At 71.1% G+C, this 57671-nt stretch carries 38 protein-coding genes (1 of these 38 running past the window's edge); 15 read left to right on the plus strand and 23 right to left on the minus strand.

Annotated features, from left to right (window positions below):
- From BLU79_RS43005 to BLU79_RS43035, 7 genes are all read right to left on the minus strand, one after another.
- Positions 1-1937: condensation domain-containing protein (locus BLU79_RS43005; protein ID WP_143052577.1), on the minus strand; the 1937-nt coding region annotated here is incomplete at its 3' end.
- Entirely contained in the window at positions 1934-10048 is an 8115-nt protein-coding gene (locus tag BLU79_RS43010) for a non-ribosomal peptide synthetase (protein ID WP_093911498.1), read from the minus strand. The genes BLU79_RS43005 and BLU79_RS43010, both read right to left, overlap by 4 nt.
- A 281-nt stretch (positions 10049-10329) precedes the next feature.
- Complete coding sequence (locus tag BLU79_RS43015) at positions 10330-12447, minus strand: ABC transporter ATP-binding protein (protein WP_371132060.1); 2118 nt, start codon at positions 12445-12447, stop codon at positions 10330-10332.
- Positions 12448-12709: 262 nt separating this feature from the next.
- Positions 12710-13651: a ParB/RepB/Spo0J family partition protein gene (locus tag BLU79_RS43020; RefSeq protein ID WP_093911499.1), complete on the minus strand. Its 942-nt coding sequence runs from the start codon at positions 13649-13651 to the stop codon at positions 12710-12712.
- A 390-nt stretch (positions 13652-14041) separates the two neighbouring features.
- Positions 14042-15319: a sensor histidine kinase gene (locus BLU79_RS43025; protein ID WP_093911500.1), complete on the minus strand. Its 1278-nt coding sequence runs from the start codon at positions 15317-15319 to the stop codon at positions 14042-14044.
- Between the two features lie 6 nt (positions 15320-15325).
- Positions 15326-15979, minus strand: a complete 654-nt coding sequence (locus BLU79_RS43030) for a response regulator transcription factor (RefSeq protein WP_093911501.1) — start codon at positions 15977-15979, stop codon at positions 15326-15328.
- A 371-nt stretch (positions 15980-16350) separates the two neighbouring features.
- Positions 16351-19113 (minus strand): helix-turn-helix transcriptional regulator, encoded by a 2763-nt coding sequence (locus BLU79_RS43035; protein ID WP_093911502.1) that lies wholly within the window; start codon positions 19111-19113, stop codon positions 16351-16353.
- 727 nt (positions 19114-19840) lie between these two features.
- On the opposite strand from BLU79_RS43035, the gene BLU79_RS43040 reads away from it, so the two are divergent.
- The 4 genes from BLU79_RS43040 to BLU79_RS43055 all read left to right on the plus strand — a co-directional run bounded on the left by BLU79_RS43040 (position 19841) and on the right by BLU79_RS43055 (position 24907).
- Positions 19841-21277: an MbnB/TglH/ChrH family RiPP precursor modification enzyme gene (locus BLU79_RS43040; protein WP_093911503.1), complete on the plus strand. Its 1437-nt coding sequence runs from the start codon at positions 19841-19843 to the stop codon at positions 21275-21277.
- Positions 21278-21559: 282 nt separating this feature from the next.
- Entirely contained in the window at positions 21560-22348 is a 789-nt protein-coding gene (locus tag BLU79_RS43045; RefSeq protein WP_093911504.1) for a DUF4142 domain-containing protein, read from the plus strand.
- Between the two features lie 59 nt (positions 22349-22407).
- Entirely contained in the window at positions 22408-23139 is a 732-nt protein-coding gene (locus BLU79_RS43050; protein ID WP_093911505.1) for a TIGR04222 domain-containing membrane protein, read from the plus strand.
- Positions 23140-23263: 124 nt separating this feature from the next.
- A complete protein-coding gene (locus BLU79_RS43055) occupies positions 23264-24907 on the plus strand; it encodes an alpha/beta hydrolase (RefSeq protein WP_093911506.1) in 1644 nt (547 codons plus the stop codon).
- Positions 24908-24937: 30 nt separating this feature from the next.
- On the opposite strand, the gene hemQ is transcribed toward BLU79_RS43055, so the two are convergent.
- Complete coding sequence (gene hemQ, locus BLU79_RS43060) at positions 24938-25669, minus strand: hydrogen peroxide-dependent heme synthase (protein WP_048583753.1); 732 nt, start codon at positions 25667-25669, stop codon at positions 24938-24940.
- A gap of 5 nt (positions 25670-25674) precedes the next feature.
- Positions 25675-27153, minus strand: coding sequence for a protoporphyrinogen oxidase (hemG, locus tag BLU79_RS43065; protein ID WP_093911507.1), 1479 nt, complete (start codon positions 27151-27153; stop codon positions 25675-25677).
- A 187-nt stretch (positions 27154-27340) separates the two neighbouring features.
- Here hemG and BLU79_RS43070 point away from each other — a divergent pair, with 187 nt between their 5' ends.
- Complete coding sequence (locus BLU79_RS43070; protein ID WP_093911508.1) at positions 27341-28357, plus strand: DUF4349 domain-containing protein; 1017 nt, start codon at positions 27341-27343, stop codon at positions 28355-28357.
- A gap of 27 nt (positions 28358-28384) precedes the next feature.
- Complete coding sequence (locus BLU79_RS43075; RefSeq protein ID WP_177001411.1) at positions 28385-29794, plus strand: FAD-dependent oxidoreductase; 1410 nt, start codon at positions 28385-28387, stop codon at positions 29792-29794.
- Positions 29795-29890: 96 nt separating this feature from the next.
- Here BLU79_RS43075 and BLU79_RS43080 read toward each other — a convergent pair whose 3' ends face one another.
- Both BLU79_RS43080 and hemE read right to left on the minus strand, forming a co-directional pair.
- Positions 29891-30220: a hypothetical protein gene (locus tag BLU79_RS43080; protein WP_093911509.1), complete on the minus strand. Its 330-nt coding sequence runs from the start codon at positions 30218-30220 to the stop codon at positions 29891-29893.
- A gap of 125 nt (positions 30221-30345) precedes the next feature.
- On the minus strand, positions 30346-31401 hold the full coding sequence (gene hemE / locus BLU79_RS43085; RefSeq protein WP_093911510.1) for a uroporphyrinogen decarboxylase: 1056 nt from the start codon (positions 31399-31401) through the stop codon (positions 30346-30348).
- 104 nt (positions 31402-31505) lie between these two features.
- Between hemE and BLU79_RS43090 the strand changes: the two genes are divergently transcribed.
- The 3 genes from BLU79_RS43090 (at position 31506) to BLU79_RS43100 (ending at position 34557) form a co-directional block, all read left to right on the plus strand.
- The gene (locus BLU79_RS43090; protein WP_093911511.1) at positions 31506-32183 is read left to right on the plus strand and encodes a DUF3000 domain-containing protein; all 678 of its coding nucleotides are present in this window, start codon (positions 31506-31508) and stop codon (positions 32181-32183) included.
- A gap of 211 nt (positions 32184-32394) precedes the next feature.
- Entirely contained in the window at positions 32395-33057 is a 663-nt protein-coding gene (locus BLU79_RS43095) for a response regulator transcription factor (RefSeq protein ID WP_003997051.1), read from the plus strand.
- 210 nt (positions 33058-33267) lie between these two features.
- Entirely contained in the window at positions 33268-34557 is a 1290-nt protein-coding gene (locus BLU79_RS43100) for a ribonuclease D (RefSeq protein WP_093911512.1), read from the plus strand.
- A gap of 10 nt (positions 34558-34567) precedes the next feature.
- Here BLU79_RS43100 and BLU79_RS43105 read toward each other — a convergent pair whose 3' ends face one another.
- The 3 genes from BLU79_RS43105 to BLU79_RS43115 are packed head-to-tail and all read right to left on the minus strand — an operon-like array spanning position 34568 to position 37661.
- On the minus strand, positions 34568-35398 hold the full coding sequence (locus BLU79_RS43105) for a carbohydrate ABC transporter permease (RefSeq protein WP_093911513.1): 831 nt from the start codon (positions 35396-35398) through the stop codon (positions 34568-34570).
- The gene (locus tag BLU79_RS43110) at positions 35395-36351 is read right to left on the minus strand and encodes a carbohydrate ABC transporter permease (protein WP_093911514.1); all 957 of its coding nucleotides are present in this window, start codon (positions 36349-36351) and stop codon (positions 35395-35397) included. Before BLU79_RS43110 ends, BLU79_RS43105 begins: the two co-directional genes overlap by 4 nt.
- On the minus strand, positions 36351-37661 hold the full coding sequence (locus BLU79_RS43115) for an ABC transporter substrate-binding protein (protein WP_093911551.1): 1311 nt from the start codon (positions 37659-37661) through the stop codon (positions 36351-36353). The genes BLU79_RS43110 and BLU79_RS43115 overlap by 1 nt, the downstream gene beginning before the upstream one ends.
- Before the next feature lie 152 nt (positions 37662-37813).
- Between BLU79_RS43115 and BLU79_RS43120 the strand changes: the two genes are divergently transcribed.
- The 4 genes from BLU79_RS43120 (at position 37814) to BLU79_RS43135 (ending at position 44795) form a co-directional block, all read left to right on the plus strand.
- The gene (locus BLU79_RS43120; RefSeq protein WP_093911515.1) at positions 37814-40240 is read left to right on the plus strand and encodes a glycoside hydrolase family 2 protein; all 2427 of its coding nucleotides are present in this window, start codon (positions 37814-37816) and stop codon (positions 40238-40240) included.
- Positions 40237-41271: a LacI family DNA-binding transcriptional regulator gene (locus tag BLU79_RS43125; protein WP_093911516.1), complete on the plus strand. Its 1035-nt coding sequence runs from the start codon at positions 40237-40239 to the stop codon at positions 41269-41271. Before BLU79_RS43120 ends, BLU79_RS43125 begins: the two co-directional genes overlap by 4 nt.
- 174 nt (positions 41272-41445) lie before the next feature.
- Entirely contained in the window at positions 41446-42672 is a 1227-nt protein-coding gene (locus BLU79_RS43130) for a thiolase family protein (protein ID WP_093911517.1), read from the plus strand.
- The gene (locus tag BLU79_RS43135; protein WP_093911518.1) at positions 42669-44795 is read left to right on the plus strand and encodes a 3-hydroxyacyl-CoA dehydrogenase NAD-binding domain-containing protein; all 2127 of its coding nucleotides are present in this window, start codon (positions 42669-42671) and stop codon (positions 44793-44795) included. Before BLU79_RS43130 ends, BLU79_RS43135 begins: the two co-directional genes overlap by 4 nt.
- Before the next feature lie 135 nt (positions 44796-44930).
- Here the strand turns inward: BLU79_RS43135 and BLU79_RS43140 are convergent, their stop codons facing one another.
- A complete protein-coding gene (locus BLU79_RS43140; protein WP_093911519.1) occupies positions 44931-45947 on the minus strand; it encodes a PLL family lectin in 1017 nt (338 codons plus the stop codon).
- A 98-nt stretch (positions 45948-46045) separates the two neighbouring features.
- Between BLU79_RS43140 and BLU79_RS43145 the strand changes: the two genes are divergently transcribed.
- Together BLU79_RS43145 and BLU79_RS43150 are read left to right on the plus strand one after the other, a co-directional pair.
- On the plus strand, positions 46046-46933 hold the full coding sequence (locus BLU79_RS43145) for an NAD(P)-dependent oxidoreductase (RefSeq protein WP_093911520.1): 888 nt from the start codon (positions 46046-46048) through the stop codon (positions 46931-46933).
- Positions 46934-46957: 24 nt separating this feature from the next.
- On the plus strand, positions 46958-47329 hold the full coding sequence (locus BLU79_RS43150) for a PIN domain-containing protein (RefSeq protein WP_093911521.1): 372 nt from the start codon (positions 46958-46960) through the stop codon (positions 47327-47329).
- Positions 47330-47396: 67 nt separating this feature from the next.
- Here BLU79_RS43150 and BLU79_RS43155 read toward each other — a convergent pair whose 3' ends face one another.
- The 8 genes from BLU79_RS43155 to BLU79_RS43190 form a co-directional block, all read right to left on the minus strand.
- Positions 47397-48857, minus strand: coding sequence for an ArnT family glycosyltransferase (locus BLU79_RS43155; protein WP_093911522.1), 1461 nt, complete (start codon positions 48855-48857; stop codon positions 47397-47399).
- 96 nt (positions 48858-48953) lie between these two features.
- Entirely contained in the window at positions 48954-50477 is a 1524-nt protein-coding gene (locus tag BLU79_RS43160; RefSeq protein ID WP_093911552.1) for an amino acid permease, read from the minus strand.
- A 148-nt stretch (positions 50478-50625) separates the two neighbouring features.
- Positions 50626-52554 (minus strand): 1-deoxy-D-xylulose-5-phosphate synthase, encoded by a 1929-nt coding sequence (gene dxs / locus BLU79_RS43165; protein WP_093911523.1) that lies wholly within the window; start codon positions 52552-52554, stop codon positions 50626-50628.
- A gap of 191 nt (positions 52555-52745) precedes the next feature.
- A complete protein-coding gene (locus BLU79_RS43170) occupies positions 52746-54041 on the minus strand; it encodes a sugar ABC transporter permease (RefSeq protein WP_093911524.1) in 1296 nt (431 codons plus the stop codon).
- Complete coding sequence (locus BLU79_RS43175) at positions 54038-54829, minus strand: ATP-binding cassette domain-containing protein (RefSeq protein WP_177001412.1); 792 nt, start codon at positions 54827-54829, stop codon at positions 54038-54040. Before BLU79_RS43175 ends, BLU79_RS43170 begins: the two co-directional genes overlap by 4 nt.
- Positions 54830-55017: 188 nt before the next feature.
- Positions 55018-56118: a sugar ABC transporter substrate-binding protein gene (locus tag BLU79_RS43180; protein ID WP_177001415.1), complete on the minus strand. Its 1101-nt coding sequence runs from the start codon at positions 56116-56118 to the stop codon at positions 55018-55020.
- A gap of 133 nt (positions 56119-56251) precedes the next feature.
- The gene (locus BLU79_RS43185) at positions 56252-57451 is read right to left on the minus strand and encodes an ROK family transcriptional regulator (RefSeq protein WP_093911527.1); all 1200 of its coding nucleotides are present in this window, start codon (positions 57449-57451) and stop codon (positions 56252-56254) included.
- 210 nt (positions 57452-57661) lie between these two features.
- On the minus strand, positions 57662-57671 hold the final stretch of the coding sequence (locus BLU79_RS43190) for a carbohydrate ABC transporter permease (protein WP_093911528.1). It continues 914 nt past the right edge of the window; only the last 10 of its 924 coding nucleotides appear in the window; its start codon lies off the right edge, out of view — the gene reads right to left on this strand; the stop codon is at positions 57662-57664.

The raw sequence follows: 57671 nt of genomic DNA on the forward strand, positions 1-57671 counted from the left end.
TCACCCACCAACGCCGCCGCACTCCCATGCGGCACCGCCACACCCTTCGGCACCCCCGTCGACCCAGACGTATACATCACATACGCCACATCACCCGGACCGACCCGAACCACGGGCGCATCTCCGCAGACCGCCAACTCGCCCACGACAGCGGGCTCGTCCACCACTACGACCCGCACGCCGACACCCTCCGGCACCACCGCACGCGTCGCCTCCGAGCACACCACCACCGCCGGGACGCAGTCCGCCAACACCAGCGACACCCGCTCGACCGGCGACCCCACATCCACGGGAACGTACGCCGCCCCCGCACGCCACACCCCCAGCAGCACCGCCACCAGGTCCACGGACCGCTCCATCACCACCGCGACCCGATCACCACGCCGCACCCCCACACCCGCGAGATACGACGCAACCCGACCCGAGGCGGCCCACAACTCCCCATACGACAGCGACCGATCACCCTCCACCAACGCCACCGCACCCGCGAACTCCCGCACCCACTCCGCAACCAACTCCGGCACCAACCCGGCCGGAACCCCGCCCGCCGTGGCCCCCCATCCCTCCAGCACCAGACCGCGCTCCGGACCGATCAGCACGCCCACCCGGCCCACCGGCACGGACGGATCCCCGACCACCTGTTCCAGGACGCGCGCGAGGATGCCGCCCAGTGCCTCGCCGAGCTGCTCGTCGACGAGGTCGGGGTGGTAGGTCACGTCCACGCGGAGGCGTTCGTCGGGGGCGATGCCTATGGACAGGGGGTAGTGCGTGGCCTGGCGTGCCTCCACGGAGGAGAAGGTGACGGTGTCGGGGGCGGGCGACTGCCTGCCGGTGCGGGGGTAGTTCTCGTAGACGAGGAGCGTGTCGAAGGTCGCTCCGGGGCCGGCCGCGCTCTGGATGTCCGCCAGGCCCAGGTGCTGATGTGGCATGAGTGCGGTGTGGTGTTCCTGGAGTTCGGCGAGCATGCGCAGCACCGGCTGCGCGCCGTCGAGGCGTACCCGGACGGGGACGGTGTTGATGAACAGGCCGATCGCGGACTCGGCGCCCGGAAGCTCCGGTGGGCGGCCCGCGACGGTCGCGCCGAAGACGACGTCCGTACGGCCGGACAGCCGGGCCAGCACCAGCGCCCAGACGCCCTGGACAACGGTGTTCAGGGTGAGGCCGTGGGTGCGTGCCAGGTCGGTGAGGGCGCTGGTCGTCTCCGTGGAGAGGTGGACGGAACGGCGAGTCGGTGCGGCCGTGCCGGGTGCCGGGGGCGTCGCCGTGGCGACGAGCGTGGGCTCCTCGGCGCCGGCGAGTTCCGTGCGCCAGGCGGTCCGCGCGGCCTCCTTGTCCTGGCGGGCCAGCCACGCCAGGTAGGCGCGGTACGACGTGACCGGCGCGAGGGACGAGGTGTCGCCGTCCGCCTCGTAGATCGTGGTGAGTTCGTCCAGCAGGACGGGCAGGGACCAGCCGTCGAGCAGGATGTGATGGCTCGTCAGGACAAGGCGGTGTTCGCGTGCTCCGAGACGTACGAGGAGGAGTCGCAGCAAGGGGGCGACGGCCGGGTCGATCCTTCGGGCCCGTTCGGCGCGCACCAGGCGGTCCAGTTCGGTGTGCGCGGCGGTCTCCGTCCGGTCCGAGAGGTCGGCCTCGGTCCACGGCAGGGTGACCTCCCGCATGATGAGCTGCACGGCCTCGCCGGAGGCGCGCCGGTGAAAGCTCGCCCGGAGGGCGGGGTGGCGGGCGAGGAGCACCTGCCACGCCGTCCGCAGCCGGGCCGCGTCCAGCGGGCCTTCGACGGACAGGACGGACTGCACGGTGTAGGTGTCGGGCCGGTCCCCTCCGTCGAAGTCGGCGTGGAACAGCAGGCCTTCCTGCAGCGGCGACAGCGGCCATACCTCCGCGAGGGCGGACCCCTGGACAGCGGATCCTAGACCGGCGGTGGGAGCCTTCACAGTGACCGTCCTCCTTCGAGTCCTTCGACTCCTTCAAGTCCTTCGAGCCCGTGGTGCTCTTCGATGCCGTGGTGCTGTTCGATGCCGTGGTGCTGTTCGATGCCGTCGCGTTCTTCCAGGCCGTGGCCGGCCAGTTGGGCCGCTATCGCCTCGAACTCCTCGACCTCGTCCTGGGCGAGGTCGACGAGCGTGAAGTCGGACGGGGTGTGTCCGCCCGCGGTGGGGTCGGCCGTGTGGCCGGCGAGGGCGGCGAGCAGGTCGAGCCAGGTGCGGCCCAGGCGGTCGGCCGTCGCCTCGTCGAGGACCGCGGTGGGCCAGCTGAGTGTGAGGGTGAGCTCGGGTCCGTCGGTGGTGTCGCGGACGGCTGCCGCGGCTTCGACGACGTGTGCCGCGGGCAGGTCGGGGGCGGCCGAGCCGCCGATCGGGGTCTGTCCTGCCAGCTGCCAGGGGGCCACGGACCCGGTGCCTGGGGCCGTGGAGAAGCGGCCCAGGTAGTTGAAGCCCACCTGGGGGCTGGGCAGGGCGGCCAGGATGGGGGCGGTCTCGGGGCCCAGGTGGCGCAGCAGGCCGTAGCCGAGTCCGTCGCCGTCGCCCGGTATCTCCCGCACCTGCTCCTTGACGGCCTTCAGGAGGGTGCCGACGGACGGTCCGCCGGCCAGTGCCTCGACGAGGTCGACGCGTGTGAGGTCGACGCGTACGGGGTGCACGCTGGTGAACCAGCCCACGGTGCGCAGCAGGTCCGCGCCGCCGAGCGAGTGGCGTCCGTGGCCTTCAACGTCGACCAGGACGACGCCGGTTCCGTCGCCGTTCCCGTCGCCGTTCCCGTCGCCGGGGTGCTGTGCGGTGCCCGCGTCCGCGTCGGTGGGGCGTCCGCGGACCAGGCGGACCGCGCCCGCCAGGGTGGACAGGAGCACCTCGTGGACGCCGCAGTGGAACAGGAGCGGGGTCTCGCCGACGAGGGTGCGGGCCTGTCGCGGGGGCACCGTCCACCTCGCGCGGCGCACGGTGGCCGCGGTGTCCCGGACCGGGTCGAGGTTGCGCCTGCCCAAGGGGGGTTCCGCATGGGCCACCACGGCGCCCCAGCCCTCCAGTTCGGCGGTGCGCTCGGGCTGGCTGGCCTGTCCGGCGAGGAGGCTCGCCCAGCGGCGGAACGACGTTCCGACCGGGTCGAGGGAAGGCTCGCGGCCGGTCGCGGCGGCCTCGCAGGCGGCCCGCAGATCGGGCACGAGAATCCGCCAGGAGACTCCGTCCACGGCCAAGTGGTGCAGCGCCAGGACCAGTCGGCCGGTGCGGGCGGGCCCGGCGTCCAGCCACACCGCCTGGAGCATCACGCCGGACGACGGGTCGAGGCGCCGTACCGCATCGCGTGCGGCCCGGTCCGCGGCCTCGTCCAGGTCGGGCTCGGTCACCTGCGTCGCGTCGGTGGTGGTGACCAGGTCCGTCGGGTCCACCGCGCCCTTCTCGCGCACGACGAGGCGTGTCGCCGGCCCGTCCGATTCGGTCCGGGCGCGCAGCATGTCGTGGGTGTCGAGCAGGGCCCGTATGCCCGCCGCCAGAGCCTCGGTGCCCAACCCGGCCGGTGCGCCGAGGGTCACCCACTGGGCGAAGGCTCCGCCGGTGACCCGCTCGCCGAGTGCCCGCATCACCGGTGTCCACGGCACTTCGCCCACACCGATGTCCCAGGCGGGCTCCGTTCCGGTGCCGAGCCGGGCGACGGGTGCGAGGTCGGCCGCCGTCGGGCGTTCGAAGACGTCCTGCGCGGTGAAGGACACACCGGCCCCGCGGGCCCGGCTGACCAGTTGCATGGAGGTGATGGAGTCGCCCCCGAGGCGGAAGAAGTTGTCGTCGGCGCCGACCCGTTCCAGGCCGAGAACCTCGGCGAACAGGGCGCAGAGGATCTCCTCCGCGGCGCCCTCGGGAGCACGCCCGACAACGCGTTCGGCGAAGTCGGGGGCGGGCAGGGCCGGGACGTCGGTCTTGCCGTTCGGGGTGACCGGCAGGGTGTCCAGCACCATGACGGCCGCGGGCACCATGTGGGCGGGGAGGCTGTCGGCGATGGCCGTACGGACGGACTCGCCGTCCAGGAGCCGCCGTTCAGGCGTTGTGGAGGCGGCGCTGTCCACAGTCGTGGCCACTGCGCCGGTCACCGTCGTGGAGACGGCGCCCTCCGCCGCCGGGGTCACATAGCCGACCAGGCGCCGCTCGCCCCTGCCGTCCCGCCGCAGTGCGACCACCGCGCGCCCGACCCCGGGGTGCGCGGCGAGGACCGCCTCGATCTCGCCGGGTTCGACGCGGAACCCGCGCACCTTCACCTGTGCGTCGGCGCGCCCCTCGTGGACGAGGTCGCCCGCCCGGGTCCGGCGCACCAGGTCTCCGGTGCGGTACATGCGCTCGCCGGGGGCGAACGGGCAGGCCACGAACCGTCCGGCCGTCAGTGCGGGTCGGTCCAGGTAGCCGCGGGCCAGACCGGCGCCGGCGAGATAGAGCTCGCCGACCGTGTCGGGGCCCACCGGGTGCAGGAAGCCGTCCAGCACGTAGGCGGCGGTGCGGGCGATCGGGCGGCCCGTGGTGGGCCGGTCCTCGGCGTGCAGCGGGCGGCTCGCCGTCGAGGTGACGGCCGCTTCGGTGACGCCGTACTCGCTGTGCACGGCACGGCCGGTGACGGTCCAGCGGCGCCGCAGGTCGTCGGGCGCGCTCTCGCCGCCGATGATCAGCACGCGCAGTGCGGGCAGGTGCCGGGGCGGCAGCTGGGCGAGCATCGTCGGGGTCATCGCCACGTGGGTCACGTGGGCGGCGCGCATCAGGCGGACCAGGTCCTCTCCGCTCGCGTGCCGCCGTGCGGGCGGGGCGAGCACCAGGCGTCCGCCCGCGCACAGCACCGGCCAGATGTCCGCCATCGACACGTCGAAGCTCGGCGAGACGAGTTGCAGGACCCGGCCGGTCGCGTCCAGTGCGTAGCGCCGGGCGTGGTCGGTGACGAGGTTGCGCAGCGCGCCGTGCGGGACGACCACGCCCTTGGGGGCGCCGGTGGAACCGGACGTGTAGATCGTGTACGCGGCGTGCGCCGCCCGCAGCGGCGCCCGGCGGTCCCGGTCGGTGACGGGTCCGTCGGCGTGCGCGGCGATCGCCCGGGACATCTCCTGGTCGTCGACGGCCACGACGTGCCCCGGGTACTCCGGTGGTACGGCGTCGCGTGTCGCGCGCGTGCACACCACGACCGGCGGAGCGACGTCGTCGAGCATCAGGCGCAGCCGCGCCGGCGGGTGGCCGGGGTCGAGCGGGACGAAGACGCCGCCCGCCAGCGACACGGCCAGCAGGGCCGTGATCAGCTCGACGGAGCGGTCGGCCAGGACGGCGACCCGGCACTCCGGTCCGACGCCCTCGCTCATGAGGTACCGGGCGAGGCGGGCCGACCCGGCGGCCAGTTCGGCGTAGGTGACGGTCCGTCCGTCCGCCTCCAGGGCCACGTCGGTGGGCGCTTCGACGGCCCGGCGTGTGAAGGCGTCGGGGGCCAGGGTGTCGTCGTGGGTGCCGGACGGGGCGGTCTCCTCCGCCGCGCTAGCGCGCGCGACGGCGAGCGCGCGTTCACCGGTGCCCAGGACGGCGACGCGTCCCAGGGGTTGTGCGGGGTCGGCCGTCATCTGTTCCAGGACGCGGGTGAGCCGGCGGACCAGTTCGGCGACGCGTTCCGGCGCGAACACGTCCGGGCGGCCTACGAGGTGTCCGCGCAGCCGCTCGTCGGGCACCACGATCAGCGCCAGCGGGTAGTGGCCGCGGTCCTCGGGCTCCCCGACGGGACGCATGGTCGGCGCGGACTCCCCGGCGGAGGGCGTGGCCGGTGCCTCGGGCAGGTTCTCGAACACGACGAGGGTGTCGAAGACCGCGCCGTCGCCTGCGGCCCCGCGGATCTCCTTGAGGCCCAGGTGCTGGTGGGGCATGAGGGAGACGTGGTGTTCCCGCAGCTCGGTCAGCAGCTCGGCGACCGGCCGGTCCGGCGCCAGGGCAGCGCGCACGGGCAGGGTGTTGATGAACGGTCCGACGATCGACTCGATGCCCGGCAGCTCGGCGTGCCGGCCCGCCACCGTCGTACCGAAGACGACGTCCGTACGTCCCACGAGCCGGGCGAGCACCAGCGCCCACGCCGCCTGGACGACCGTGTTGACCGTGACGCCGTGGGCACGCGCCAACGTGCCGACGGCGGACGTGAGTTCGTCGCTGAACTCGAACCGCACCGGTCGGGGCACGACCGGTGTTCTGACGGCCTCCTCGGGCACCACCAGCGTGGGCTCCCCGGCTCCCGCGAGCGCCGACCGCCAGGCGCGGCGTGCCGACTCCCGGTCCTGGCGGGACAGCCAGTCCAGGTAGGCGCGGTACGAGGTCGCGGTGGGCAGCGTCCGCCCGTCGCCGTCGGCGGCGTACAGCTCGGCCAGCTCGCCGAAGACGACGGACATGGACCAGCCGTCGAGGAGGGTGTGATGGCTGGTGATGACCAGGCGGTGACGGTGTCCGTCGAGCCGGATCAGGAGCAGCCTCAGCAGCGGGGCCGCCGTGAGGTCGAAGCGCTCGGCCTTCTCCGCCTCGGCGAGCCGTGCGGCCTCGGCCGCCGCCTCGGGACCCGGCAGCGCCGACACGTCGGCCGCACGCCAGGGCAGCGGCACCTCCCGCTCGACGACGAGCACCTGCTCGCCGGAGTCGCGTCGGCCGAAGGAGGCGCGCAGGACGGCGTGGCGGTCGAGGAGCACCTTCCAGGAGGCACGTAACCGCGCCACGTCCAGGGGTCCGTCGAGGGCCAGGACGCGCTGGCTGGCGTACACGTCGGGGCTGTCGTCGTCGAACGTCGCGTGGAAGAGCATGCCTTCCTGGAGCGGTGACAGCGGCCATACGTCCACGAGGCCGGGCCGCTCCGCGCGCAGCCGTGCGAGTTCGTCCGGCGCCAGGTCCGTCAGGAGCGGTCCGGTGCCGGGGGCGCCGGTCTCTTCACCCCCGGTCGGCCGTGCTGCTTCGGTGGGCGTGGCCACGGTCGCCAGGGCCGCCGGTGTCTCGTTCTCGAAGACGTCCTGCGCGGTGCAGAGCAGGCCCGATCGGCGTGCCTGCGCGGCCAGTTGCATCGCCATGATCGAGTCGCCGCCCAGGGCGAAGAAGCTGTCGTCGGCGCCGACCTCGTCCAGTTTCAGTACGGCGGCGAACAGCTCGCACAGCGCCGCCTCGGCGGGTGTCCGAGGAGCGCGCCCGGTGACTCTGCCGGCGAAGTCCGGCGCGGGCAGGGCCGCTCGGTCGACCTTGCCGTTCCGGGTGACCGGCAGGGCGTCCAGGGCGCACACCGCGGCCGGCACCATGGACTCCGGCAGTAGCCCGGCGGCATGGGCGCGTACGGCCTCGGGTTCCACGCCGTCCGGGTCCTCGGGCACGACGTAGCCGACGAGACGGCGCTCGCCCGGGGTGTCCTCACGAACGGTCACGACGGCCTGGGCCACCGACGGATGCGCCGCGAGCGCCGCCTCCACCTCACCCAACTCCACCCGGAACCCACGGATCTTCACCTGCGCATCCGCACGCCCGACAAAGACCAGCGCACCGCCATCGGTCCACCGCACCAGGTCACCAGTCCGGTACATCCGCTCCCCCGGCACAAACGGACAGGCCACGAACCGCCCCGCCGACAGTCCGGGCCGGTCCCAGTAACCAAGCGCGAGGCCGGCACCGGCGACGTACAACTCACCGACCAGGCCGGGCTCCACGGGCCGCAGGAAGGCGTCGAGCACGAAGGTGCGCCGCCCCGGAAGAGCGCGTCCTATGGGGAGCACCGGGCCTGTCTCCCCGCCCGGCCGGATCAGGTGCCAGGTCGCGCAGAGGGTGGCCTCGGTGGGCCCGTACAGGTGCCGGACGGTCACGTCGGGGCAGGCCTCGCGCACTCGGGCGACCGAGGCGGCGGGCACCACGTCTCCGCCGGTCAGCACCTCGCGCAGACCGGTGAGGCTCTCCGGCTCCTGGTCCGCGAGGACCCGGAACGTGCCCGCCGTCAGATGCAGCCGGGTGACGCCCGCGGCCACGTACGCGCGTACGCGCTGCGCGTCGACGGGACCCGGCTCGGCGACGACCACCCGGCCGCCCGCGGCGAGCGGGACCCACACCTCGTACAGGGAGGCGTCGAAGGCGTGCGGCGCGTGCATCAGCACCGTGTCGTCCGGGGTCACCTCCCAGGCCCGCTCGCCGACCAGCGCGGCCACACCGGCATGCGGCACGGCCACGCCCTTCGGTGCGCCCGTCGACCCCGAGGTGTACATCACGTAGGCCACGTCGTGCGGGCTCGCCGGGGTGAGGGGGAGGTCGACTGCCTCGTCGGCGGCCGGCTCCCCGGTGGTGGCCGGGTCGTCGAGCATCACCACCCGGGCACCGCTCTCCGGCACCGTCGCCCGCGTCGTCCCGGCGCACACCACCACGGACGGGGCGCAGTCGGTGAGGACCCGCGCCACCCGTTCCGCCGGATGGCCGGGGTCCACAGGGACATAGGCGGCCCCGGTCCGCCACACCCCGAGCAGCGCCACCACCAGGTCCGCCGACCGCTCCATCACCACGGCGACCCGATCACCCGGGCAGACGCCCGCGCCCACCAGATACCGGGCGACCTGCCCGGCCCGCCGCCACATCTCGCCGTACGTCAGGGAGCCCGAGCCGTCCGTGAGGGCCACGGCGTCGGGGCGACGCAGCGCCTGCCCGGCGATCAGCTCCGGAACCGGCGGTGTGCGCATCGGCTCGGGTGCGGGGGCGGCGAGGGGCGCGGCCATGGGGCCGGGACGAGTCGCGGCGTCGATCCGGCCGATCGGCGTGGCCGGGGCCGCGACCAGGCGTTCCAGGAAGCTCACCAGGGACCGGTGGCTCCCCCGCACCCAGTCCTGGTCGTAGTGCGCGGGGTTGGCCTCCAGGGAGACGGCCATGCCCTGGTCGTCGGACCAGCCGCTCACCACCACGCTGAGTTCCTCGACGCGGCGGTTCGACAGGTCCCGGACGATGCCTCGGCAGTCGCCGAAGCGCAGGTTCTCCCCGAGGGGGAGGATGTTGACGAAGGGTCCGAAGTGCCAGCGCCCGCCGTCCGGCCAGCCCAGTTCGCGGCGCAGTCGCTCGCCCCGGTACCGCTGGTGCCTGAGCAGGCCGGCGGTTTCGGGCCCGGCCGCGCGGGCCAGGTCGTTCAGGCTCATGGCCGGGGTGGCGGGCAGCCGGAAGGGCAGGACGTTCGCCATCGTGCCCGGGGTGCGCCGCGCGGGGCCCGTCAGGCGTGCGGCGACGGGCAGGCTCAGTACGGCTTCGTCGGCGCCCGTCATCCGGCAGGCGAAGGCGCCGACCGCGGCGACGACCAGCCGGGGCCAGCTCACCTTGGCGTGGGCCGCGGCCTCGTGCAGGGCGCGCACGGCGGGCGGCGGAAGGTGGCCCGTGGCCTGCACGGGGCCGTCGGGAGCGGTGGGGCGGTGGCCCGGGAGGGCGGCGAGCTCCGGCCGGTCGGCGAAGTGGTCGTGCCAGTAGCGGCGGTCCCGGGCGTACTCCTCGGAGTCGCGGTACGCGGACTCCTGCCCCAGCAGCTCACGCAGCGGCGCGTGGCCCGCGGGCCGGGCCGGGTCTCCGTGCAGCGCGGCCGTGTACAGCTCGGCGACGCGGCGGGCCATCAGCGAGCAGCCGAAGCCGTCCATCAGCAGGTGGTTGTAGCGCTGGTACCACACGTGCCGGTCGGGTGCGAGGGCGAGCAGGGCGTACGCGAACAGGCCGGCGTCTGCGGACCGGGCCGTCCGGTGCAGCTCCGCGCGCATCCATGCCTCGGCCGCGGCCCACGGGTCCTCGTGCGCGGTGAGGTCGACCGCCGTCAGGCTCCACTCCGGTGCCGGGACGACGAGTTGGGACACCCCGCCGCCGGGTTCCTCCACGAACCGCACGTGCAGGATCTCGGTCTCCTCGACGACCTGGCGGAGCGCGTCCTCGAAGGCTCCGGTGTCCAGCGGCCCGAGGATCTCGACGTGCTGGCCGATGGTGTAGAAGCCGCGTGAGCTCTCGATGCGCTGGGCCAGCCAGATCCCCTCCTGGCTCTCGGACAGGGGCAGGGTGGAGTCCGCTTCGCTGCTCATCGCTCTCCCTTCGGCGGCGCGGCGGTGCGTGTCTGGTGGGTGTGCGGGGGTGCGGTGCGGGAGCCCCGGGGTTGCCCGGGGCGGGGGCCGCGTAGGTGCCCCGCGTGCGCAGGGGCTCGCGTTCGCGACTGCGCTACGGCCGTGCCCCAGAGGGGCGCGGGGCTGTACTGGATCTGTGGCTCCGCCGCGCGGGCGCGACCAGCCGCGACGGCGCCGCAGTCGAAGGACCGCCCATCACAGCCCCGCGGCGGAGCCGCATGTCGACATAGCCGGCGGAGCGCTCAGGGCTCGTCCGGCTCGCCCCGGCGGCGCACCATGTACTCGCCGCCGCCTCCCGGTGGCATCCCGCCGCCGAGTACGAGTCCGTCGCCCCCGGCCATCTGCCCCGCCCCGGGCATCGGCCCCGTGCCGAGCATCGGGCCGCCGCCCATCACCGGACCGTCCCCGAGGGTCATGACCTGCGCCCGCGCGCGGACCCCGAGGTGTCCTTCAGAGCCGTTGGCGCCGGCGGCCGGCCGGTCGAACTGGGTGCGGTAGAGCTCCGCGTACAGTTCCCCGGCCGCCAGGAGCTCCTCGTGCGTGCCGCGTTCGCGCACCCGGCCCCCGTCGATGACGAGGATCTGGTCGGCCTCGCGGATGGTGGACAGGCGGTGGGCGATGACCAGGGAGGTCCGATCGCGCAGCGCGGTGGTCAGGGCCCGTTGGACGGCCGCCTCCGACTCGGAGTCCAGGTGGGCGGTGGCCTCGTCCAGAATGACGACGGAGGGTGCCTTGAGCATGAGCCTGGCCAGGGCGAGCCGTTGTTTCTCACCGCCGGAGAGACGGTAGCCGCGGTCGCCGACGACGGTGTCGAGGCCGCTGGGCAGCGAGCGGATCAACTCCCCTATCTGCGCCCCGTCACAGGCTCGCATGAGGTCCTCTTCGGTGGCCTCGGGCCGGGCGTACAGCAGGTTCGCGCGGATGGTGTCGTGGTAGAAGTGCGCGTCCTGGGTGACGACCCCGACGGTGTCGCGCAGTGAGTCGAGGGTGACGTCCCGCAGGTCGTGGCCGTCCATGCGGACGACCCCGGAAGTGGGGTCGTAGAGGCGGGACACCAGATGCGTCATGGTCGTCTTGCCGCCGCCCGACGGCCCGACCAGAGCGGTGAGCTGTCCGGACAGCAGCTCGAAGGACAGCTCGTGCAGCACCTGCGGGCTCTTCCTCGAACGCTCCCCCGGGGACTGCGTGTTGGACTCCAGGGACGCCAGGGACACCTCGCTCGCACGCGGGTAGCCGAACGACACCTGGTCGAACTCGATGCGCGGCGCGGGGCCGGTCCCCGGCGCCGCCAGGGGGGTCGCGCCGGGCTTCTCCTCGATGAGCGGTTTGAGGTCGAGCAGTTCGAAGAGGCGGTCGAAGCTGACCAGCGCGGTCAGGGCGTTCGCCTGCATGCCCGACAGCTGGGTGATGGGCCCGTACAGCCGGCCGAGGAGTACGGCGAGGGCGACGAGCGTGCCGATCCGGAACACGTCGTCCAGCACGAGGGCGCCGCCGGCTCCGTACACGAGCGACGTCGCGAGCGCGGCGAGCAGCCCCATGGAGATGAAGGACAGCCGGCTGAACACGGTCCACTTCACACCGACGTCACGCACCTTGCCCGCGCGCGCCGAGAACGCGTCGGCCTCCGCCTTCGGGCGGCCGTACAGCTTGGCGAGCATGGCGCCGCTCACGTTGAACCGCTCCTGGACGACGCCCGCCAACTCCGCGTTGGACTGCATCTGTTCCCTGGAGTAGCGCTGCAGGCGCCGGCCGACGTAGATGCCCGGCACGACGAACAGCGGCAGCAGGGCCACGGCGATCAGGCTGATGAGCCAGGACAGGTAGAACATCTCGGCGAGGACCAGGAAAACGGTCAGCACGCTGGTCACCGAGGTCAGCAGCAGACCGAGGGCCTGCTGGGCCAGCATGACGTCCGCGTTGAGCCTGCTGGTGAGCAGCCCGGTCTGGGTGCGGGTGAAGAACGCCATGGGCTGCCGCTGGACGTGGGTGAAGGTCTGGACGCGCAGATCGTGGCTGACGCCCTGACCGATCCGGCCGGAGAAATAGCTCTGCCCGAGCTGCATCACCGCGTCGACCACGGCGAGTCCGGCGGCGGTGAGGGCCAGCGCGATGACCAGCCCCAGATCGTCCTTGAGGATTCCCTCGTCGATGATCTCCTTGAGCAGCAGTGGCGTCGCCACGATGGCGAGCGAGTCGACCACGGTGGTGAGCAGCAGGAACAGCAGCGAGCGCCGGTGCGGCTGTATATAGGTGAGCGCGCGGCGCACGGTGCCGGGCCGCAAGGACTGCCTTTTGTTCTTGCTGTCGGACGAGTTCGGGTCTCCGACGGTAATTCCACCAGGACCTTGGCTGATTAACACGCGACGGAAACCTCCTGGGATCACGTAATTCCATCGGCTTCACACCTAGCAGGGACACTACCGTTCGGGATTTTCGCCCACCAGGGCCGTCGGCAGGCAATCCAAAAGGCTACGGAAAGAGGGCATGCCAGAATCCCGGGAACTCAAGAATCCCGGGTATGTGAATTCACCGAAGAAGGTCGGGGCAGGGCCGTGGGTGTTTTCACCTCACGGCCCCGCTGTCCGACTGTGCGAATCGGCCGGTTGGACACACGCCGCCGCGCTATGCCATCTCGGCGACCTTCCGCTGCACCCGCTCCGCGAACTCCGTCCACATCTCGGCGCATTCCTTGGCGAGATGGGCGACGACGACACCGCAGTGCGGCGGAACCCGGTCGACGATCCGCTCCCATTCCTCCGTGTCGAGGGTGTGGAGGTTCAGCAACCGCAGCAGGGTGCGCCCGGTCTCGCTGAACCGCAGCGCCGGGTCCGCCTTCAGCCGCTCCACGAGCGCGGCCCGGTCCTGCGCCGAGGCGCGCGGAGCCACTCCGACGGGACCGAGGGCGCCACGGTTGGCGTTGTCTCCGTGGTGCGGCTGCCTTCTGCCCTGTGGCTGTGGGTCCTCTCCGCGCATCATGCGGTTGCGCACGTCGCGGACCGTCTCGGGTGAGATGGAGGCGGCCCGGGCCACCTGACGCAGCGACAGGCTCGGGTTCTCGGCGATGATCTCGCTGGCCAGCCTGCGGCCCTCGGCGCCGCTGACCGGGCGGATCCGGCCGTCCTGGCCGATCCGGCTGGTCCGCGCGGGCTCGCCGCCCTGCGACCGCCGGCGCAGTTCGGCCACCGTGCCCGGCGCGATGCCGGTCACCGAGGCGATCATGCGGTCCGACCACTGCGGATGCGTGCTGATGATCCGGTCCGCGGCACGCTTGCGGTCCGTGGTCGTCAGCGGTATTCCGTGGGCGATGTTGGACTCCACGGCCAGGACGAAGGCATCGGCGGCGGCGCCGTCGAAGAATCTGGCCGCGATCTTGCTCTGGCCGCGCAGTTCCGCGGCACGCACCCGGTGCACCCCGTCGATGATCCGCATCGTCGGGCGGTGCACGGTGATCGGAGGCAGCGGTGAATGCACCGCCGCCAGAGCTTCCACGTGTTCCTGATCGGCTCCGGAGAGCCTCGGCGAGTCGCCTGTCGACAAAGAGCTGATCTCGACTTCGACGACCATGAGTCGATCGATGCGCGGGTGGCCAGGTATCGCCAACTCAATTCCCCCTAGTGACTCAGTCCCGCTCCATGCGCATACGCAGCCGCGCGTGGTGGATCACACCGTGACCGGGGTCAGCATCCCGTCAGCGGTGAATCCGTAGCTGAACGTTTCGCCGAGTCTCTGAATCCTGCTCGCGCCCCTTGCTCATTCCCCGGTTCGTGTCCCGGCCGAAAACGTCTTCGCCTGGTGCGGGGCGAGATGCCCGTCGCAGAAACACGCCTGGCGGAAGAACGTCTCCCGATGGCCGAACACGATGACCCTAACAACGACTTTCCGGGCTTGGACACCCCTACCCACCCCTACGGGGTCATTCCTGTCCGCCTCTGAGGGGTCATTCCCGAGCGGTCGTCACACCCGGGTGAGAGCCGGAACCAGGGCGTCCTTCCGCAACGGGAAGGCGACCTCCACGACCATGCCACCGCCCGGCCGCGCGCGGGCGGTGAGCGCGGCGTCGTGGGCGGTGGCGATGGTGCGCACGATGGACAGGCCCAGCCCGTGATGACCCTCGCCGGCGGTGCGGCCGAGCCGTTGGAAGGGTTCGAAGAGCCGCTCGACCTGATCCGGCGGGACCTCGGGACCGGTGTTGGTGACGGTCACCACCGCCTGCCGGCCCCTCGTGGCCGTCGTGATCTCCACCCGCCCGCCGGGGACGTTGTAGTCCACGGCGTTGTCGACGAGGTTGGCCACCAGCCGCTGCACGAGTGCGGCGTCGCCCGTCATCGGGGCGGGCGCCGACCTGATCTCCACATCGAGGTCGCACCGGCCGGCGTCCGAGCGCGGGATGCCGACCGCGTGCTCGGCCACGTCGGCGAGGTCGACCTCCTCACGACGGTCCAGGCCGCGTTCACTGCTGGACAGGGTGAGGAGCGATTCGAGCAGACGGGCCTGCTGCTGGCTGATCGCGAGCAGCCGCTCCATGTTCGAGCGGTATGACTCCACGGTGGCGTCGCGGTCCATGAGCGACTCCTCCACCAGCGCGTGCTCCAGGGTGAGCGGCGTACGCAACTCGTGTGCGGCGTTGGCGACGAAACGCCGGTGGGAGTCGAGGGCGACCTCCAGCCGGCCGAGCAGTCCGTCGACGGTGTCGGCGAGGTCCTTCAGCTCGTCGGCGGGCCCGGCGACGGCGAGGCGTTCGTGCACATTGCGCGCGGAGATACGGCGGATGCTGCCGGTCATCGTGCGCAGCGGCCGTAGTACCCGCCCGGCGATCAGCCAGCCGAGCGCGATCGAGATCACCGCCATGATGGCGAGGGCGATGCCCGCCTGCACCAGCAGATTCTCCAGCCCCTGCTGGTGCTGACGGTAGGCGTGTTCGCGCAGGTCGCCGAGGCCGGAGTCCAGGGTGGGCGGAGTGCCGTCCGTCAGTCCGAGGGAGGCACCGGAGTCCGGGCCGCGGGTCAGCCGGGACACGTCGCCGCCCTCCCTGCCGACGATGACGTTCGACGAGGCGTGTGTGACGAGCAGGTAGGTGATCGCGAGCAGCACCGCGCCGGAGACGACGAAGAGCACCCCGTACAGCAGGGTGAGGCGCATCCGGACCCGACGGGGCGTCAGACGGCGTACGGCCGCGGTGAGAAGGCGGGCGGTGCCGGCGAGCGGCGCCACCGTGGGCTTCGGCAGTCGCATGGTGCCTCAAATCCGGTAGCCGCCGCGCGGGACGGTCTCGATCAGCGGCGGGTCGCCGAGCTTGGGGCGCAGCCGGTTGATGGTCGCCTTGACGGTGGTGGTGAAGGGGTCGGCCGCCTCGTCCCACACCCGTTCCAGCAACTCCTCGGCCGACACCACCCGCCCTTGGGCCGCGAGCAGGTACTCCAGGACCGCGAGTTCCTTCGGGGTGAGCGCGAGCCGCCGCGCGGCGCGCGTCGCCATCCGCCGCGCCGGGTCGAGCCGCAGATCACCGTGGACGAGGACCGGCGGCACGGCCGGCTGCGAGCGGCGGCCGAGCGCGCGGATACGGGCGACCAGTTCGGCGTACGCGAAGGGCTTGGGCAGATAGTCGTCGGCGCCGAGGCTCAGGCCCTCGACCCGGTCGGCGATGGTGCTGGACGCGGTCAGCATCAGCACCCGGGCGTGCACCGGCTGGTCGGCCAGCCGGGTGCACACCTCGTCGCCGTGCACGCCCGGCAGATCGCGGTCGAGGACGACGACGTCGTACTCGACGACCGAAGTGCGCTCGAGCGCGTCCGCGCCGTCGTACGTCACGTCCACCGCCATGCCCTCGCGGCGCAACACCCGCGCCACCGACTGCGCGAGCTCGGCGTGGTCCTCGACCACCAGCACCCTCATCGACTCTCCTCGCGTCCGGCAGGGCCGGGCGGCCCGCACCTGATCACGCCGCACGAGACTGCCCGATCTCCCGTCACGCACCGGTCACATTCGGCGGTTCCGCGGACGGCGGACCGCAGCTCTCTGTTCGCAGATCGCAGCGTACCGACGCGAACCACCCGTCCACAGGCCCGGATCAGGGCACATCCGGCTCCGGCCGGACTTCTGTGAACCACCGACCCCTGTGACCCGCGCGGGCTTTCGGACCGCGCTGTGACCGCCCGCCCCGTAGAACAACCGGAGCGGAACCGACCGTAACGCCGGCAGTGACGCCCGAGCGGCAGGGAGTTGTGACCTCGCAGATGACCGAAGGACTCCTCTTCCCGGACCTGTCACGCCGGATGGCGCGCGGCGCGGTGACGGCGCTTCGAGCGCTGACCGGAGCCCTTGGCAATGGTGATCTTGGCCATCAGGTCCGTGCGGCGCTGGACGTCCAGTTTTCGGTACGCGCGCGTCAGATGCTGTTCGACCGTGCTCACCGTGATGAACAGCTTGTCGGCGATCTCCCGGTTGGTGAGTCCCCGCGCGGCGAGCGTCGCGACCCGCAGTTCCGCGTCACTGAGCTCGGCGGGGTCCTGCCGCGGGCGGGTCGCGCCCGTGCCGTCCTGGGCGGCGGACGTGCCGGTGTGGGTGGGCGGTGCCTCAGGGGCCGGTACGCCGCACTCGCCGGCCAGCCGGCGCGCCCTGCGGGCCAGGGCGCGGGCCTGCCCGGCGTCGCCGAGTTCACGGTGTGCGCCGGCCAACTCGTCGGTGGCTCGGACGAGTTCGAGCCGGTGCCCGGTCTCCCGCAGGATCTCCACGGCCTCCTCCAGCAGCGGCAGTCGGCGTGCGGGGGTGAGGGTTCGGGCGAGGACCCGCAGCGACACCCCGCGCGTCCACGCGGCTCCGGGACCGACCAGCGCGAGCTGTTCCTCCGCCAGGCCGCGGGCGCGGCGCTCGTCGCCGAGCGCCAGATGGGCCAGGGCGGCGTCGGTGCGCCAGGGGACCAGGGCGGGCAGGTCGAGGCCCCAGCCGGTCATGGTGTCGCCGCAGGCGCGGAAGTCGTCGAGCGCCGCGTAGGGGCGTCCGGCCGCGAGGTAGTAGCAGCCCCGCGCCCACAGGTAGAGCAGTCCGTCGGGGGTCTGGAAGGCCGCCTCCGTCACCGGAGTGCTGAGCTGGTCGGCCGCCTCGCCGAGCCGGCCCATGGCCGTCTTCACGTAGAGGGTGACGGCGACGAGCGACGCGAGGGCGACCCCCCAGCCTTCGGCGGGCACGAGGACGTTCGCCGTGCGCGCGGACTCCTCGGCGGCGGTCAGCCCGCCCAGCCGCACTTCTATACGGGCCTGGACGGCAGCGAACCGTGCCTGCCACATGGGGGCGCCCCGCTCGGTGGCCTCCTTGAAGAGCGTCTCGCACCAGTACGCCGCCTCGTCGAGGTGGTCGGCGAGGACGAGCGAGTCCAGGGTGGCGACCAGCGAGGGGACCGTGTGGTCGTCCAGACGGGTGCCCTGGAGGATCTGTTCGGCCCGCACCACGACGTCGTCCCTGGTGGGGTCGGACGCCGCCTGCGCCAGGGTCGCCACCCGGTCATGGACGCTGCGTGCGGACGGGGCCGCCCGCAGCACCGCACCGTGCGGGTCGGCCCGGTCGTGGCGGGGCAGTCCCGGGTAGGTGCGGGCCGTCCACAGCCGGATGTCGTCGAGCCGGTGGCGCAGTCCCGCACCCGCGCCGGTGCGCGGGGCGGTGTCCAGCACGGCGAGCGCCTGGTCGACCTGGCCGAACCACAGGAGGTGGCCCGCCAGTTCGGCGGACTGCCGGTGCCCGAGGCGGCCCGCGAGGGCGGCGGCCGTGAGGTCGGGCAGGTAACGGGCGCCGATGGCAGGGTTGACCCGCCAGGCGGCCCGGGTCAGCGCGGCCCTGATGTCCAGGGACCGCCCCTCGTCGGTGCACAGGTCGCGGGCGGCGCGCAGGCAGGAGAGCGCCAGGGTGACGTCGTCGTCGGCCAGGGCCCGGTCGGCCGCCTCGAGGAGGGTCGGCAGCGCCCAGGCGTCGTCGACGCGCTCCGCGAGCATCAGATGCCGTGCGACCACGGTCGCGGCCCTGCCGTGCTCGTGCAGCACCGTGGCGACGCGGGCCTCCAGGCGGGCACGGTACGAGGGCTCCATGCCGCGCAGCACGGCGCGGCGGCCCGCGTCGTGCCGGAACCAGCCGGAGTCGAGCAGTCCGATCGTGTCCAGGCCGGCCAGGCCGCGGTGCACCGACTCGCGGCCGACACCGAGGACTTCGGCCAGTTCGGTGGGCGCGGCCTGCGGGCCGAGGACGGCGAGCGCCCAGGCGATGTGCTGGAGCGCCGGGTCGAGGCGGTACAGGCACGCCGTGACGGCACGTTCATAGGACTCGCCCGGCTCATACGCGTCGAGCCCGTTCTCGTCGCCGTCGGCGAACGACGCGACGATGTCCTCCAGAAGCGCTTTCGTCAGCAGGGGATTGCCACCACCGGTCCGGTGCAGCTGAGCGACGAGCGGGCGCGTCCGCCACCGTTCTCCTCCCTGGGCACCGATCATTTCTCCGATGCCACGTCGTGTCAGCGGGCCGAGCCGGATATTGCGGCAGCCCGGAAGACGTAGGAAATCCATCTGGACGCGAGTGTTGTCGGATAATTCACCGTCAGCCTCGGCAAGCACCATAAGAATGCGGTTCTTGCTCAGCCTGCGGGCCAGATAGAGCAGGCACTCAATTGAATCCTGATCTACGTGGTGCACATCATCGACGATGAGCGTCACGGGCTTTTCCCGTGCCGTTTCGAGGACAATGGCGCACAACTCCGCGACCACCGCGGACCGCGCCGCACCGGCCATACCCTCGTCCGGCAACCCGGCCGAGAGCAGTAACTGCCCCATCACCCCAAGGGGCATGTCGCGCTCCGCCTCCGATGCCGTGGCCTGCATCAACAGCGCCCCGGCGGCGTTCGCCCGCTCCCCGAAGGCACGGAGTAACGCGGTTTTCCCGCTCGCGACCGCGCCGCTCACGACCAGCACGCCGCCGCGTCCGGCCATGGCGGCGGCGAGCATGCCGTCCATGGTCGACAGTTCCTCGTTCCGTTCCACCAAGTTCATGAGCCGACTTGTCCCCCAGTCTCGACGGCTGATTCTCGCGCGGCACGGGCAGCCGATCAGACGCAGCCTTTCGGACGAGACCACCCATCCCTGTGAAGATTCTCCCACAGCGAAAAATCAACTACCAGCCCAATTCGGCGCAGGAACTTCCGAGTAGCACTTAATTCACGCCATTCACCGCACGAACGGACCATTCAATTCCGCATCGAATGGCAGCCCTTGCGCGATTTTCAGATGGCTGAAATCAACGACCATTCGGAAGGCGGGCGGGGCGAATCCGGCTGACCTGGCACGCTCGCCGCACCAGGGGCCTGCGGACGATCACACGCCCGGCACGGACGCGTCATCGACAGTGGTATAGACCTTTGCGGCGAAAGTTTTCCGTCGGCTTTCGGTCAGCGTCTCGGAGCCCCGTGGCGACCGGTCGGGGGTCGGTCGTCGGTCTTCGGCACCACCAGTCTGAAGGGTGCGGCGCGGGGCGGCCCAGCCGTTTCGACAGGGGTCGAAACCAGCAGCTCACGGCTCCGGCGGTGAAGCGAATGAACATCCCCGGCGTTCCCCGCGTACGACCTTGCGGTGAGCGCGCGCGGGTGGGCCCCAACCTCAAATGTTGCTCTGAAGGTGACTGCCCCGGGGTTCGGGCGAGGCCGGCGGGGCCATACCCCCGTCACGTCCGGCACGTCCGAGAGACAGGACAGCGGGTACGGAAGAGGCCGAGGAGGGGACGATGGAGCGACTGGGCACGGGGATCGGGTGGCGTCCGGAGATCGCGGACGCCGTGGAGCGCATGCCGGGCATCGACTGGGTCGAGACGGTCGCCGAGAACGTCTGCCCCGGACACCTCCCGGAGTCCCTGGTACGGCTGCGCGAGCGCGGTGTCACCGTGATTCCGCACGGCGTCTCGCTGGGCCTGGGCGGCGCGGAGCGACCCGACGCCGGGCGGCTGGCCGCGCTCGCCGAGCGGGTGGAGGCGCTGGGGGCGCCGCTGGTCACCGAGCACATCGCGTTCGTACGGGCCGGCGGGCCGCTGACGGCGTCCCCCCGCCTGGAAGCGGGGCACCTCCTGCCGGTCCCCCGCACCCGGGACTCCCTCGACGTGCTGTGCGAGAACATCCGTATCGCGCAGGCCGCACTGCCCGTGCCGCTCGCCGTGGAGAACATCGCCGCGCTCATCTCCTGGCCGGGCGAGGAGATGACCGAGGGACAGTTCCTGTACGAGCTGGCCGACCGGACGGGCGTACGGCTGCTCATCGACGTCGCCAACCTGCACACCAACCACGTCAACCGCGGCGAGGACCCGGCCAAGGCGCTCGCCGAGCTGCCGCTGGAGGCCATCGCGTACGTCCATGTCGCGGGCGGCTTCGAACGCGACGGCGTCTGGCACGACAGCCACGCCCACCCGGTCCCCCGACCGGTCCTCGACATCCTCACCGACCTCGCCTCCCGGGTGTCCCCGCCGGGAGTCCTGCTGGAACGCGACGAGAACTTCCCCGAACCGGGCGAGCTGGAGCGGGAGTTGGGGGCGATTCGGGGGGCGTTGGAGAAGGGGGAGGCAGAGCGGCGGGCGTTCACGGAGCGGGCGTCGACGGAGCGGGTGTTCGCGGAGGGGGCGCCCTCCGCGGGCCCGTCCGGGACGACGCCGACTGCGCAGGCGGTGCGCGAGCAGAGGGCGACCGAGGAGCGGGAGGCGACGCGGGCACACGACGCGGCGCCGGCCGACCCCGCCGTCACCGACCCCACTGTCACCGACCCCGCCCGCCAGCGCCTGGCCCTCGCGCAGGCCGCCCTGCTGTCCGCGCTGGTCGCCGGGACGCCGGTGCCGGAGGGGTTCGACCGGGTGCGGCTGGGTGTGCAGGCGCGGGCGCTCGCCGGGAAGCGGGCGGACGTCGTGGCGAAGGTCGCGCCGGAGTTGCCGGTGATCCTGGGGGGCGGGTATCGGCGGGCGTTCGTCGCGTACACGCACGGGCACCCGATGACCGACGGCTATCGGCGTGACGCGCTGGACTTCGCCGGGTATCTGCTGGCCGAGGGGCGGCTCGAGGACGCGCGGACGCGGGCGGAGTTGCGGGAGTGGTGGCTGGAGCGGTCGGGGCCGAGGCCGCGGTCACGGCGGCCGGGGGTGCGGTTGGCGCGGGCCACGCGTCGAGTGCTGCTGGGGCGGTGAGCGCACCCCTCGTGCGCCTCCTGTCGCTGCGGCGACCAGGCGCCGCCCCGCCGCGAGTGTGCGGGGACTAACACCCCGGCCGCACACCGCGGGCCGGGCGACCGTTTCACCCGCCTTCACCCCGGAACGTCACATACCTCCACTCCCCTGTTCGCCCGTATCGACCCCCGTTGCAACCATTCGCTCCTGTACGGCAGTTGGCGTAGGCGCCGAAGTACCCCGAAGTAATATGCCAACCCAACGCGAAGCGCACTAACGTGCGGTGCCGCAACAGGAGGCACCATGCGACCGCGACCACCCATCAACGGACGAGGCATCTTCAGCGGCACCGGGCTCATCATCACGGGCCTGACGGCGACGCTGCTGGCGATGATCTTTCCGATCTGGTCGTACTCCGACCGGTCCGGGACCGGCCTCGACGTGCTCAACGCCGAGACCGTCTCGACCGGCTACGGCCCGCTGTCCGCCCTCGACCGCGACTTCATCACCAAGGTCCGGCTGGCCGGGCTGTGGGAGCTGCCCGCCGGTGAGCAGGCCCGGCAGAAGGGGTCCACCCCGGCCGTACGGACCGCCGGCGAGCACCTCATCGAGGGGCACACGTTCCTGGACGACCGGGTGCGTGACGTCGCCTCCAAGCTCAGCCTGGCACTGCCCAACGAGGCCACCGAGCAGCAGCGCGCGTGGCTGGCGACCCTGGACTCGGCCCAAGGCGTCGAGTACGACCGGCAGTTCGCCAACATCCTGCGGCTGGCGCACGGCAAGGTGTTCTCCGTCGTCGCACAGGTGCGGGCCAGCACCCGCAACTCCCTCGTCCGCGAGCTCGCCGACGACGCCAACAGCACCGTGCTGGACCACATCACGGTCCTGGAGGCCACCGGCTACGTCGACTTCGACGCCCTGGCCCGGGACATGGTCGCCGACAGCACCCCTCCGCTCACCCCGGCCCCGGCCCCGCCCGGCCCGACCGTCGACCCGGCCCCGGCCGTCCCGGTGACCCCGCCCCCGTCGCCGACGTACACGCTGCCGTCGGCCGCCAGCAGCCCGCGCCCGGAGGACACCGAGGGCTCCTGACGCCCCGAACTCGCCGATCCGGCAAGTCCTGAAATACACCCCGAAACCGCAACCATCAATTGAGGAACCCCCACGGCGAGCAACCAAGTCCGCGAGAGCGGCGGCGGTTTAGCCGCACAAAGGTGCCGTTGTACGAGGCCGCGTTCCTGTCCGGCGACCCCCGGCGGGTCGCCGACCTGACGCCCGTCTCCATGGCGCGGCAGCAGCCGCTGCTGCTCGCGCGCACCGGCTGGGCGACGGTCGTCGATCCGCGCGGGCGCGACGAGATGGAGCGCTCGGTGATAAGGGCCATCGGGCCGGAGGGCCAGTCGCGGATCGAGCCGGTGCGGGACGCGACGGCCGCCGCCGACGCGGTGGGCAGCCTGGGCGACCGGCTGGTCAGCGCGGGTCTCGCCGTTCCCTACGAGGCGCGCAGCGACGTCGCGACCGCGATCCGGCAGGTGCGGCTCGCCGCACCGGTCGTGCCGGCGCTGGGGGCGTCCGCTTTGCTGGCGCCGGCCCAGTCGGACATCCCGGCGCATCTGGTCGCCCTGTGGTTCGCGCTCCCCTTCGTGCTCACCCTGAGCTGCCTCGCCATCGCCCGGATCGAGATCCACCCGTACGCCCAGTGGGCCTCCCCGGCCGGGCAGCGGCTGCTCAGTGCTCTGGTCCGGCGCTCGGGGGCCGGGGACGACCGTACGTACCTCACTTCCGTCGCCGTACGGGGCGTGCGTGCGATCGGCGAACCGGACCTGCGGGCGGCCTTCGCGCACCGCGAGCCGCACCATGAGGCGTTCCACCGGCGCGACTGACGGCCGCGGCGGCCGGTGACGCATCGGGGGCATTGACGACGACACCGGCCGGACGGTGCTTGCCTTCATCAACAGACGAACGAAATATCCCTTTTGTTGCTGCCGTGCATTGAAGGGATACGCGATGAGAGCACCCGCCCTCTATTCGGTCGCCGGAGCCCTGCTCCTGACCGCCCTCACCACCGCCCCTGCCGACAGCACCACGGTCGCGGCTCCGGGGGCGGACGAGAGGCACGGCACCACGGTGGCCGTCGCACGCGCCGAGGAGGCCGGCATCACCTTCGGCGACTGTGCCAAGGACCTGGAGCTGCCGGACAGCGTGAAGTGCGGCACGGTGTCCGTCCCGCTCGACTACACCGATCCCTATGGCAAGCAGATCCGGCTCACCGTCAGCCGGGTGCCGGCCACCCACAAGGACCCGCACAACAGCAAGCGCCGGGTCCCGAGCCAGGGCGCCCTGGTCTACAACCCGGGCGGTCCGGGCGGCTCCAGTCTGCACTTCCCGCTGATCGGTGTGCTGCCCGCGTGGAAGCGGCTGGCGGGGGCGTACGACCTGGTCGGCTACGCCCCGCGCGGAGTGGGCTCGTCCGCGCCGGTGTCCTGCCAGGACCCCAAGCAGCTCCTGACGGGGCCCACGGACGCACCGACGCACCCCTCCGAGTCGTACAAGCGGGAGCGCATCGCCCGGGCTAAGGCCTACGCGCGCGGCTGCGCCGAGCGCACCGGAAGCGCGCTGCAGCACTACAACTCGCTCAACAACGCCCGTGACCTGGATGTCCTGCGCGCCGCGCTGGGCGAGGACAAGCTGACGTTCATGGGCGCGTCGTACGGCACCTACTTCGGCGCGCTGTACGCGACCCTCTTCCCCTCCCATGTGCGGCGGATGGTGTTCGACTCGGCGGTGAACCCGGACCCGGCGCAGATCTGGTACCGCAGCAACCTGCTGCAGTCGGCCGCGTTCGAGGGGCGGTGGGCGGACTTCAGGGAGTGGGTCGCCAAGCACCACGACGTGTACGGCCTCGGTGACACCTCCGACAAGGTGCTGCGCACCTACGAGAAGGTACGGGGGTGGGTGGCCATGGAGCCGGCCGGCGGGAAGGTCGGGCCCGGGCAGTTGCAGGAGGCGTTCCTGCAGGTCGGGTACTACGACGACTACTGGCCCGCGCGGGCGCAGGCGCTGTCGGCGTATCTGAAGGGCAACGCGAAGCCGCTCGCCGAGCTGGCCTCGCCGACGACGGAGGCGGCGGTCGGGAAGGAGAACACGAACGCGGTCTACACGGCCGTGGAGTGCAACGACGCGCCCTGGCCGACGAACTGGGCGGTCTGGGACCGGGATAACACACGGCTCGCGCGCGTGGCGCCGTTCGAGACCTGGGACAACGTGTGGATGAACCTGCCGTGCGCCTACTGGCGGGCGCCCCGGCAGCAGCCCCTCGATGTGCGGACCGGTCCCGGTGAGGTGCCCCCGGTGCTGATCCTGGCGGCCGAGCGGGATGCCGCCACGCCGTACGACGGGGCGCTGGAGATGCACCGGCGGCTGTCGGGCTCGGTCCTGGTGACCGAGCGGGACGCGGGCACGCATGGCATCGCGTACGGCCCGAACGCCTGCGTCAACGGCTACATCGACGCGTATCTGCTGTCGGGCCGCCTCCCGGAGCGGCGTGCGTCGTGCGAGGGGCACCCGGAGCCCAAGCCGGAGCGCCCGGAGCACCGTAAGGCGAAGAAGCTCGGCAAGCAGACCGAGACGAAACCGGGCGGCCGCCCCTAGCACACCGCGGCCGCCCGGCTCCCGCGCTGATCAGGCGAGCCCGGCGACCAGCTCGGCCACGGACTTCCGGCGCCCGGTGTAGAACGGCACCTCTTCGCGGACGTGCATCCGGGCCTCGGACGCACGCAGGTGGCGCATGAGGTCGACGATGCGGTAGAGCTCGTCGGCCTCGAACGCCAGGAGCCATTCGTAGTCGCCGAGGGAGAACGAGGCGACCGTGTTGGCGCGGACGTCCGGGTAGCCGCGGGCCATCTTGCCGTGGTCGGCGAGCATGCGGCGGCGGTCCTCGTCGGGCAGCAGGTACCAGTCGTAGCTGCGGACGAAGGGGTAGACGCTGACGTAGTTGCGCGGCGTCTCGTCGGCGAGGAACGCCGGGATGTGCGAGCGGTTGAACTCGGCGGGGCGGTGCAGCGCCATGTTCGACCAGACCGGCTCCAGCGCGCGGCCCAGCTTGGTGCGGCGGAAGAGGTTGTACGCCTCCTGCAGCTGGTCGCTGGTCTCGGCGTGCCACCAGATCATGAGATCGGCGTCGGCGCGCAGCCCGGACACGTCGTAGGTGCCGCGGATCGTCACGTCCTTGGCGGCGAGCTGGTCGAACAGCTCCTGGACCTCGTCGGCGTAGCCCGCGCGGTCCTCGGGGAGGACGTCCTTCAGCTTGAAGACGGACCAGAGGGTGTAGCGGATGACCTCGTTGAGGTCCTTGGCCAGCTTGCCCTTGTTCGGGATCCTGCCGGACTCGGTGGTGGAGGCGTCGTCACTCATGTCCCCTATTCTCCCGCTCCGCCGTGGAGACTCTGCACCGGGTTGGCGGTGAGCTCCTCCAGACCGCTCAGGTCGCCGTCCAGCTGGTCCACCGCGGCATACGCGCTCGCGATGCAGGCCGGGATGCCCACGCCGTCGTACTGCGCGCCGCACACCGCGAGGCCGGACAGCTTCGCGACGTGCTCGCGGATGCGGGCCACGCGCGCGTGGTGGCCGACGGGGTACTGGGGCAGGCCGTCGGTCCAGCGGGTCACGCGGCTTTCGAGGGGCGTGGCGTCGAGGCCTGTCGCCGCCTTGAGGTCGTGCCGGGAGACGTCGACGAGGTGGGCGTCGTCGCGCTGCAGGATCTCCGTCTCGCCGTACCGCCCGACAGAGGTGCGCAAAACGAGGGTGTCCGGATCCTCGTCGGCGATCCAGCCCCACTTCTGGGAGGCGAACGTCGACGCCTTGATGGTGCGCCCGTCGACCGGCGGCACGAGGAAGCCGCTGCCCTCGGGGAGGCCCGCTTCGGCGCGGCGGTAGGCGAGGGTGATCAGCGCCATGGAGGCGTACTCGATGCCGTCCAACTCGACGGCGGCTTCGGGGGCCTCGGCGCGCAGGAGGGCGGCGGCGACCGGGGCGGGAACGGCGACGACGACCGCGTCGGCGTGCAGCACCCGGTCGCCGGTGACGATGCGCCACCCGGCGGGGGCCTCGCGGCGCAGCTCCGTCACCGGTGCCCCGGTCACGATCTCGCCGCCCCGCGCGCGCACCGACTCCGCGACGGCGAGCGGGAGAGAGCCCACGCCCCCCTCGATGCCCATGAACACCGGCCCGGTCTGCCCGCCCGCCGCCTTGGCCTGAATCTCACGGACGGCCTCGGTGATCGAGTCGTGCGTCTGCGCGGCCTGGAAGAGCTGGGGGACCGCCGAGCGCATCGAGATGCGGTACGCGTCGCCCGCGTAGACCCCGCCGAGCAGGGGCTCGACCAGGCGGTCGACGACCTCGCGGCCGAGGCGTGCCGCCACGTACTCGCCGACCGCCATGTCGTCCCCGACCTCCGTGCGGGGCAGGTCGGCGTCGCGCTCGATGCGGGCCAGGCCCTCGTCGGACAGCACGCCGGAGAGGGCGGCGGCGGTGCCGGGGACGCCCATCACATGGCCCTTGGGCATGGGGCGCAGGGCGCCGCGGGTCCAGATCGAGGCGGTCGAGGTGGCGGGCGGCTGGAGGCGCTCGTCGAGGCCCACCTCGCGGGCGAGGGCGACGGCCTCGGGGCGGCGGGCCAGCATCGACTCGGCGCCGAAGTCCACGCGCACGCCCGCGATCTCGCCGGGCAGCAGCTTGCCGCCGACCCGGTCCGAGGCTTCCAGGACGGTCACACGTCTGCCACCGGACAGCAGCCGGTGGGCGGCCGCCAGACCGGCGATCCCACCGCCGATGACGACGACATGGGCCTGCCTCGCGGGGCCGTCTGCGGTGCGTGTGTCCACGCTGTGCTCGCGCATGATCCCACTCTCTCAAACACCACTGACACTCCCGGCAGAGGCCGTACCGCCCCATCGCGCCCGGACCCGTGTGCCCGCGCCGAGTCCCGACCGTGACCGCATCGGGACCGATTCCCGCCAACGTTCGGCAGGCCCCCGGCGTCGAAGAAGCATCAGTCGCCACGACGACCCTCGGGGGTACGCCCACATGCGCACACGACGTTCCGTACGAACCGCCGGCCCAGCACCCAGGGCGCTGGCCGGTCTCCTGCTGACCGCGGCCCTGGTGCTCACCGGCTGCAGCGCCTCCGACGACTCGGCGGGCTCCAACAAGGCCGCCGCGGACGAGGCCGCCCAGGCGGCGGAGCCGCAGGCAAGCGCGGCGCAGGGCGCCCCGGACAGCGGCACCGGCTCCGGGAAGGCCGCGCCGGTCAAGGTCCCCGCGAGCCACATCATCCGTACGGCCTCACTGACCGTGCAGGTCAAGGACGTACCGAAGGCCCTGGACGAGGCCCGCACCAGCACCGAGAACGCGGGTGGCTACGTCGGCAACGAGACCACCACACGGGACGAGGAGGGCCACGAGCGCACCCGTGTCGTCCTGCGCGTGCCCGTCGACAGCTACGCCGAGGTGCTGACGGAGCTGGAGGGCGCGGGCAAGCTGGTCGAGCGCAGCGCCAAGGCGCAGGACGTCACCGACCAGGTCGTCGACGTGGAGAGCCGCATCAAGTCGCAGCGCGCCAGCGTCGCCCGTATCCGTGAGCTGATGGACCAGGCGACCAAGCTCAGCGACGTGGTCACCCTGGAGGGCGAGCTGAGTACCCGCCAGGCCGACCTGGAGGCGCTGCTCGCCCAGCAGTCCTCCCTGAAGGACCGCACCAGCCTGGCCACCATCACCCTCACCCTGTCGGAGACACCGGTGAAGAAGGTCGCGAAGGACGACGACGACCCGGGCTTCCTGGACGCCCTCGCGGGCGGCTGGGGCGCGTTCGTGACAATGCTGCGCTGGATCGCGGTGGCGTTCGGCGCGGTGCTGCCCTTCGCCGTGGTGGCGGCGCTGATCGTGCTGCTGTGGCTGAAGGTCCTGCGACCCCGGCTGCCGCGCCGCCCGGCCACCGCGCCCATGACATCGGCACTGGGCCCGCTGCCGACGGCCCACCCGGCACCGCGGCCCACGCGCGCGGGGGACGAGGGTGGCCGTGAACAGGGCGGCGGACAGGACTGAAATGCCCGGCGCTCGTAGCGTGTTCGCATGAGCATGAGCGCTGCGAGGAGTGTGTCGGGTACGCGAGAGCGGCTGGTGGTGATCGGCGGCGACGCCGCGGGGATGTCCGCGGCGTCGCAGGCACGGCGTCTGAGGAGCGCCGAGGAGCTGGAGATCGTGGCGTTCGAACGCGGCCACTTCACCTCCTTCTCGGCCTGTGGCATTCCCTACTGGGTGGGCGGCGACGTCCCCGACCGCGACCAGCTGATCGCCCGTACACCCGAGGAGCATCGGGCCCGCGACATCGACCTGCGCATGCGGACGGAGGTCAAGGAGATCGACGTGGCCGGCGGCCGGGTACGCGCGCGTGACGTCGATTCCGGCGCCGAGTCCTGGACGTCGTACGACAAACTCGTGATCGCGACCGGCGCCCGCCCGATCCGCCCCGACATGCCGGGCGCCGACGCGCCCGGTGTCCACGGCGTGCAGACCCTGGACGACGGCCAGGCCCTCCTCGACACGCTGGCACGCACGCGTGGCCGCCGCGCGGTGGTGGTCGGCGCCGGCTACATCGGCGTCGAGATGGCCGAGGCGCTCATCAACCGCGGTTACGAGGTCACGGTCGTCAACCGCGGCAGCGAGCCCATGTCCACGCTCGACCCGGACATGGGCCTCCTGGTGCACAAGGCCATGGAGGGCCTGGGCATCACCATGGTCAACGACACCGAGGTCACCAAGATCCTCACGGGCGACGACGGCAGAGTCCGCGCGGTGGCGACGGAGGACGCCGAGTACCCCGCGGACGTGGTCGTCCTCGGCATCGGCGTCCGCCCGGAAACCGCCCTGGCCCGCGCGGCCGGCCTCCCCCTCGGCGACCACGCCGGCCTGCTGACCGACCTGGCCATGCGTGTACGCGGCCACGAGAACATCTGGGCGGGCGGCGACTGCGTCGAGGTCCTCGACCTGGTCTCCGGCCGACAGCGCCACATCGCCCTCGGCACCCACGCCAACAAACACGGCCAGGTCATCGGCACGAACGCCGCCGGCGGCTACGCCACGTTCCCCGGCGTGGTCGGCACCGCCGTCAGCAAGGTCTGCGACCTGGAGATCGCCCGCACCGGCCTGCGCGAGAAGGACGCGCGCAGGGCGGGCCTGCGGTACGTGACGGCCACGATCGAGTCCACGAGCCGCGCGGGCTATTACCCCAACGCCTCGATGATGACGGTCAAGATGCTCGCCGAACACCGCACAGGCCGACTGCTGGGGGTCCAGATCGTGGGCCGAGAGGGCGCCGGCAAGCGCGTCGACATCGCGGCGGTGGCCCTGACGGCAGGAATGACGGTGGAACAGATGGTGTCCCTGGACCTGGGCTACGCCCCACCGTTCTCCCCGGTCTGGGACCCGGTACTGGTAGCAGCCAGAAAGGCGGCAAAGGCGGTGAACGCCGCCACTTCATAACAGGCGGCGCGACCAACGCCGTCAAGGGGCGCGGGGAACTGCGCGACCAGCCACAACGAACCCCCGGCCGCCGAACCACCCACACCCCTACGGCGATTACGCGCTGCCGTTGATCCTCTCGATAGCCTGCCGAGCCTGCTCGGCAGGCGGCCGGGAAGGCAACGAAGACACAGACGCCGTGGCCGGCATGGCGGCGGCAGCGGGCTGCTCCCCCGCCGGCTTCGCATGCGCCGCAGCCGGCCGAGCCGACCGCAACCGATGACTGACGGCCTCGTCCAACGTCACCGGCCGCTGCATCTGCGAAGCCAGCCGCCCCGCCTCCTGACCCAGCCGGGCCACGTCTTCCCAGGGCAGCCGCACCACCACGGCGATCTCGGCCTCACCGTCGGGCAACGCGTGAATCGGAGGAGTAACTCGGTCGTTCATCGCCTGTTCCTCACGTAGTCCCCGCGACCCGCCTTCCCCGCGCCGCGGGCGGTTGCCGAGACATACGCACACGGCAACGGCCCCGTTCACCGAATCGCCGCACGTATCGGCGGCAAGGCGGAGCCCTAGCGCGCGGTCTGCGTGTGGACGTACTCGACGAGCCGGGTCAGCGCGTCCGGGTCCGTGGTCGGCATGACGCCGTGGCCGAGGTTGAAGACGTGACCCTCCAGGTCGGCGGCGGCGTCGAGCACCTCGCGGGTCTTGGCCTCGACCGCCTCAGGGGTGGTGAACAGGATGGTCGGGTCGAGGTTGCCCTGGAGCGCCTTGCCGGGGCCGACCCGGCGGGCGGCCTCGTCGAGCGGGACGCGCCAGTCGACACCGACGACGTCCGCGCCGGCCTCGCCCATGAGCTTCAGCAGCTCACCGGTGCCGACGCCGAAGTGGATGCGCGGGACGCCGTACCCGGCGACGGCGTCGAAGACCTTCGCCGAGGCGGGCATCACCGAGCGCCGGTAGTCGGCGGGGGCGAGGGAGCCGACCCAGGAGTCGAAGAGCTGGACCGCGGAGGCGCCGGCCTCGATCTGCACCTTGAGGAAGGCGGCCGTGATCTCCGCGAGGCGGTCGAGCAGGTCGGCCCAGAGCTCGGGGTCGCCGTACATCATCGCCTTGGCGTTCTCGTACGTGCGCGACGGACCGCCCTCGACGAGGTAGCTCGCAAGGGTGAATGGCGCGCCGGCGAAACCGATGAGCGGCGTCGAGCCGAGCTCGCGGGTGAGCAGGCCGATCGCCTCGGTGACGTACGAGACGTCCTCGGGGGTCAGGTCGCGCAGCTGGGCGAGGTCGGCGCGGGTGCGGATCGGCTTCTCGACGACCGGGCCGACGCCGGGCTTGATGTCGAGGTCGATGCCGATGGCCTTGAGCGGGACGACGATGTCGCTGAAGTAGATCGCCGCGTCCACGTTGTGCCGGCGCACGGGCTGCAGGGTGATCTCGGTGACCAGTTCGGGCCGCATGCAGGATTCGAGCATCGGGATGCCCTCGCGCACCTTGCGGTACTCCGGCAGCGAGCGCCCGGCCTGCCGCATGAACCACACCGGTGTGTGCGGCACGGGTTCGCGCCTGCACGCCTTGAGGAAGGCGGAATCGTACGTGGCCGGCGGCGGCGTCTGGTTGGCACTCACGGGGGCAAGTCTCGCACGGCCGTACCGGGCCCGACGCCGGGGTTGCCGTGTTGTCAGGGTGTCCCTCCCTGCACGAAGCCCCCGTTCCCTTTAATCTTCCCGGCATGGCTGCGGCTCAGGGAAGACTGTCGGACGGAACTGGCGGAATGGATGACGCGAAGGAGACCGGGGAGGCAGACCGGCATTCGCGCAATACGGCTCCACCGGCTTTCCGGGCCGCTGTCGAGGCACTGCGGAGCAGCCGCCTGCGGCCGCAGATCGAGGTCGAGCAGACCAAGGCACCCCAGCGGCTGGCCCCGTACGCGTACGCGCTGGAGGCCACCGTCGTCGACGGCGACCAGGACCTGGCCGACGGCCGTCTGGTGCTGCTGCACGACCCGGACGGCCACGACGCCTGGCGGGGTGCCTTCCGGCTGGTGACCCTGGTGCGGGCGGAGCTGGAGCCGGAGATGGCCGCCGATCCGCTGCTGCCCGAGGTGTGCTGGTCCTGGCTGACCGGTGCGCTCCAGGCACGCGGGCTGTCGTACGGCGAACCGAGCGGCACCGTCACGCGCGCCAGTTCGCACTACTTCGGCGGCCTGTCCGAGCGGCCGGCGGCCTCGCAGATCGAGATCCGCGCCTCCTGGACGCCCCGTGAAGGCCTGGGCGGCGTTCCGGACACGGCGGCCCACCTGGCGTCGTGGTGCGATCTGCTCGCGCAGGTCGCGGGGCTGCCGCCGGCGGGCCCGGGTGACGCCTCGGTGGTGACGTTGCCGCAGCGTCGTGATCCACAGTCCCGCTGACCGCCACCCGCTTGACCGTCACTTTGTCGATACGGCCGCTTTCGGTCAGGAACAGTCTCGAATCGAGCCAATTCCTTCACCGAACGATCGACCACGTGTCTGAATTGCCCTGATTGTTACTCACTAAATCGTGATCTTTCTCTAAAGGGCCACAGGTTTGGTGCCGAAGACGACTGTGACCTTGAAGTCGTCCCCGCACCCAGGAGGCCTGGTGTCCGTTCTCCTCGAGCAGCCTGCAAGCCTGGTCGCCTACCGCCCGAACAAGCCGACCGCCATGGTGGTCGTGGCCGATCCCCGCGTCCGCTCCACCGTGACCCGCCATCTGTGGGCGCTCGGGGTGCGCGATGTCATCGAGGCCTCGTCCATCGCGGAGGCTCGTCCCCGCATCGGCAACCCCCGCGACATCTGTGTCGCCGACGTCCACCTGCCCGACGGCTCCGGCCTCACCCTCCTGTCGGAGACCCGCGCCGCGGGCTGGCCCAACGGCCTGGCCCTGTCCGCGGCCGACGACATCGGCGCCGTACGCAACGCGCTCGCCGGAGGCGTGAAGGGCTACGTCGTCACCGGTACCCGCACCAACGTCGGGCTCCCCACCCGACCTGGTGCCGCTCCCATCGGCGCCGCCGCCGCCCGTATGCACCGTCGCCACCCGGGTGCCCCGAGCCACCCGGGCGGCTACCGCGAGCTCTCCGGCCGTGAGGTCGAGGTGCTGCGGCTGGTGGCGGAGGGCCAGTCGAACAAGGCGATCGGCGTCTCGATGGGCCTGTCCGCGCTGACCGTCAAGAGCCACCTCGCCCGCATCGCCCGCAAGCTCGGCACCGGTGACCGCGCCGGCATGGTCGCCGTGGCCCTGCGGACCGGGATCATCCACTGAGAGTCCACCGACATCACACGAGCCGCAGCAGCATTCATTGAACGCGTGATCATTCACTGACGTGAAGGGGATCGGCCGCTGATCCCCACCCGCGTCCTCACCTGTCGTGAACCGGATCTTTCACTTACCTGACTGGTTTACGACCCTCAGGCGCCCGCCGACGGAACGTTCCGTCGGCGGGCGCTGTCCATACACAGATACCCTTGACATGTGACCGACGCCCAAGAGACCGCAGCAGACAGTTCACTGCGAACCACCGGAGGCGCCCCTCCGGACGACGGCGGATCTTCTGTTACGGAGGCGCCGATCCCTTTGCTGGAGCCCCGCGAGGGCATTCCGCCCGTGATCGCCGACGAGGCCGCGCTCGCCGAGGTGATCGCCGCCTTCGCCGCGGGCTCGGGCCCGGTCGCCGTCGACGCCGAACGCGCGTCCGGCTATCGCTACGGCCAGCGTGCCTATCTGGTGCAGCTGCGCCGCGTGGGCGCGGGGTCCGCGCTGATCGACCCCGTGGCCTGTCCCGATCTGTCGGGACTCGGCGAGGCGCTGTCCGGCGTGGAGTGGGTGCTGCACGCGGCCACCCAGGATCTGCCCTGTCTGCGCGAGATAGGCATGGTGCCGAGCCTGCTGTTCGACACCGAGCTGGCCGGAAGACTCGCCGGGTTCCCCAGGGTGGGCCTCGGCGCGATGGTCGAGAACGTCCTCGGGTTCGTCCTGGAGAAGGGCCACTCGGCCGTCGACTGGTCGACCCGGCCGCTGCCCGAGCCTTGGCTGCGGTACGCGACGCTGGACGTCGAGCTGCTCGTGGATCTGCGGGACGCGCTGGAGAAGGAGCTGGACCGGCAGGGCAAGCTGGAGTGGGCGCGGCAGGAGTTCGAGGCGATCGCGACCGCGCCGCCCGCCGAGCCGCGCAAGGACCCCTGGCGGCGCACGTCCGGGATGCACAAGGTGCGGCGGCGTCGACAGCTGGGGGTGGTGCGGGAGCTGTGGGAGACGCGGGATCGCATCGCTCAGAAGCGGGATGTCTCGCCGGGCAAGGTGCTCAGTGACGCGGCCATCGTGGAGGCCGCACTCTCTCTGCCGGGCAGTGTGCACGCCCTCTCCGCGCTGAACGGTTTCGGGCATCGGATGGGGCGGCGGCAGCTGGAGCAGTGGCAGGCCGCCGTGGATCGGGCGAAGGCCGTGACGGAGTCGCAGTTGCCGGCGCCCGGACAGCCTGTGACGGGCCCGCCGCCGCCGCGGGCGTGGGCCGACAAGGATCCGGTTGCCGCGGCTCGGCTGTCCGCGGCTCGGGCCGCCGTGTCGGCGCTCGCCGAGCAGCTCAACATGCCTCAGGAGAACTTGATCACGCCGGACACCGTGCGGCGGGTCTGCTGGGAGCCGCCGAAGGTGGTCGACGCCGGGTCGGTCGGGGAGGCGTTGGCCGGTTACGGGGCACGGGCCTGGCAGGTGGAGCAGGTCACGCCGGTTCTGGTTGCCGCTCTGTCCGCCGAGGCGCCGTAGGGCAAGCACCTCACCTCGTCGCACCTCGCATGAAGCCGTTGTAGATGAACCGCTGCAGCACCAGGAAGACGATCAGCGTCGGCAGGATCACCAGCACCGCTCCTGCCGAGATCGTTTCCCAGTGGGCGCCGAACGGGCCCTTGAAGCGGAACAGGGACGTCGAGATCACGCCAAGGTCTTCCGACGGCATGTAGAGGAACGGGATGTAGAAGTCGTTGTAGGTGGTGATGCCCTTGACGATCACCACCGTGGCGATGGCCGGCTTCAGCAGCGGGAAGATGATCCTGCGGTAGATCGTGAAGGCGCCTGCGCCGTCCAGGCGGGCCGCCTCGTCCAGTGACGTCGGGATCGAGCGGACGAACTGCAGGAAGATGTAGATCGAGACGATGTCCGTGCCCATGTAGAGGACGACCGGCGCCCACAGGCTGTCGAACATGCCGAAGCTGTTGACGATCTGGAAGGTCGCCACCTGGGTCGTGACGCCGGGGACCAGGGCGGCGATCAGGAACAGGGCCACGACCAGCTTCCTGAAACGGAAGGTGAAGCGGTCGATGGCGTACGCCGTCATCGAGCCGATGAGGACCGTGCCGCCGATGGCGAAGAGCAGGATGACCGCCGTGTTGGCGAAGGCCGAGAGCATACGGCCGTCCTGGAACGCGGTCGCGTAGTTGTGGAGGTTCAGCAGGTCGTCGGGGAGGGCGAGGGCTCCGCTGCCGTTCGCCATCTCCTGCTCGGACTTGAGGGATGTCAGGAGTACGGCGGCCAGCGGGAGCAGGACCACGACCGTCGCGCCGACCAGGGACAGGTACATCAGGGTGCGGGCCACTGCGCTGCGCGTCATGCGAGGTCCACCTTGTCGTCGGGGACGAGACGCCGCTGCACCCAGGTCACCGCCAGGACGATCAGCAGCAGCACGACCGCGGCGGCCGAGGCGAGCCCCGTCTTGTTGAACTGGAAGGCCAGCTTCACGGTCTGGATCACGAAGGTCTCGGTCCCGGTCGCCCCGCCGGTCATGATGTACGGGATCTCGAAGACCGAGAGCGAGCCGGAGATCGAGAGGATGACGGTCAGCGACAGGACCGGCTTGATGCCCGGCGCGATGATGTGGCGGAACTGGTGCCAGCGGTTCGCGCCGTCCAGTTCGGCCGCCTCGTACAGCTCCCCCGGGATGGACTGGATCGCGCCCAGGAAGAGGACGAAGTTCAGGCCCAGGTAGCGCCAGACGGAGACGGCGGCCAGCGAGGTGTTCGCCGACTCCGGGGTGCCGAGCCAGGCCCGGTCCGTCTCCACTCCGAACAGGCCGAGGACGGAGTCGAGGGTGCCGCCGTCCTGGAAGAAGTAGAGGAAGACGAAGCCGATCGCCACCCCGTTGATCAGGTACGGGAAGAACAGCACGCCCTTGAAGAAGTTCCGGAAGCGGACGTCGAAGCTCAGGATCGTGGCGAAGTAGAGCGCGGCGACTATCTGGAAGACCGAGGCTGCCAGGTAGTAGCCGCTCACCCAGAAGACCTCGAACAGGTCGGAGCGGGTGAAGAGTTCGGCGTAGTTCTCGGCGCCCGTGTAGTGCAGCTCGGGGCTCACTCCGTCCCAGTCGGTGAAGCTGTACGCGACCATGTTGGCGATCGGCGCGTAGGTGAAGACGATCAGCAGGGCGAGCGGCGCGAACAGGAAGAGCCAGGGGGTGGCCCCGCGCCGCAGACGTGCCGTGCGCGGGGCGGGGGCCGGTTCGGGGGCGGCGTCCACCGCCCCCGTGGGGGCCTTGGCGGGCGCCTGCCCGGTCGTCGTGTCCGTCATCAGGACCCCAGCGACTTCTGGGTCTCGGTCCACTTCTCGCCGAGGCCGTTCAGGAAGTCGTCCAGGTCGCCCTTGGTGGCGCCGCGGGCGAGGTCGACGAGGTCCTGGCGGTAGTCGGGCTTGTAGATGCCGATCTCGGACTGGTTGTCGATGGACTTCACCTCGGCGCCCTTGCTGTCGTCGAGGTCGAGGATCCTGACCCCGGCCTCCTCGTACGGCTTGAGGATCGCGGGCAGCGGGTCGGCCTTGAGCGGGGACAGCGCGAGGTTGTCCGCCGCGTAGCCGGACTTGTCGGTGAACCAGTCGATCCAGGCGCGGGCCGCCTCCTTGTGCTCGGAGTGGACGTTGACGGCCTGGTTGTAGTCGGGCTGCGCCACCGCGCAGAACGTGCCGTTCTGCTGGGCCGGGAAGGGCATGAACCCGATGTCGTCCGGGTCGGCGCCGGCCTGCTTCGCCGCGCCCTGCATCTGGATGACCGCCCAGGAGCCGAGCCACATCGTGGCGATCTCGCCCTTCGCGATCCGGGGCTTGGACGCCTCCCAGTTGGTGGTCGTCGGGTCCTTCTCGACGAGCCCCTCGTGGACGATGTCGTAGAGCAGCGTGTCGGCGGTGCGCACATCGGCGCCCTCGGCCCACGGGTCGCCCTCGGCGAGCTCGGTGGTGGCCTGTTCGTCGCAGCTGACCGAGCCGTTGACCTGCGTCCACTGGGTGAGCGGCCACATGTCCTTGAAGTTGGTGTAGTACGGGATCGCGTCGGTCTTGGACTTGATCGCCTTCAGGTCGTCGAGGAACGCGGCCGGTGTGGTGGGCCAGTCGGTGATCCCGGCCCGCTGCCAGACCTTCTTGTTGTAGATGAAGCCCGGCACCGCGCCGAGCGGGCTCTGGCCGTAGACCTTGCCGTCCACGGCGGTGTAGTCGGTGAAGCGGTACTTCTTGCTCCGCTCCGACCGACTGCCCAGCGAGGCGAAGAACCTGGGGTAGTCCTTCTTCTCGATCACGGCCGGGATCATGAGGACGTCGCCGTAGTTCTCCGTGTTCATACGGATCTTGACTTCGCCCTCGTAGTCGGTGATGGCGTCGAACTCGACCTTCACCTTGGGATACGTCTTGCTGAACTCGGCGGCGTACTTCTTCATCGTCCCGTCCTGCACGAGGTCGGTCCGGTGGGTGAGAACCATGATGGTGCCGCTCACCTTTGACGGGTCGTCGGCCGCTCTGGCCTCCGCCCCCTTCGAACTTCCTCCGGTGCCGGTGCACGCCGAGAGCAGCAGGGCACCTGTGGTGACGGCGAGGACTGTACGGCGGTTCATGTGCATCAGCTCCGTTCTCGGGACGGACGAGCACGAGCGGGTTGGCTGGTTCCGAACTCTGACAACGTTTTCTTAACCGGTAAAGTCCGTATCTCGCCAACGATGCCGAACTGTTTCCCAGCCCTGGGCTATATCGGTTTAGGAGTGCGCGCATGCTTCAGGCCACACCGCTCACCGACGGATGGATCCTGCGACACCCTGAGGGCGCGGCAGCGGTGCTTCCGGCCGCCGTACCCGGCTGTGTGCACACCGATCTGCTGGCGGCGGGGGTGATCCCGGACCCGTTCCTCGGGCGGGGCGAGACCGAGGTGGCCTGGGTGGGGCGACGGGACTGGACGTACGAGACCGACCTGGACACAGCGTCCGCCCATGAGCAGACCGACCTGGTCTTCGACGGGCTCGACACCGTCGCCGAGATCTCGCTCGACGGCCAACTCCTCGGCCGGGTACGGAACATGCACCGCTCGTACCGCTTCGACGTGACCGGGCTGAGCGGGCGGCTCTCGGTGCGTTTCGTCTCCGCGTATGCCGAGGCCGAGGCCGTGCGCGGCAAGCTGGGCGAGCGGCCCGCCGCCTATGCCGAGCCCTACCAGTACCTCCGCAAGATGGCCTGCTCCTTCGGCTGGGACTGGGGGCCGACGCTGGTGACGGCCGGGATCTGGCGGCCGGTGCGGATGGAGCAGTGGTCGACGGCACGGATCGCCCGGGTGCGGCCCCTGGTGTCCGTCGAACAGGGCACGGGACACGTCGAGTTGGCGGTCGACGTCGAGCGGACCCGGGTCGAGGCGCCGCTCACCGTCGAGGCGACGGTCGGCGGGGTGCGGGCGCGGGCGGAGGTCGACGGGGCGAGTGGGGTCGTGCGGCTGGACGTGCCGGACGTACGGCTGTGGTGGCCGCGTGGATACGGCGAACAGCCGCTGTACGACGTCGAGTTGGTGCTCCTGCACGGCGAGGACACCTTGGACCTGTGGCGACGGCGGATCGGCTTCCGGACCGTCGAGCTGGATCGCCGGGCCGACGCCCACGGCACCGGGTTCACCCTCGTCGTCAACGGCGAGCGGCTGTTCGCGCGGGGCGTCAACTGGATCCCGGACGACGTGTTCCCGTCCCGGGTGACCCGTGAGCGGTACCGGGAGCGGCTGCGGCAGGCGGCCGATGCGGGCGTCGATCTCGTACGGGTCTGGGGTGGCGGGATCTATGAGAGCGAGGACTTCTACGACGCCTGCGACGAGATGGGGCTGCTGGTGTGGCAGGACTTCCCGTTCGCGTGCGCGGCCTATCCGGAGGAGCAGCCGTTGCGCGGGGAGGTGGAGGCCGAGGCCCGCGAGAACGTCGTACGGCTGATGCCGCATCCCTCGCTGGTGCTGTGGAACGGCAACAACGAGAACCTGTGGGGGTTCCGGGACTGGGGCTGGGAGCCCCGGCTGGCCGGGGACTCCTGGGGCGAGGGGTACTACCTGGGCGTACTGCCGCGCGTGGTGGCCGAGTTGGATCCGACGCGGCCGTACACGGCGGGGAGTCCCTGGTCCGGTTCGTGGGAGCGGCATCCGAACGATCCGGCGCACGGCACGCATCACTCCTGGGAGGTCTGGAACCGGGAGGACTACGCCGAGTACCGCGCGAACGTGCCGCGATTCGTGGCCGAGTTCGGCTGGCAGGCGCCGCCCGCGTACGCCACGCTGCGGCGGGCGCTGCCCGGTGAGGAGCTCGCGGCGGACTCCCCCGGCATGCTGCACCACCAGAAGGCCGAGGACGGGAACGGGAAGCTGAGGCGGGGCCTGGAGCGGCATTTCGCCTTTCCCCAGGGGAATTTCCAGGGGAATTTCGAGGGGGACCCCAAGAGCGACTTCGATCGCTGGCACTACCTCACGCAGGTCAATCAGGCGCGGGCCGTGGCGGCCGGGATCGAGCACTGGCGGTCGCACTGGCCGGTGTGCGCGGGCACGGTCGTCTGGCAGCTCAACGACTGCTGGCCGGTGACGTCCTGGGCGGCGATCGACGGGGACGGGCGGGAGAAGCCGCTCTACCACGAGCTGCGGCGGCTGTACGCCGACCGGTTGCTGACGCTTCAAGTGCGGGAGCGAGGGCTGATGTTGGCCGTCGTCAATCAGGCCGCCGGGGAGTGGGCGGGGGCGGTGCTGCTGCGGCGGATGTCGGTCGAGGGGGTGGTGGCCGGGGAGGCGAGTGTGGGGTTCGGTGCGGAGGGGCGGGCGGTGGCTCTGGTCGCCGTACCGAAGGAGCTGGAGCCTGTCGGGCCGAAGGAGTTCCTGGTGGCGGACGCGGACGGTCTGCGGGCCGTGCACTTCCCCGCGCCGGATCGGGAAGTGCCGTATCCCCGGCCGGAGTTCGAGGTGGCGATCGTGCCCGGTGGCATCAAGGTGACGGCCCGCACCCTCGTCCGGGATCTACTGCTCCAGGCCGACCGGCTGCATCCGGACGCGCGGGCGGACCGAGGGCTCGTCACGCTGCTGCCCGGCGAAGAGGTGACCATCGGTGTGCACGGCTGGGAGACTCCTGACGCCAACGCCAACGCCAACGCCGCCCGGTCCGCCCTGTACTGCATGGAGCCCGCCCGATGACCGCCCTGCCGAGTCCTCGCGTCACCATCAAGGACGTCGCCGCCCGGGCCGGTGTGTCCAAGGGCGCCGTGTCCCTCGCCTTCAACCACAAGCCGGGGCTGTCGGAGGCGACCCGGGACCGGATCTTCCAGGCCGCCCGGGAGTTGGGCTGGGCGCCGAACCTGACGGCGCGGACGCTGGCCGGGTCGCGGGTGGACGTGGTGGGTCTGGCGATCTGCCGGCCGGCCCGGCTGCTCGGTCTCGAACCCTTCTACATGGAGTTCGTCTCGGGAGTGGAGAGCGTCCTGGCCGAGCACTCCTGCTCGCTGTTGCTGCGGCTCGTGCGGAACGTGGAGGAGGAGGTGGGACTGCAGGAGGCCTGGTGGCGGGGGCGGCAGATCGGTGGGTCGATCCTGGTCGACTTCCGGCCCGACGATCCCCGGGTGCCGGCGGTCGAGCGGCTCGGGATGCCGGTGGTGGCGGTCGGGAACCCGTCGCTCACGGGCGAGCTGACGTCGGTGTGGACCGACGACGCGACGGCCGTGACGGAGGCGGTGCGGTATCTGGCCGCGCTGGGGCATCGGCGGATCGCGCGGGTCGGGGGTGCGGCGGCTCTCGGGCACACCTCGATCCGTACGGCCGCCTTCGACGAGGCGGCACGGGGTCTGGAGCTGGCGGGGGCATGGCAGGTCGCGACCGACTTCTCGGGCGACGCGGGCGCCCGGGCCACGCGGTCCCTGCTGACGGCGTCCCCGCCGGACCGGCCGACGGCGATCGTGTACGACAACGACATCATGGCGGTGGCCGGGTTGTCGGTGGCGGCCGAGATGGGGCTGTCGGTGCCGGGGGATGTCTCGCTGCTGGCGTGGGACGACTCGCAGCTGTGCCGGCTCACGCATCCGACGCTGTCGGCGATGAGCCATGACGTGCACGGATTCGGGGCGGATGTGGCGCGGACGCTGTTCGGGGTGATCACGGGCGACGGGCCGGGATCGCATCCCGTGCCCACTCCCGTACTGACTCCGAGGGGGTCGACGGCACCCCCGAGGTGACACTCGAAGCGAACCCCGGAGCGAACCCCGAAGTGACCCCCGGGGTGTGACCTTCGCCGCTCCCGCCCCCAGGACTGTGCAGCTACGTTACCCGTAAGTAGCATGGGCACCTGAGCGCGCGCTCAGCGTGCCGCGCAGCAGTAGTGCCATCCCGCACCCTGGAGGAGAGCCATCGTGCCTCGTACCGTCAGGGATGTCGTCTTCGTAGACGGCGTCCGCACCCCGTTCGGCAAGGCGGGCCCGAAGGGCATCTACCACGAGACCCGCGCCGACGACCTCGTCGTGAAGGCGATCCGGGAGCTGCTGCGCCGCAACCCCGGTCTCGACCCGAAGCAGATCGACGAGGTCGCCATCGCCGCGACCACGCAGATCGGTGACCAGGGCCTGACCCTCGGCCGCACCGCGGGCATCCTCGCCGGTCTCCCCCAGTCGGTCCCCGGCTACTCGATCGACCGCATGTGTGCCGGCGCGCTGACCGCCGTCACCTCCGTCGCGGGCTCCATCGCCTTCGGCGCCTACGACGCCGTCATCGCCGGTGGTGTCGAGCACATGGGCCGCCACCCGATGGGCGAGGGCGTGGACCCGAACCCGCGCTTCGTCAGCGAGAAGCTGGTCGACGAGTCCGCCCTGTTCATGGGCATGACCGCCGAGAACCTGCACGACCGCTACCCGACGATCACCAAGCTGCGCGCCGACGAGTACGCGGTGCGCTCGCAGGAGAAGGCCGCCAAGGCGTACGCCAACGGCAAGATCCAGCAGGACCTGGTGCCGATCTCGGTCCGCCGCACCAACGCCGAGGCCGGTGAGACGGGCTGGGGCCTGGTCACCGCCGACGAGCCGATGCGCCCGGGCACCACGCTGGAGAACCTGACCGGCCTGAAGACCCCGTTCCGCGTCCACGGCCGGGTCACCGCCGGTAACGCGGCCGGTCTGAACGACGGCGCCACCGCGTCGATCATCGCGAGCGAGGACTTCGCCCGCGAGAACAACCTGCCGGTCAAGATGCGCCTCGTCTCCTACGCCTTCGCGGGCGTCGAGCCGGAGGTCATGGGCTACGGCCCGATCCCGGCCACGGAGAAGGCCCTCGCCAAGGCAGGCCTGTCCATCGAGGACATCAACCTCTTCGAGATCAACGAGGCCTTCGCGGTCCAGGTCCTCGCCTTCCTGGAGCACTACGGCATCGCCGACGACGACGCCCGCGTCAACCAGTACGGCGGCGCCATCGCGTACGGTCACCCGCTGGCCTCCTCCGGCGTCCGGCTGATGACTCAGCTGGCCCGCCAGTTCGAGGAGCAGCCGGAGGTCCGCTACGGCCTCACCACCATGTGCGTCGGCTTCGGCATGGGCGCGACGGTCATCTGGGAGAACCCGCACCACAAGGACGCCGGAGGCGACAAGTGAGCACCACCGAACTCCTGAAGGGCGCCGCCGAGCTGTTCCCGGACGAGGTCGTGACGTCCGCGCACGTACGCCACCTCGACCTGCCGTTCGGCGCCGGGCGCTTCGCGCTCATCACGCTGGACAACGGCTTCGACCACACCAAGCCGACCACCTTCGGCCCGCAGTCGCTGGCGAACCTCAACACCGCCATCGACCAGGTCGAGGCGGAGGCCGCGGCCGGCGACATCGTCGGTGTCGGCATCACCGGCAAGCCGTTCATCTTCGCGGTCGGCGCCGACCTCAAGGGCGTCGAGCTGCTGAAGGAGCACAAGGACGCGCTGGCCATCGGCAAGGGCGGCCACGAGGTCTTCAAGCGGCTGTCCGGCCTCGCGGTCCCGACCTTCGCGTACTACAACGGTGCCGCCATGGGCGGTGGCGTCGAGGTCGGTCTGCACTGCAAGTACCGCACCGTGTCGAAGGCGCTCCCGGCGTTCTCGCTTCCCGAGGTCTTCCTCGGTCTGGTCCCCGGCTGGGGCGGCTGCACGATCCTTCCGAACCTGATCGGCGCCGACAAGGCCGTCTCGGTGATCATCGAGAACAGCCTCAACCAGAACAAGCAGCTCAAGGGCCAGCAGGTCTTCGACCTGGGCATCGCCGACGCGATCTTCGAGGGCGCCGACTTCCTGGAGCAGTCGCTGATCTGGACGGCGAACGTCCTCAAGGGCGACGTCGAGGTCGAGCGTCCGGTGATCGACCGCGGTGAGGCCTGGGACCAGGCCGTCGCCAAGGGCCGCTTCATCGCGGACAGCAAGGTGCACGGCGCCGCTCCGGCCGCCTACCGCGCCCTCGACATCATCGCCGCCGCCAAGAACGGCGACCTGCAGCAGGGTTACGACGCCGAGGACAAGGCCCTCGCCGACCTGATCATGGGTGGCGAACTGCGCTCCGGCATCTACGCCTTCAACCTGGTGCAGAAGCGCGGCAAGCGCCCGGCCGGCGCCCCGGACAAGAACCTGGCGCGCCCGGTCACCAAGGTCGGCGTCGTCGGCGCCGGTCTGATGGCCTCCCAGCTCGCGCTGCTCTTCCTGCGCCGCCTGGAGGTCCCGGTCGTCCTCACGGACATCGACCAGGAGCGCGTCGACAAGGGTGTGGGCTACGTCCACGCCGAGATCGAGAAGCTGCTCGGCAAGGGCCGTATCAACCAGGACAAGGCCAACCGCCTCAAGGCCCTGGTCAGCGGTGTGCTGGACAAGGCCGAGGGCTTCGCGGACGCGGACTTCATCATCGAGGCCGTGTTCGAGGAGATCGGCGTCAAGCAGCAGGTGTTCGCGGAGGTCGAGGCGGTCGCCCCGGCGCACGCGATCTTCGCGACGAACACCTCCTCCCTCTCCGTCTCGGAGATGGCGTCGAAGCTCAAGAACCCCGAGCGGGTCGTGGGCTTCCACTTCTTCAACCCGGTCGCGGTCCTTCCGCTGCTGGAGATCGTCCGCGGTGAGAAGACGGACGACGCCTCGCTGGCCACGGCCTTCGCCGTCGCCAAGAAGCTGAAGAAGACCGCGGTCCTCACCAAGGACGCCCCGGCGTTCGTCGTGAACCGCATCCTCACCCGCTTCATGGGCGAGATCCAGAACGTCATCGACGAGGGCACGTCCGTCGAGGTCGCGGAGAAGGCGGTCGAGCCGCTGGGTCTGCCGATGTCGCCGCTGGTACTCCTGGAGCTGGTCGGTCCCGCGATCGGTCTGCACGTCTCCGAGACCCTCAACCGGGCCTTCCCGGAGCGCTTCACGGTCTCCCCGAACCTCGCGGCCGTCGTCAAGGCGGGCAAGCGCGGCTTCTACGTCTACGACTCCGGCAAGCCGGAGCTGGACCCCGAGGTCGCCGCGCTGCTGAAGCAGGGCGATGTCGTCCTGACCGAGGAGCAGGTCCGCGACCGCGTCCTGGACGCGGTGGCCCAGGAGATCGGTCTGATGCTCGACGAGGGCGTCGTCGCCGAGGCCCAGGACATCGACCTCTGCCTGATCACGGGCGCCGGCTGGCCCTTCCACCTGGGCGGCATCACGCCGTACCTGGACCGCGAGGGTGTCTCCGAGCGCGTGAACGGCAAGAAGTTCCTGGCGCCGGGCGTGGCGAGCGTCCCCGCGTAAGCGCTCCGCTGTGAACGCCGGTGCCCCGCATGCCTGCTGGTGTGCGGGGCACCGGCGTTTTCACTCGCCGGTCGCGCGACGCGACGGGTCGACGGGCTCGTCGAGGGCGACGTGGTTGACGTGGGTGACGAGGCCCTAGACCTCCCGCCACGCCTCCAGCGCCAGCCCCGGCTCGTCCTTGCGCCGAGTGACCAGCAGCTGTCCCGTCGACGGCGACAACGTGGCCGCGACCACCCGCTCGTCCTCGTCCAGGGCCAGGGCGACCACCGCGTCCGCCGGCAGCTGCGGCCCCGACTCGGTCCACCACGCGCCCGCCGACTCCTGCTCCGTCGGATACGCGGCGAAGGCGACCCGGCCGCTCGCCGAGCGCTGGGCGAGCAGCGTGCAGTCGTGGTCGTCCAGCTCACAGCGGATCGCGGAGACCGGGCCGGGGCCGGCCGAGGCCAGCAAGGTGACCGGCTTGGTGCCGGGGCGCCAGGCGCACAGGTCGCCGGAGTCGTCGGCGTAGAAGAGGGTGGTGTGGTCCGCGGAGGTGGCCAGGGCCTGCAGGGTGCCCGGGCGGACCGGGGTCTCCATCGCCTCCTCCAGGACCGGCACGCTGCCCGGCTTCTCCTGCCGCCAGTGCAGGAGGGCGCCGGGAACGGCGGCATACAGCTCGACCAGCCCCGACTCCCCCGTCACGGCGGCCAGTCGGTCGTCGACCTCGCGTCCCTTGAGGTCGCGCCACGGACCCCAGCCGCCCACCTCCTTCTGGCCGCGCATGCTCACTCCGCCCGCCTTGTTGCGTACGAAGACATGGGAGCGTCCCTGCGCGTCGACCGTGACGGCCGGTGTGCCGGTGCGGTCGCCGCTGCTGTCCGGGTGGCCGATGGAGATCCAGTCCAGGGCGGCCAGGCGCGGGCGGAAGTGCGTGGAGTGGACCAGGCCCGCCTCGCCCGGCTTGGTGGGCCGCCAGCCGGCCAGATGGGCATAGGCGTCGGCGCCCTGGCCCACCGCGGGGCCGGGGCGCAGCTTCTGGTCGCCGCCGACCTTGCGCGGGGTTTCCCAGGGGCCGCCTGGTCCGAGTTCCGCCCGGCACAGGACGGCGTCGTCGGTCGGCAGATAGACGCTGAGGCGGCCGTCGCGGCCGCGGATGAGCCAGTCGCCGTTCACCTGTTCACTCTATTCGGGGTCCTGGCGGCTCTGCGGCCCGACCCCGGGCAAGCTGGATCACAGCAGCAACGTCCGTACGAGAACAGGAAGTCGACGTCATGACCGACAAGCTCACCGTGAGCGTTCTGGGCACCGGCATCATGGGCGCCGCGATGGCCCGCAACCTGGTCAAGGCAGGACACACCGTCCGCGCCTGGAACCGCACCCGCGCCAAGGCCGAGCCCCTTGCCGCCGACGGCGCGACCGTCACCGACACCCCCGCCGAGGCGGTCCGGGACGCCCATGTCGTCCTGACCATGTTGTACGACGGTCCGGCGACCCTGGACGTCATGCGTGAGGCGGCGCCCGCGCTGAGCCCCGGTGCCGTCTGGGTGCAGTCGACGACCGCCGGTATCGAATCCATCGCCGGCCTGGCCGCGTTCGCCGACGAGCTCGGCCTCGTCTTCTACGACGCCCCGGTGCTCGGCACCCGTCAGCCCGCCGAGGCCGGTCAGCTCACCGTCCTTGCGGCCGGGCCGGTCGCCGGGCGGGAGACGGTGACGCCGGTGTTCGACGCGGTCGGTGCCCGTACGGTGTGGACCGGCGAGGACGGCGGGGCGGGCACCGCGACCCGCCTCAAGCTGGTCGCCAACAGCTGGGTGCTCGCGGTCACCAACGCGGCCGGGGAGGTGCTGGCCCTCTCCAAGGCCCTCGACGTCGACCCCCAGCGCTTCTTCGAGGTGATCGACGGCGGCCCGCTCGACATGGGCTATCTGCGGGCCAAGACCGGCCTGGTGCTGAACGGCGGGCTGTCCCCGGCCCAGTTCGCCGTATCCACGGCCGCGAAGGACTCACGGCTCATCGTGGAGGCGGGCGAACGGTACGGCGTACGCCTGGACGTGGCCGAGGCGAGCGCGGAGCGCTTCGAGCGGGCGGCCGCGCTCGGGCATGGGCACGAGGACATGGCGGCGGCGTACTTCGCGAGCTTCGAGGAGGCGGAGGGGTAGGGGGTGCCGTGCGACCCTTGCCCCATGAACGATGACGTCCCCCTGCTCGTGATCGTCGACGCCGCGAACGTCGTCGGGTCGGTGCCCGACGGGTGGTGGCGGGACCGGCGGGGGGCCGCGGAGCGGTTGCGGGATCGGCTGGCGGTGGACGGGGTGCCCGGGAAGACGGGGCCCGTGGAGATCGTGCTCGTGGTGGAAGGGGCGGCTCGGGGAGTGGAGCCGGTGCCGGGGGTGCGGGTGGAGGCCGCCGCCGGGAGCGGGGACGACCACATGGTCGAGCTCGTCGCCGGGGCCGGTGGGCGGCCCTGCCTGGTGGTGACCGCGGACCGGGAACTGCGGCGGAGGGTGACGGAGTTGGGGGCGGAGGTGGCGGGGCCGCGTACGGTACGGCCCTGACGACGGGCGTACGCGGGTGCCGTGGACGACTGCTGCACGCGGGTGCCGTACGCCGACTCGGTACGGCTCACCGGGCCCGGCTCCGCGCATACAGCACCGCCCCCTCCACCACCCCCACCTCCTCGTACCCCGCCGCCAGGAACCGCCGCAGACTCGGCACCCGTTCCGGCCCGTACGGCTTGCCCCGCGAGTCGTCGACGACCAGCGCCGGCGCGCGCTCGGCCATCTCCTCCCGGAAGACCGCCCAGGCCCCGTCGACGGCGTACCGCTCGCCGACCTGCGGTGTGTCCCGCCCTCCGCTGTAGTTGGTGAGGAGCCCGGCCGTGAGGTACCGGCTCGCGGGCCTGCGCTCGGCCAGCCAGTACGTCTCGGGGTGTATGCCCCAGACCAGCACCCGGTCCCGTGGCTCCGTCCGGGCCGCCACCTCGTCCGCGAGCCGCCTCGCGTGGTCGAGGTCGGACCGGGGCGCGAGCAGGCCCCAGGCCAGGAACAGGGCGCAGCAGCAGGCCGAGGTCAGGAGGGCGCGGGTCAGGCGCTCGCGCGGGAGGGTCTGGAGGGCGGCCGTCGCCAACAGAGCGAGGGGCGGGAGGAGTTGGAGGTAGTAGTGGCCGAAGAAGTGGCAGCCGAGCACGACCGCCCCTGCGGACGCGGCCGGCCAGAGCCACAGGTCAGCCGTTCCGGTGCGGGTCGGCCGCAGGACCCGTAGCACCGGTGGGATCAGTCCCGCGCAGGCCGCCGTCAGGATCGCCGTGTTCGTCAGGCCCCGCGTCAGGACGTGCATCTCTGACCCGGCGAAGGAGGCGTACGCCCCCGATCCCGTGACCGTCCAGAACAGGAACCCCGCCGGGTCGGTCACCGCGGCCGCGCCCAGCACCGGCACGACGACCCCGACGCCCAGCCGCATCAGTCCCCCGGCCCGCACCTCCCCCGCCGACAGGCACAGCCACACCACGGGCACCAGCACCGCCCCGCCGGTCTGCTTGGCGAGGAACGCGCCCGCGACCGCCAGGCCGGCCGCACCCCACCGGCGCCGGTCGGCGCACCACATCGCCGCCGCCGTGCAGGGCAGCATGAACACCTCGAAGGTCGCGGCCTGGGCGTCCTCGGGGTTGAGCCCGACCGACACCAGCAGATACAGCACCCCGGCGGTCCCGCCCGCCCGGTCGCCCCAGCGGCGGCGCGCCAGCGAGGCCAGCAGCACGGCGGTCAGCAGCTGGGCCCCGACCGCCAGGACCCGCACCGAGGTGAGCGTTCCGGACCCGGCCACCGCGAACGCGGCCTCGTACAGCCACGGCACCAGCGGCGGCTTGCGGTCGACGACCGTCTCGTACAGCTCTCCGCCCTGCGCCAGCAGCCGTGCCTGTACGGCGAGATAGCCCTCGTCGGGGTTCCACAGCGGCCGGGTGAAGGAGGGGAGCCGGGTGACGCAGGCCAGCAGGGCCAGGGCGGGCAGCAGCCGTCTCCAGTAGCCGCGGTCCGCAGGCGGGTCGGACACGGAGCGTGGCGGTGCGAGGAGCCCGGCGAGCATGGGGTGAACGCTATCCGGCCCCGCAGTCCCTACCGAAGCGGGACATACGGGGCCGGGGCGTCGGGTGTAGGTCCACCCGTCAACCGCTGGTGCCGGCTACGGGGTGTCTCCCTTCGGCGGCTTCGCGACCTCATCGACGGTGGTCTCCTGGTGCAGGCCGAGGCGGCTGTGGGAGCGGCCGTAGAGGAAGTACACGACGGAGCCGATCGCCATCCAGATGGCGAACCGGACCCATGTCTCGGCGGGCAGGTTGATCATCAGCCACAGTGAGGCGCACACAGACAGGATCGGGAGGACCGGCACCCACGGGGTGCGGAAGGACCGGTGCAGGTCGGGGCGGGTCTTGCGGAGGATGATCACGCCGATGGCCACGACCACGAAGGCGAACAGGGTGCCGATGTTCACCAGGGCGGCGAGTTCGGTCAGCGGGGTGAAGCCGGCGAGGATCGCGATGATCACGCCGAGCAGGATGGTCGGCCGGTGCGGGGTCTTGAACCGCGGGTGGACGTGGGAGAAGAAGCGCGGCAGCAGTCCGTCGCGGCTCATCGCGAAGAAGACGCGGGTCTGGCCGAGGAGCAGGATCATGCAGACCGTGGTCAGGCCGACCGCGGCGCCGAAGCTGATGAAGCCCGCGAACCAGGGGTGTCCGGTCTCCTTGAAGGCGTCGGCGAGCGGGGCGTCGACGGACAGCTTGCTGTAGTGCTGCATGCCCGTGACGACGATCGACACGGCGACGTACAGCGTGGTGCAGATGAGGAGGGAGCCGAGGATGCCTCGGGGCATGTCCCGCTGCGGGTTCTTGGTCTCCTCGGCGGCCGTGGCCACGACGTCGAAGCCGATGAAGGCGAAGAACACGACCGAGGCGGCCGTGAAGATGCCCATGACGCCGAAGTTGGACGGAGCCCAGCCGAACATCAGCTGAATGAGGGGCGCGTCGAGGTTGCTCCCCGCTTCCACTGTCTGCGCCTTCGGGACGAACGGGTCGTAGTTGGCGCCCTCGATGAAGAAGGCACCCGCGATGATCACGGTCAGGACGACGGCCACCTTGATGGCGACGACCACGGACGTGATCCGCGCGGACAGCTTCATGCCGAGGACGAGGATGAAGGTGAGGACGAGGACGAGTGCGGCGGCGAGGATGTCGAAGCCGAAGGCGTCGGCGCCCTCTCTGCTGCCCAGAGTCGCGGGCATGTGCCAGCCCGCGTTGTCCATGAGCGACTGGATGTAGCCCGACCAGCCGACGGCCACCACCGCCGTTCCGAGTGCGAACTCCAGGACCAGGTCCCAGCCGATGATCCAGGCGGGCAGTTCGCCGAGGGAGGCGTACGAGAACGTGTACGCGGACCCGGCGACCGGGAGTGTGGACGCGAACTCGGCGTAACAGATCGCGGCCAGCGCACAGGCGACACCGGACACGACGAACGCCAGGGCCACCGCGGGCCCGGCGTTGTTCTTCGCGACGGTGCCGGTGAGCACGAAGATGCCGGTGCCGATGATGACGCCGACGCCGAAGACGGTCAGATCCAGCGCGGACAAGGATTTCTTGAGCGCGTGCTCCGGCTCCTCGGTATCGAGGATGGACTGCTCGACTCTCTTCGTCCGGAAGATTGTGTTGGTCACGGTCATTACCTCCCACGCTTGTCGTCCTCGACATGATCGAGAGGGGGCGTGGTACGCATGCCCCGACGCGGGCGGATTCACACAGATGGGCCGGTTTCACCACCCTTCACGGTAGTGAAACCGGCCCGTCCGGCGCTACGGGTCGCGGTCAGTCGCGCGCGGGCTCCACCGAGTCCACCTCAGCGGCCGTACGGTCGAACCGACCGTCCAGCTTGGAGACCAACCCGGTGACCTGGCGGGCGATGTCGGGGGCGGTCAGGCCGATCTCGGCCATCACCTCGGCGCGGGCTGCGTGGTCGAGGAAGCGCGGCGGGATGCCGAAGTCACGCAGCGGGACGTCGACGCCCGCGTCGCGCAGGGCCTGTGCGACGGCCGAACCGACGCCGCCGACGCGACTGTTGTCCTCGACGGTGACGACCACCCGGTGGCGCTCGGCGAGCGGGGCCATGGCCTCGTCCACCGGCTTGACCCAGCGCGGGTCGACGACGGTGGTGGTGATGCCCTGCTTGTCGAGGAGCGAGGCGATCTCCAGGCACATGGGGGCCAGCGCACCGACGGAGACGAGGAGGACGTCGGGCCGGTCCGTCCCCGGCTCACGCAGGACGTCCATGCCGCCGACGCGGCCCACGGCGGGCACGGCGGGGCCGACGGCGCCCTTGGAGAAGCGGACCACGGTCGGGGCGTCCTTGACCGCGACGGCCTCGCGCAGCTGCGCCCGCACCTGGTCGGCGTCGCGCGGGGCGGCCAACCGCAGCCCGGGCACGACCTGGAGGATCGACATGTCCCACATGCCGTTGTGGGAGGCGCCGTCGGTGCCGGTGACGCCGGCCCGGTCGAGCACGAAGGTGACACCGCACTTGTGCAGCGCCACGTCCATGAGGACCTGGTCGAAGGCGCGGTTGAGGAAGGTGGCGTAGACGGCGAAGACGGGGTGCACACCGCCCGTCGCCAGGCCCGCCGCGGACACGGCGCCGTGCTGCTCGGCGATGCCGACGTCGAAGATCCGGTCCGGGAAGGTGTCCGCGAACTTCTTCAGGCCGACCGGCTGCAGCATCGCCGCGGTGATCGCCACGATGTCGTCGCGCTCCTTGCCGAGCTTGACCATCTCGTCGCCGAAGACGGAGGTCCAGTCGGCACCCGAGGCCTTGATCGGCAGGCCGGTGTCGGGGTGGATGGGGCCGATGCCGTGGAAGCGGTCGGCCTCGTCCTGGAGGGCGGGCTGGTAGCCGCGGCCCTTCTCGGTGAGGCAGTGCACGATGACGGGCCCGCCGAAGCGCTTGGCGCGGGCGAGCGCCGACTCCAGCGCCTCGATGTCGTGGCCGTCGATCGGGCCGACGTACTTCAGCCCCAGGTCCTCGAACATGCCCTGCGGCGCGATGAAGTCCTTGAGGCCCTTCTTGGCGCCGTGCAGGGTCTCGTAGAGCGGCTTGCCCACGACCGGCGTGCGGTCGAGGATCTCCTTGGTGCGGGTGAGGAAGCGCTCGTAGCCGTCGGTCGTCCGCAGCGTCGCCAGGTGGTTCGCGAGACCGCCGATGGTGGGCGCATACGACCGCTCGTTGTCGTTGACGACGATGACGAGCGGGCGGTCCTTCGCCTCGGCGATGTTGTTCAGCGCCTCCCAGGCCATACCGCCGGTCAGCGCGCCGTCACCGATGACGGCCACGACGTGGTCGTCGCGTTTGCGCAGCTGGTTGGCTTTGGCGAGCCCGTCGGCCCAGCCGAGGACCGTGGACGCGTGACTGTTCTCGATGACGTCGTGCTCGGACTCGGCCTGCGAGGGGTAGCCGGACAGGCCGCCCTTCATCTTCAGCCGGCTGAAGTCCTGGCGGCCGGTGAGCAGCTTGTGGACGTAGGACTGGTGGCCGGTGTCCCAGAGCACCTTGTCCTTGGGCGAGTCGAAGACCCGGTGCAGGGCGATGGTCAGCTCCACCACACCGAGGTTGGGGCCGAGGTGGCCGCCGGTCTTGGAAACCGCCTCGACGAGGAAGGTCCGGATCTCCTCTGCCAGCTGGTCCAGCTGCTCAGGGCTGAGCCGGTCCAGATCGCGCGGTCCCGTGATGCGGGTCAGCAGCGGCACCCGTGCCTCCTTGCAGTAGAGCTGTTCGAGCTGTTGCCGGGCTTGTCGAGTCTAATGTTCCGCCTTCGCGGCCGACGCGCGGGCGGTGCGTCATACGTCACGGGATCGGCTGTACCCATGTTGTGGCGTTCCTACGACATGACTGTGCCCGGCACCGCCATTGGTGCCGGGCACAGGGTCGGTGCGCTGCCTTACGCGCGTCCGGCCGTCTTCTGGGTCTTACGGGTGATCGAGTCGATCACGACCGTCGTCAGCAGAACGCCCGCGGTGATCATGTACTTCACCGGCTCGGCGATGGACTCCAGCTGGAGCCCGTACTGGATCGAGACGATGACCAGCACACCGAGGAGCGCGTTCCACGTGCGCCCACGCCCACCGAACAGCGACGTACCGCCGATGACCGCCGCGGCGATCGCGTTCATCAGCAGGTCACCGGTACCGGCGCTCTGGTTGGCGGACGCGATCTTCGAGGCCAGGAACAGACCACCGATCGCGGCGAACCCACCGGAGATCGCGAACACCGAGATCCGGACGGCCGTGACATTGATACCCGCACGACGCGACGCCTCGACGCTGCCACCGAGCGCGAAGACCTTGCGGCCGTACGAGGTACGACGCAGCAGGAAGTCCGTGGCGACCAGGAACACCAGGAAGATCACCGTGGCCAGCGGCAGGCCCTTGTACTGGTTGTACATGATCGCCGCGGCGAAGGAGACGACACCCAGCAGCACCGTCCGCAGGATCGTGTCGCTCAGCGGCCGGGACGGGATCCCGACGGCCGCACGGCGGCGGTTGCCCAGGAAGGAGGTGATGAAGAACACCGCGGTCACCACGGCCGCCAGGCCGTAGGCGGCCGCCACGTCCGTGAAGAAGTACGTCGTCAGCTTGCCGATCAGACCGTCGCTGTCGAGGTTGATCGTGCCGTTCTCGCCCAGTGTCTGGAGCATGAAGCCGAGCCAGAACAGCAGACCGGCCAGCGTGACGGCGAACGCCGGGGCGCCCAGCACCGCGAAGAAGAAGCCGTGCGCCGCGCCGATGGCGGCACCCGCCGCGATGGCGAAGAGCACGGCCGCCCACTCGGGCCAGCCCTGGTTCACCGCGAGGACGGCGGCGATGGCGCTGGACGCGCCGCTGACCGAGCCGACCGACAGGTCGATCTCGCCGAGCAGCAGCACGAAGACGATGCCGACGGAGATCATGCCCGTGCCGACCATCGTGACGGTGATGTCGCTGATGTTCTGCGCGGACAGGAAGGCGGAGTTCAGGCTCTGGAAGATCACGCAGATGGCGACCAGGCCGAGGATGACCGGCAGGGAGCCCAGCTCACCGGCCTTCAGCTTGCGCCGGAACTCGGTGAGGTAACCGGCCAGGCCCTGCTCCTGCACCAGCAGGCGGGGGTCGACGGCGGTCACCGCGGCCGCGGCGGCCTCGGTGTTGAGAACCTCGTGCTCGCCCTGCGATGTCGTGGAGGTCTTGTCGATGCTCACTTGGAAACCTCCCCGTTCGTGCGCGCCGCACGGCGGGTCACGGCGTTCTCGGTGGCGCCGGTGATGGCGGAGATGATCTCCTCCTGCGAGGTCGTCTTGACCTCGAAGACGCCGTTGTTCTGGCCGAGGCGCAGCACCGCGACCTTGTCCGCCACGGCCTTGACGTCGGCCATGTTGTGGCTGATGAGGATCACGGCGTGGCCGCGCTCGCGCAGCCGCTCGACCAGGTCGAGGACCTGGGCGGTCTGCTCGACGCCGAGGGCGGCGGTGGGCTCGTCGAGGATGACCAGCTGGGGCTCACCGAGCATGGAACGGGCGATGGCCACGGTCTGGCGCTGACCGCCGGAGAGCGAGGCGATCGGGATACGCACGCTGGGGATGCGGATCGACAGCGTCTGGAGCAGCTCCAGCGAGCGGCGTTCCATCTCGACCTCGTCGAGGACACCGCGCTTCTTCAGCTCGCGGCCCAGGAAGAGGTTGCCGACGACGTCGATGTTGTCGCACAGCGCGAGGTCCTGGTACACCGTCGCGATGCCCAGGCTCTGGGCGTCGTGCGGCCGGTTGATCGAAACGGCCTTGCCTTCCCATTCGATGACGCCCTCATCAATGGGGTGCACGCCGGCGATCGTCTTGACCAGCGTGGACTTTCCGGCGCCGTTGTCGCCCACCAGGGCGACCACTTCACCGGCGTGGACCTCAAGCTCTACGTCGGTGAGCGCCTGGACGGCACCGAAACGCTTGGAGACCCCGCGCAACGCCAGCACGGGCGTAGCGGACACGTGAACCATCTCCTTCGCCGCCTGACCCGGCGGAAGGTAGTGCAGAAGAGTTTTCTGGGGGGGGTCCGTCCGGCGCCCCGCACCGAGCTTGCGGGGCTGTCTGATGCGCGGGGCGCCGGAGGAGTTGTGGAGCGGTCATGTCCCCGTGCGGGAATTCAAGGACGAATTCCCGCACCTGGAAAGGGACCTGAGGCCGCTTACTTGATGCCGAGCTTGTCGCAGGCGGCCTTGTACTTGCCGGTGCAGATCTCAGCGGCCGTGTAGACGCCGTCCTTGATGACGGTGTCGTTGACGTTGTCCTTGGTCAGCGAGGTGACCGGGACGAGGACCGACGGAACGTCGTTGGCGCTGTCGCTGGAGACCTTGTCCTTGGCGATGGAGTCGAGCGACTTGCCCTGGGCGAGCGCGACGGCCATCTCGGCGGCGGCGGCGGCCTCGGGGGCGTACGGCTTGTAGACGCTCATGTACTGCTCATCGGTGATGATGCGCTGCACCGCGGCGAGTTCGGCGTCCTGGCCGGTGACCGGGATGTCGCTGAGGCCGGCCGCCTTCAGGGCGGTGATGATGCCGCCCGCCATGCCGTCATTGGCGGAGTAGACGCCGATGATCTTGTCCTTGCCGACCGCCGAGATCGCCGCCTCCATGTTGGAGTTGGCGTTCTCCGGCTTCCACTCCTTGGTGTCGTACTCCTTGCCGACGTTCACCTTGCCGTCGAGGGCGGCGTGCGCGCCCTCCTTGAACATGGCGGCGTTCGGGTCGGTGACGGAGCCGTTCATCATGACGATCTGGCCGTCCTTGGCCTTGTCGCCCAGGGCCGTCAGCAGGGCCTCGCCCTGGGTCTTGCCGACCTCCACGTTGTCGAACGAGGTGTAGGCGCTGATCGGGCCCTCGGCCAGGCGGTCGTAGGCGACGACCTTGATGCCCTGGTCCACGGCCTTCTGCACGGAGTTCTTGATCGCCTTGGCGTCGACGGCGTCCAGGATGAGGACGTCCACCTTGTTGGTGATCATGGTGTCGACCTGCTGCGCCTGCAGGTTGGCGTCCTGCTTGGCGTTGTTGTAGTCGACGGTGGCCTTGCCGTTCGTCAGCTCCTTGATCTTCTCCTCGATCAGGGGCCGGTCGAACTTCTCGTAACGCGCGGTCTGGTTCTCCGGGAGCAGGAGACCGACCTTGATGTTGTCGCCCTTGGCGGCGGAGGCGGTGGAGTCGTTGTCGCCACCGGCTTCCTCGGCGCTGCCACAGGCAGCCAGCGAGACGGCCATCGCACCTGCGGCAACGGCTACGGCGGCACGACGCATACGCGTGTTCACTTCAGAAACCTCCCTGACGAGGCCGCGTCGTTGCGGCCGAGGTGGCTGGAAGTCAACTCGGCCACACGTGCGACGTCAAGAAGTAAATCCTTAACGGGTTGGCAACGGTGCCATCCGTTCTCTAAGTGAAGGCAGGCGCGGCCGCATGCAGCGTGCTGTCCAAAAGGGTTGAATCGCCCATCTCGCTGAGCGCGAGCGCGAGCGCTCCGAGCACCTCCGCACGACCGCCAAGTGCCCCGGGAAGAACGGACAGTTGGCGCGCCGCACTGGGAATGGCGTAGCGGCCGACGGACTCCCGGATCGGCCCGAGCACCAGCTCGCCGGCCTCGGCGAGATCGCCGCCCAGGACCACACGGCTCGGGTTCAGGAGATTGCAGAGATTGGCGACCCCGCTGCCGATATGACGGCCCACGTCGGCGATCACCCGACGGCACCCCGGGTCCCCGTCCCTGGCCAGCCGTACGACACCCTCCATGGTGAGGTCGGTGCCGTGACTGGACTGCAGGAGCGGGAGCACATAGCGCGCCGCCGCGAAGGTCTCCAGGCAGCCCCGGTTTCCGCAGCGGCAGACCGGGCCGGATTCATCAAGGGTGATATGGCCGATTTCTCCCGCAGTGCCGCCGGGCCCCCGGTAGATCTTGCCGCTGATGACGAGACCGGCGCCGACACCGCTGGCGACCTTGATGTACGCCAGGTCCCGCACGCCCCGCCCGCTGCCCCAGACCAGCTCGCCCAGGGCACCCAGGTTGGCGTCGTTGTCCACGTGCACGGGTACGCCGAGCCGGCCGCGCAGCTCCTCGGCGGGCTTGGTGCCGGTCCAGCCGGGCAGGATGGCGGTCGAGCCGAGGGTGCCGGACTCGACGTCGATCGGGCCGGGCACGCCGAGGCCCACCCCGGCGATCTTGGAGCGGTCGACGCCGGTCGCCGCGATCAGCCGGTTGACCAGCTCTTCGGCCCGGTCGAACCCTTGCGTCGAGGAGGCGTCGACGTCCAGCGGCTCGGACTCCTCGGCCAGCACCTGGTGGGCGAGGTTCCCGACCGCGACGCGCAAATGCGTATGGCCGAAGTCGACCCCTATGACGATGCCGGCGTCCCCGCTCAGCGAGACGCTGCGGGCCCGGCGGCCGCCCGCCGATGTGGGCGTGACCTCGACGGTTCCGCCGTCCTTGAGCTCCCGGACGATGTTCGAGACCGTAGCCGCGGACAGACCCGTGGTCCTGGCGATCTCCGCCTGGGTGAGCGATCCGGCCAGCCGGACGGCCCGCACGACCCGCTCCAGGTTGGCTCGGTGCAGCGACGACTGCGACCCCGGAGTCTCCACGACGACCTCCTGCGCGCGGGACCGCTTCGATGAGGCCCCGTCAGTGTCCAACTAGTGAACTCTAAGCTGAGCCGTTCGGGTTGCCTCCCGTCAAGAGGTTGAACCGGATCCGGGTACGTGCACATACATGTACACGCCGTTCCCGGGAGCGGGAACGGCGTGCATACGAACGGTTTCGGAGCGCTACCTCCGGCTGCAGCTATCCGCGGTCTACTTCAGC

Source organism: Streptomyces sp. cf386, from assembly GCF_900103585.1.
Classification (GTDB): Bacteria; Actinomycetota; Actinomycetes; order Streptomycetales; family Streptomycetaceae; genus Streptomyces.

Excerpts from the sequence above, each read along its gene's own strand:
- BLU79_RS43145 (WP_093911520.1), top strand. The coding sequence starts at position 46,046 with ATGACCGACAAGCTCACCGTGAGCGTTCTGGGCACCGGCATCATGGGC.
- BLU79_RS43110 (WP_093911514.1), bottom strand. The coding sequence starts at position 36,351 with ATGACGGACACGACGACCGGGCAGGCGCCCGCCAAGGCCCCCACGGGG.
- BLU79_RS43115 (WP_093911551.1), bottom strand. The coding sequence starts at position 37,661 with ATGAACCGCCGTACAGTCCTCGCCGTCACCACAGGTGCCCTGCTGCTC.
- BLU79_RS43070 (WP_093911508.1), top strand. The coding sequence starts at position 27,341 with ATGCGCACACGACGTTCCGTACGAACCGCCGGCCCAGCACCCAGGGCG.
- BLU79_RS43080 (WP_093911509.1), bottom strand. The coding sequence starts at position 30,220 with ATGAACGACCGAGTTACTCCTCCGATTCACGCGTTGCCCGACGGTGAG.
- BLU79_RS43090 (WP_093911511.1), top strand. The coding sequence starts at position 31,506 with ATGGCTGCGGCTCAGGGAAGACTGTCGGACGGAACTGGCGGAATGGAT.
- BLU79_RS43125 (WP_093911516.1), top strand. The coding sequence starts at position 40,237 with ATGACCGCCCTGCCGAGTCCTCGCGTCACCATCAAGGACGTCGCCGCC.
- BLU79_RS43150 (WP_093911521.1), top strand. The coding sequence starts at position 46,958 with ATGAACGATGACGTCCCCCTGCTCGTGATCGTCGACGCCGCGAACGTC.
- BLU79_RS43120 (WP_093911515.1), top strand. The coding sequence starts at position 37,814 with ATGCTTCAGGCCACACCGCTCACCGACGGATGGATCCTGCGACACCCT.
- BLU79_RS43055 (WP_093911506.1), top strand. The coding sequence starts at position 23,264 with ATGAGAGCACCCGCCCTCTATTCGGTCGCCGGAGCCCTGCTCCTGACC.
- BLU79_RS43040 (WP_093911503.1), top strand. The coding sequence starts at position 19,841 with ATGGAGCGACTGGGCACGGGGATCGGGTGGCGTCCGGAGATCGCGGAC.
- BLU79_RS43010 (WP_093911498.1), bottom strand. The coding sequence starts at position 10,048 with ATGAGCAGCGAAGCGGACTCCACCCTGCCCCTGTCCGAGAGCCAGGAG.
- BLU79_RS43045 (WP_093911504.1), top strand. The coding sequence starts at position 21,560 with ATGCGACCGCGACCACCCATCAACGGACGAGGCATCTTCAGCGGCACC.
- BLU79_RS43180 (WP_177001415.1), bottom strand. The coding sequence starts at position 56,118 with ATGCGTCGTGCCGCCGTAGCCGTTGCCGCAGGTGCGATGGCCGTCTCG.
- hemQ (WP_048583753.1), bottom strand. The coding sequence starts at position 25,669 with ATGAGTGACGACGCCTCCACCACCGAGTCCGGCAGGATCCCGAACAAG.
- BLU79_RS43020 (WP_093911499.1), bottom strand. The coding sequence starts at position 13,651 with ATGGTCGTCGAAGTCGAGATCAGCTCTTTGTCGACAGGCGACTCGCCG.
- BLU79_RS43105 (WP_093911513.1), bottom strand. The coding sequence starts at position 35,398 with ATGACGCGCAGCGCAGTGGCCCGCACCCTGATGTACCTGTCCCTGGTC.
- BLU79_RS43030 (WP_093911501.1), bottom strand. The coding sequence starts at position 15,979 with ATGAGGGTGCTGGTGGTCGAGGACCACGCCGAGCTCGCGCAGTCGGTG.
- BLU79_RS43175 (WP_177001412.1), bottom strand. The coding sequence starts at position 54,829 with ATGGTTCACGTGTCCGCTACGCCCGTGCTGGCGTTGCGCGGGGTCTCC.
- BLU79_RS43025 (WP_093911500.1), bottom strand. The coding sequence starts at position 15,319 with ATGCGACTGCCGAAGCCCACGGTGGCGCCGCTCGCCGGCACCGCCCGC.
- hemG (WP_093911507.1), bottom strand. The coding sequence starts at position 27,153 with ATGCGCGAGCACAGCGTGGACACACGCACCGCAGACGGCCCCGCGAGG.
- BLU79_RS43075 (WP_177001411.1), top strand. The coding sequence starts at position 28,385 with ATGAGCATGAGCGCTGCGAGGAGTGTGTCGGGTACGCGAGAGCGGCTG.
- BLU79_RS43155 (WP_093911522.1), bottom strand. The coding sequence starts at position 48,857 with ATGCTCGCCGGGCTCCTCGCACCGCCACGCTCCGTGTCCGACCCGCCT.
- BLU79_RS43035 (WP_093911502.1), bottom strand. The coding sequence starts at position 19,113 with ATGAACTTGGTGGAACGGAACGAGGAACTGTCGACCATGGACGGCATG.